The sequence below is a fragment of the Pacificispira sp. genome (assembly GCF_965228185.1).
GTDB lineage: Bacteria > Pseudomonadota > Alphaproteobacteria > UBA8366 > Aestuariispiraceae > Pacificispira.
Genome location: NZ_CBDDHE010000004.1, coordinates 342,130 through 398,380, shown reverse-complemented (window position 1 = coordinate 398,380; position 56,251 = coordinate 342,130). Strand labels below are relative to the sequence as shown.

General features: G+C 61.5%; 55 protein-coding genes and 2 tRNA genes (2 of these 57 running past the window's edge). 39 read left to right on the top strand and 18 right to left on the bottom strand.

Annotated elements, in window-relative coordinates:
- The 3 genes from ACO06O_RS10190 to ACO06O_RS10180 all read left to right on the top strand — a co-directional run.
- Positions 1-549: the 3' portion of an ABC transporter permease gene (locus ACO06O_RS10190; RefSeq protein ID WP_421879074.1), read on the top strand. It extends 528 nt beyond the left edge of the window; the window shows 549 of its 1,077 coding nt (coding positions 529-1,077); its start codon lies off the left edge, out of view; its stop codon occupies positions 547-549.
- Between the two features lie 3 nt (positions 550-552).
- Entirely contained in the window at positions 553-1,482 is a 930-nt protein-coding gene (locus ACO06O_RS10185) for an ABC transporter permease (protein WP_421879071.1), read from the top strand.
- 85 nt (positions 1,483-1,567) lie between these two features.
- A complete protein-coding gene (locus tag ACO06O_RS10180) occupies positions 1,568-2,650 on the top strand; it encodes a BMP family ABC transporter substrate-binding protein (RefSeq protein ID WP_421879068.1) in 1,083 nt (360 codons plus the stop codon).
- 75 nt (positions 2,651-2,725) lie between these two features.
- On the opposite strand, the gene ACO06O_RS10175 is transcribed toward ACO06O_RS10180, so the two are convergent.
- Positions 2,726-4,018, bottom strand: coding sequence for a tetratricopeptide repeat protein (locus ACO06O_RS10175; protein ID WP_421879065.1), 1,293 nt, complete (start codon positions 4,016-4,018; stop codon positions 2,726-2,728).
- A 112-nt stretch (positions 4,019-4,130) separates the two neighbouring features.
- Between ACO06O_RS10175 and ACO06O_RS10170 the strand changes: the two genes are divergently transcribed.
- The 4 genes from ACO06O_RS10170 to ACO06O_RS10155 all read left to right on the top strand — a co-directional run bounded on the left by ACO06O_RS10170 (position 4,131) and on the right by ACO06O_RS10155 (position 8,121).
- Complete coding sequence (locus ACO06O_RS10170) at positions 4,131-4,691, top strand: hypothetical protein (protein WP_421879062.1); 561 nt, start codon at positions 4,131-4,133, stop codon at positions 4,689-4,691.
- Between the two features lie 146 nt (positions 4,692-4,837).
- Positions 4,838-6,181 (top strand): proline--tRNA ligase, encoded by a 1,344-nt coding sequence (proS, locus tag ACO06O_RS10165; RefSeq protein ID WP_421879059.1) that lies wholly within the window; start codon positions 4,838-4,840, stop codon positions 6,179-6,181.
- A gap of 7 nt (positions 6,182-6,188) precedes the next feature.
- Positions 6,189-7,433, top strand: a complete 1,245-nt coding sequence (locus ACO06O_RS10160; protein WP_421879056.1) for a lipoprotein-releasing ABC transporter permease subunit — start codon at positions 6,189-6,191, stop codon at positions 7,431-7,433.
- On the top strand, positions 7,426-8,121 hold the full coding sequence (locus ACO06O_RS10155) for an ABC transporter ATP-binding protein (protein WP_421879053.1): 696 nt from the start codon (positions 7,426-7,428) through the stop codon (positions 8,119-8,121). Before ACO06O_RS10160 ends, ACO06O_RS10155 begins: the two co-directional genes overlap by 8 nt.
- Here the strand turns inward: ACO06O_RS10155 and ACO06O_RS10150 are convergent.
- Together ACO06O_RS10150 and ACO06O_RS10145 are read right to left on the bottom strand one after the other, a co-directional pair.
- Positions 8,118-8,720 (bottom strand): HupE/UreJ family protein, encoded by a 603-nt coding sequence (locus ACO06O_RS10150; protein WP_421879051.1) that lies wholly within the window; start codon positions 8,718-8,720, stop codon positions 8,118-8,120. The genes ACO06O_RS10155 and ACO06O_RS10150 overlap by 4 nt on opposite strands.
- The gene (locus ACO06O_RS10145; RefSeq protein WP_421879048.1) at positions 8,717-9,313 is read right to left on the bottom strand and encodes a HupE/UreJ family protein; all 597 of its coding nucleotides are present in this window, start codon (positions 9,311-9,313) and stop codon (positions 8,717-8,719) included. The genes ACO06O_RS10150 and ACO06O_RS10145 overlap by 4 nt, the downstream gene beginning before the upstream one ends.
- A gap of 100 nt (positions 9,314-9,413) precedes the next feature.
- Between ACO06O_RS10145 and ACO06O_RS10140 the strand changes: the two genes are divergently transcribed.
- Complete coding sequence (locus ACO06O_RS10140; RefSeq protein WP_421879046.1) at positions 9,414-10,196, top strand: SapC family protein; 783 nt, start codon at positions 9,414-9,416, stop codon at positions 10,194-10,196.
- Here the strand turns inward: ACO06O_RS10140 and ACO06O_RS10135 are convergent.
- Both ACO06O_RS10135 and ACO06O_RS10130 read right to left on the bottom strand, forming a co-directional pair.
- A complete protein-coding gene (locus ACO06O_RS10135; RefSeq protein ID WP_421879044.1) occupies positions 10,193-10,624 on the bottom strand; it encodes a cyclic nucleotide-binding domain-containing protein in 432 nt (143 codons plus the stop codon). The genes ACO06O_RS10140 and ACO06O_RS10135 overlap by 4 nt on opposite strands.
- The gene (locus tag ACO06O_RS10130) at positions 10,617-11,075 is read right to left on the bottom strand and encodes a cyclic nucleotide-binding domain-containing protein (protein WP_421879041.1); all 459 of its coding nucleotides are present in this window, start codon (positions 11,073-11,075) and stop codon (positions 10,617-10,619) included. Before ACO06O_RS10130 ends, ACO06O_RS10135 begins: the two co-directional genes overlap by 8 nt.
- A 203-nt stretch (positions 11,076-11,278) precedes the next feature.
- Between ACO06O_RS10130 and ACO06O_RS10125 the strand changes: the two genes are divergently transcribed.
- From ACO06O_RS10125 to ACO06O_RS10110, 4 genes are all read left to right on the top strand, one after another.
- Positions 11,279-11,791, top strand: coding sequence for a response regulator (locus ACO06O_RS10125; protein ID WP_421879039.1), 513 nt, complete (start codon positions 11,279-11,281; stop codon positions 11,789-11,791).
- A gap of 62 nt (positions 11,792-11,853) precedes the next feature.
- A complete protein-coding gene (locus tag ACO06O_RS10120) occupies positions 11,854-12,366 on the top strand; it encodes an Hpt domain-containing protein (protein WP_421879036.1) in 513 nt (170 codons plus the stop codon).
- Positions 12,367-12,492: 126 nt separating this feature from the next.
- On the top strand, positions 12,493-13,023 hold the full coding sequence (gene ssb / locus ACO06O_RS10115; protein ID WP_421879033.1) for a single-stranded DNA-binding protein: 531 nt from the start codon (positions 12,493-12,495) through the stop codon (positions 13,021-13,023).
- A 213-nt stretch (positions 13,024-13,236) separates the two neighbouring features.
- Positions 13,237-14,541, top strand: coding sequence for a solute carrier family 23 protein (locus ACO06O_RS10110; protein ID WP_421879030.1), 1,305 nt, complete (start codon positions 13,237-13,239; stop codon positions 14,539-14,541).
- A 188-nt stretch (positions 14,542-14,729) separates the two neighbouring features.
- On the opposite strand, the gene ACO06O_RS10105 is transcribed toward ACO06O_RS10110, so the two are convergent.
- Positions 14,730-15,446: a glutamine amidotransferase-related protein gene (locus ACO06O_RS10105; RefSeq protein WP_421879027.1), complete on the bottom strand. Its 717-nt coding sequence runs from the start codon at positions 15,444-15,446 to the stop codon at positions 14,730-14,732.
- A 188-nt stretch (positions 15,447-15,634) separates the two neighbouring features.
- Between ACO06O_RS10105 and gyrA the strand changes: the two genes are divergently transcribed.
- The 3 genes from gyrA (at position 15,635) to ACO06O_RS10090 (ending at position 20,751) form a co-directional block, all read left to right on the top strand.
- Entirely contained in the window at positions 15,635-18,427 is a 2,793-nt protein-coding gene (gene gyrA / locus ACO06O_RS10100; RefSeq protein WP_421879024.1) for a DNA gyrase subunit A, read from the top strand.
- 60 nt (positions 18,428-18,487) lie between these two features.
- On the top strand, positions 18,488-18,994 hold the full coding sequence (coaD, locus tag ACO06O_RS10095) for a pantetheine-phosphate adenylyltransferase (protein WP_420416800.1): 507 nt from the start codon (positions 18,488-18,490) through the stop codon (positions 18,992-18,994).
- 164 nt (positions 18,995-19,158) lie between these two features.
- The gene (locus ACO06O_RS10090) at positions 19,159-20,751 is read left to right on the top strand and encodes an ATP-binding protein (RefSeq protein ID WP_421879021.1); all 1,593 of its coding nucleotides are present in this window, start codon (positions 19,159-19,161) and stop codon (positions 20,749-20,751) included.
- A 48-nt stretch (positions 20,752-20,799) separates the two neighbouring features.
- Here ACO06O_RS10090 and ACO06O_RS10085 read toward each other — a convergent pair.
- Positions 20,800-20,875, bottom strand: a tRNA-Lys gene (locus tag ACO06O_RS10085).
- 330 nt (positions 20,876-21,205) lie between these two features.
- Positions 21,206-21,904, bottom strand: coding sequence for a Crp/Fnr family transcriptional regulator (locus ACO06O_RS10080; RefSeq protein ID WP_421879018.1), 699 nt, complete (start codon positions 21,902-21,904; stop codon positions 21,206-21,208).
- Positions 21,905-22,061: 157 nt separating this feature from the next.
- Here ACO06O_RS10080 and ACO06O_RS10075 point away from each other — a divergent pair, with 157 nt between their 5' ends.
- Both ACO06O_RS10075 and ACO06O_RS10070 read left to right on the top strand, forming a co-directional pair.
- Positions 22,062-23,801 (top strand): sensor histidine kinase, encoded by a 1,740-nt coding sequence (locus ACO06O_RS10075; protein WP_421879015.1) that lies wholly within the window; start codon positions 22,062-22,064, stop codon positions 23,799-23,801.
- Positions 23,802-23,908: 107 nt separating this feature from the next.
- Complete coding sequence (locus ACO06O_RS10070; protein ID WP_421879013.1) at positions 23,909-24,622, top strand: DUF502 domain-containing protein; 714 nt, start codon at positions 23,909-23,911, stop codon at positions 24,620-24,622.
- Here ACO06O_RS10070 and recG read toward each other — a convergent pair.
- Positions 24,619-26,703 (bottom strand): ATP-dependent DNA helicase RecG, encoded by a 2,085-nt coding sequence (gene recG / locus ACO06O_RS10065; protein WP_421879010.1) that lies wholly within the window; start codon positions 26,701-26,703, stop codon positions 24,619-24,621. The two genes, ACO06O_RS10070 and recG, sit on opposite strands and share 4 nt — an antisense overlap.
- Positions 26,704-26,869: 166 nt before the next feature.
- On the opposite strand from recG, the gene ACO06O_RS10060 reads away from it, so the two are divergent.
- Positions 26,870-27,163 (top strand): succinate dehydrogenase assembly factor 2, encoded by a 294-nt coding sequence (locus ACO06O_RS10060; protein WP_421879007.1) that lies wholly within the window; start codon positions 26,870-26,872, stop codon positions 27,161-27,163.
- Positions 27,160-30,654 (top strand): transcription-repair coupling factor, encoded by a 3,495-nt coding sequence (mfd, locus tag ACO06O_RS10055; RefSeq protein ID WP_421879004.1) that lies wholly within the window; start codon positions 27,160-27,162, stop codon positions 30,652-30,654. The genes ACO06O_RS10060 and mfd overlap by 4 nt, the downstream gene beginning before the upstream one ends.
- A gap of 29 nt (positions 30,655-30,683) precedes the next feature.
- On the opposite strand, the gene ACO06O_RS10050 is transcribed toward mfd, so the two are convergent.
- Positions 30,684-31,349: a DsbA family oxidoreductase gene (locus ACO06O_RS10050; protein ID WP_421879001.1), complete on the bottom strand. Its 666-nt coding sequence runs from the start codon at positions 31,347-31,349 to the stop codon at positions 30,684-30,686.
- A gap of 54 nt (positions 31,350-31,403) precedes the next feature.
- Positions 31,404-32,747: a diguanylate cyclase domain-containing protein gene (locus ACO06O_RS10045; RefSeq protein WP_421878998.1), complete on the bottom strand. Its 1,344-nt coding sequence runs from the start codon at positions 32,745-32,747 to the stop codon at positions 31,404-31,406.
- A 177-nt stretch (positions 32,748-32,924) separates the two neighbouring features.
- Here ACO06O_RS10045 and ACO06O_RS10040 point away from each other — a divergent pair, with 177 nt between their 5' ends.
- From ACO06O_RS10040 to ACO06O_RS10015, 6 genes are read left to right on the top strand one after another with little or no spacing between them, the layout of a single operon-like run.
- Positions 32,925-34,565 (top strand): acyl-CoA synthetase, encoded by a 1,641-nt coding sequence (locus ACO06O_RS10040; protein ID WP_421878995.1) that lies wholly within the window; start codon positions 32,925-32,927, stop codon positions 34,563-34,565.
- Between the two features lie 3 nt (positions 34,566-34,568).
- Positions 34,569-35,330, top strand: a complete 762-nt coding sequence (locus tag ACO06O_RS10035) for an SDR family NAD(P)-dependent oxidoreductase (RefSeq protein WP_421878992.1) — start codon at positions 34,569-34,571, stop codon at positions 35,328-35,330.
- 40 nt (positions 35,331-35,370) lie between these two features.
- Positions 35,371-35,685 carry an NIPSNAP family protein gene (locus ACO06O_RS10030; RefSeq protein WP_420416788.1) on the top strand — a complete coding sequence of 105 codons (315 nt, stop codon included), beginning with the start codon at positions 35,371-35,373 and terminating at the stop codon, positions 35,683-35,685.
- 15 nt (positions 35,686-35,700) lie between these two features.
- Positions 35,701-36,900 carry an acyl-CoA dehydrogenase family protein gene (locus ACO06O_RS10025; protein ID WP_421878989.1) on the top strand — a complete coding sequence of 400 codons (1,200 nt, stop codon included), beginning with the start codon at positions 35,701-35,703 and terminating at the stop codon, positions 36,898-36,900.
- Positions 36,901-36,906: 6 nt separating this feature from the next.
- Positions 36,907-37,947 (top strand): phosphotransferase family protein, encoded by a 1,041-nt coding sequence (locus ACO06O_RS10020; protein ID WP_421878986.1) that lies wholly within the window; start codon positions 36,907-36,909, stop codon positions 37,945-37,947.
- The gene (locus ACO06O_RS10015; protein ID WP_421878984.1) at positions 37,944-38,306 is read left to right on the top strand and encodes a DUF6285 domain-containing protein; all 363 of its coding nucleotides are present in this window, start codon (positions 37,944-37,946) and stop codon (positions 38,304-38,306) included. The genes ACO06O_RS10020 and ACO06O_RS10015 overlap by 4 nt, the downstream gene beginning before the upstream one ends.
- Positions 38,307-38,338: 32 nt before the next feature.
- Here ACO06O_RS10015 and ACO06O_RS10010 read toward each other — a convergent pair whose 3' ends face one another.
- A complete protein-coding gene (locus ACO06O_RS10010) occupies positions 38,339-38,845 on the bottom strand; it encodes a response regulator (RefSeq protein ID WP_421878981.1) in 507 nt (168 codons plus the stop codon).
- Between the two features lie 333 nt (positions 38,846-39,178).
- Here ACO06O_RS10010 and infA point away from each other — a divergent pair, with 333 nt between their 5' ends.
- The gene (infA, locus tag ACO06O_RS10005) at positions 39,179-39,397 is read left to right on the top strand and encodes a translation initiation factor IF-1 (RefSeq protein WP_169624207.1); all 219 of its coding nucleotides are present in this window, start codon (positions 39,179-39,181) and stop codon (positions 39,395-39,397) included.
- Positions 39,398-39,474: 77 nt separating this feature from the next.
- Here infA and ACO06O_RS10000 read toward each other — a convergent pair whose 3' ends face one another.
- Positions 39,475-40,158 (bottom strand): FecR family protein, encoded by a 684-nt coding sequence (locus ACO06O_RS10000; RefSeq protein WP_421878977.1) that lies wholly within the window; start codon positions 40,156-40,158, stop codon positions 39,475-39,477.
- Between the two features lie 95 nt (positions 40,159-40,253).
- Positions 40,254-40,598 carry an ArsR/SmtB family transcription factor gene (locus ACO06O_RS09995; protein WP_421878974.1) on the bottom strand — a complete coding sequence of 115 codons (345 nt, stop codon included), beginning with the start codon at positions 40,596-40,598 and terminating at the stop codon, positions 40,254-40,256.
- Positions 40,599-40,649: 51 nt separating this feature from the next.
- Here ACO06O_RS09995 and ACO06O_RS09990 point away from each other — a divergent pair, with 51 nt between their 5' ends.
- The gene (locus tag ACO06O_RS09990; protein ID WP_421878971.1) at positions 40,650-41,111 is read left to right on the top strand and encodes an SRPBCC family protein; all 462 of its coding nucleotides are present in this window, start codon (positions 40,650-40,652) and stop codon (positions 41,109-41,111) included.
- 4 nt (positions 41,112-41,115) lie between these two features.
- On the opposite strand, the gene ACO06O_RS09985 is transcribed toward ACO06O_RS09990, so the two are convergent.
- Positions 41,116-41,625: a DUF2938 domain-containing protein gene (locus tag ACO06O_RS09985; RefSeq protein ID WP_421878968.1), complete on the bottom strand. Its 510-nt coding sequence runs from the start codon at positions 41,623-41,625 to the stop codon at positions 41,116-41,118.
- A 90-nt stretch (positions 41,626-41,715) separates the two neighbouring features.
- Between ACO06O_RS09985 and ACO06O_RS09980 the strand changes: the two genes are divergently transcribed.
- Complete coding sequence (locus tag ACO06O_RS09980; RefSeq protein WP_421878965.1) at positions 41,716-42,150, top strand: helix-turn-helix domain-containing protein; 435 nt, start codon at positions 41,716-41,718, stop codon at positions 42,148-42,150.
- Positions 42,151-42,320: 170 nt separating this feature from the next.
- On the opposite strand, the gene ACO06O_RS09975 is transcribed toward ACO06O_RS09980, so the two are convergent.
- Positions 42,321-43,322: a saccharopine dehydrogenase NADP-binding domain-containing protein gene (locus ACO06O_RS09975; RefSeq protein ID WP_421878962.1), complete on the bottom strand. Its 1,002-nt coding sequence runs from the start codon at positions 43,320-43,322 to the stop codon at positions 42,321-42,323.
- 126 nt (positions 43,323-43,448) lie between these two features.
- Here ACO06O_RS09975 and ACO06O_RS09970 point away from each other — a divergent pair, with 126 nt between their 5' ends.
- Positions 43,449-44,009: a TetR/AcrR family transcriptional regulator gene (locus tag ACO06O_RS09970; protein WP_421878959.1), complete on the top strand. Its 561-nt coding sequence runs from the start codon at positions 43,449-43,451 to the stop codon at positions 44,007-44,009.
- Between the two features lie 43 nt (positions 44,010-44,052).
- Here the strand turns inward: ACO06O_RS09970 and ACO06O_RS09965 are convergent.
- Both ACO06O_RS09965 and ACO06O_RS09960 read right to left on the bottom strand, forming a co-directional pair.
- Positions 44,053-44,142 (bottom strand) — tRNA-Ser (locus ACO06O_RS09965).
- 74 nt (positions 44,143-44,216) lie between these two features.
- Positions 44,217-45,800: an EAL domain-containing protein gene (locus tag ACO06O_RS09960; RefSeq protein WP_421878956.1), complete on the bottom strand. Its 1,584-nt coding sequence runs from the start codon at positions 45,798-45,800 to the stop codon at positions 44,217-44,219.
- A gap of 228 nt (positions 45,801-46,028) precedes the next feature.
- Between ACO06O_RS09960 and ACO06O_RS09955 the strand changes: the two genes are divergently transcribed.
- The 10 genes from ACO06O_RS09955 to ACO06O_RS09910 all read left to right on the top strand — a co-directional run.
- Positions 46,029-47,225: a lytic murein transglycosylase gene (locus ACO06O_RS09955; protein WP_421878953.1), complete on the top strand. Its 1,197-nt coding sequence runs from the start codon at positions 46,029-46,031 to the stop codon at positions 47,223-47,225.
- Positions 47,226-47,231: 6 nt separating this feature from the next.
- Positions 47,232-48,224 (top strand): septal ring lytic transglycosylase RlpA family protein, encoded by a 993-nt coding sequence (locus tag ACO06O_RS09950; RefSeq protein WP_421878950.1) that lies wholly within the window; start codon positions 47,232-47,234, stop codon positions 48,222-48,224.
- Positions 48,225-48,324: 100 nt separating this feature from the next.
- Positions 48,325-49,479, top strand: a complete 1,155-nt coding sequence (locus ACO06O_RS09945; protein WP_421878947.1) for a D-alanyl-D-alanine carboxypeptidase family protein — start codon at positions 48,325-48,327, stop codon at positions 49,477-49,479.
- The gene (tmk, locus tag ACO06O_RS09940) at positions 49,479-50,120 is read left to right on the top strand and encodes a dTMP kinase (protein ID WP_421878944.1); all 642 of its coding nucleotides are present in this window, start codon (positions 49,479-49,481) and stop codon (positions 50,118-50,120) included. Before ACO06O_RS09945 ends, tmk begins: the two co-directional genes overlap by 1 nt.
- Positions 50,120-51,211 (top strand): DNA polymerase III subunit delta', encoded by a 1,092-nt coding sequence (locus ACO06O_RS09935; protein WP_421878941.1) that lies wholly within the window; start codon positions 50,120-50,122, stop codon positions 51,209-51,211. Before tmk ends, ACO06O_RS09935 begins: the two co-directional genes overlap by 1 nt.
- Positions 51,212-51,243: 32 nt before the next feature.
- A complete protein-coding gene (gene metG / locus ACO06O_RS09930; protein ID WP_421878938.1) occupies positions 51,244-52,812 on the top strand; it encodes a methionine--tRNA ligase in 1,569 nt (522 codons plus the stop codon).
- A gap of 6 nt (positions 52,813-52,818) precedes the next feature.
- Positions 52,819-53,613 carry a TatD family hydrolase gene (locus ACO06O_RS09925; RefSeq protein WP_421878935.1) on the top strand — a complete coding sequence of 265 codons (795 nt, stop codon included), beginning with the start codon at positions 52,819-52,821 and terminating at the stop codon, positions 53,611-53,613.
- The gene (locus tag ACO06O_RS09920) at positions 53,610-54,362 is read left to right on the top strand and encodes an MBL fold metallo-hydrolase (RefSeq protein WP_420416768.1); all 753 of its coding nucleotides are present in this window, start codon (positions 53,610-53,612) and stop codon (positions 54,360-54,362) included. Before ACO06O_RS09925 ends, ACO06O_RS09920 begins: the two co-directional genes overlap by 4 nt.
- A gap of 76 nt (positions 54,363-54,438) precedes the next feature.
- A complete protein-coding gene (locus tag ACO06O_RS09915) occupies positions 54,439-55,311 on the top strand; it encodes an NAD(P)-dependent oxidoreductase (RefSeq protein ID WP_421878932.1) in 873 nt (290 codons plus the stop codon).
- Between the two features lie 27 nt (positions 55,312-55,338).
- Positions 55,339-56,251: the 5' portion of an adenylate/guanylate cyclase domain-containing protein gene (locus ACO06O_RS09910; RefSeq protein ID WP_421878929.1), read on the top strand. It continues 287 nt past the right edge of the window; the window shows 913 of its 1,200 coding nt (coding positions 1-913); its start codon is at positions 55,339-55,341; its stop codon lies beyond the right edge, outside the window.

The following is a 56,251-nucleotide window of genomic DNA, read 5'->3' as shown; positions in this document are numbered from 1 at the left end:
CCTCAGACCCGGCTGTTCGGGGAAGGGGCCATTCTGCCGATCCTGCTGGACGGAACCCGCATGCATATCGGCTTCCCGTTGGCCCTGGTCGCCGTCGCCGCCGCCTGGTTCATCGTTTCGCGCAGCCTGTTCGGATTTCAGATCAAGGTGGTGGGCCTGACGCCGCCGGCCGCGGGGTATGCCGGGTTCAGCGGACGCCGGATCATCTGGGCAACCCTGATGATCGGCGGAGCGCTCGCCGGCCTGGCCGGTGCCATCGAGGTGTCTGGGCCGATCGGGCAACTGACGCCGTCGATCTCGCCCGGCTATGGGTTCACCGCGATCATCGTTGCCTTCCTGGGACGATTGCACCCGGTCGGCATTTTGCTGGCGGCGCTGTTGATGGCGCTCAGTTACATCGGGGGCGAAACCGCGCAGATCGAATTGGGGCTGCCCGTCGCGGTGACCGGGGTCTTTCAAGGGATGCTGCTGTTCTTCCTTCTGGCCAGCGATGTCCTGGTGCATTTCCGGGTGCGGTTCCGGCTGCGCGGCGCGGGGAGGGCGGCTTAAACCATGGACATGTTGATCCTTTCTTCGGTCGCCGTATCGATCATGGCGGCCTCCACCCCCCTTCTGTTCGCGGCGATGGGCGAACTGGTGGCCGAAAAGTCCGGCGTCCTGAATCTGGGCGTCGAAGGCATGATGCTGGCCGGGGCCGTGCTGGCCTTCATCGTCGGACTGGAAACGGGCAGCGGTATCCTTGCCATTGCCGCCGGCGCGGCGATGGGCGCACTGATGGCGGGGCTGTTTGCCGTCCTGACCTTGGGCCTGCTGGCCAACCAGGTGGCGACCGGCCTGGCATTGACCCTGTTCGGCATCGGGCTGAGCGCATTGCTGGGACAAAGCTATGTCGGGACGCCAATTCCGCCTTTGCCGAAACTGTCCGTTGACGGTCTGTCCGATATCCCGCTGCTGGGGCCGGTCGTCTTCGGACAGGACGCCCTTGTCTATCTTTCCTTCGCGATGACCGCCGGGGTCGCGTATTTCCTTTACCGGACCCGGGCCGGACTGGTGTTGCGTTCCGTCGGCGAAAATCCGCATGCCGCCCATTCCATCGGCTTCCCGGTGATCGCGATTCGCCTCGCCGCCGTTCTGTTCGGCGGGGCGATGGCCGGGATCGGCGGCGCCTATATGTCGCTGTCCTACACGCCGATGTGGGCGGAAGGCATGATTGCCGGCAGGGGTTGGATCGCCCTGGCGCTCGTCGTCTTCGCCACCTGGCGTCCGGCGCGCATTCTACTGGGGGCCTATCTGTTCGGCGGCCTGACCATCGCGCAGTTGCACATGCAAGGGTCCGGTCAGATCGAAATCCCGGCACAATTCCTGAACATGGTACCGTATCTGGCGACCATCATTGTCCTGGTCCTGATTTCCCGCGACGCGACACGCATCCGCCTGAATGCCCCGGCCAGCATCGGGAAAGTGTTTCATCCCGACGGGTGACGGGTTACAGTTTTGCGTCGCAACATCCGTCGGGCCGTGCGAGGCCGCAATCCGTACAGTCTGAATCCAAAACAGGGGGTCCCCGATGATCAAACTTACCCGTCGTTCCTTTTCGGCGATGACGCTGGCTGCCGGCGCCGCCGCCGCATTGCCGGCCCGCGCCGCCGATCCTTTCAAGGTCGGCTTCGTCTATGTCGGTCCGATTGGCGACCATGGCTGGTCCTATCAGCACGACCAGGGACGTCTGGCGATTGAGGCCGAATTCGGCGACAAGGTCGAAACCAGCTATGTTGAAAGCGTGCCGGAAGGCGCGGATGCCGAACGGGTGATCACCCAATTGGCCCGCAGCGGTCACAAGCTGATCTTCACGACGTCCTTCGGCTATATGAACCCGACCGCCAAGGTCGCGAAGAACTTCCCGGACGTGATGTTCGAACATGCCACGGGCTTCACCCGCGCATCGAACCTGGCGACCTATGCCGCGCGCTTCTATGAAGGCCGCTATGTGGCGGGGATTCTCGCCGGTCATGTCAGCAAGACCAACAAGGTCGGCTACATCGCGTCCATTCCGATCCCGGAAGTCATCCGGGGCATCAACGCCTTCACCCTGTCGGCGCGCAAGATCAATCCGGCCATCGAAGTGACGCCGATCTGGGTCAATTCCTGGTACGATCCGGGCAAGGAAGCCGATTCCGCCAAGGCGCTGATCGATCAGGGTGCCGATATCATCCTGCAGCACACCGATTCCCCGGCGCCGGTCCAAACGGCCGAAGAGCGTGGCGTTTGGTCGGTCGGCCAAGCATCCGACATGGCGAAATTCGGGCCGAAGTCCCACATGACGGCGATCATTGACGATTGGGCGCCGTACTATGTCGAGCGGACCCGCCAGGCCATGGCCGGAAGCTGGACTTCCGGAGATATCTGGGGCGGCTTCGATACCGGCATGGTGAAAATGGGCGAGTACAACAGCGCCTTGCCCGAAGCGGCGGTCGCGGAAGCGAAAGCGGCCCATGACGCGATCTCCGCCGGGACCCTGCACCCGTTCACGGGCCCGATCAAAAATCAGGCCGGCGAGACCGTCGTCGCCGACGGCGCTACGCTGGACGATGGCGAATTGCTGGGCATGAATTGGTATGTCGAAGGCGTGAACGGCAAAGTGCCGAGCTGACGCCACGTTCCGTTCATGACGGACAAGATAGTCCCCGCGACTTCGGTCGCGGGGATTTCTTTTTGAGGCAGGATTTCAGTCGACCAGCAGAACCCGGCCCTGGGAGGCGAAGGAGCGAATGGCCTTGCGGGTGCGCGGCCCGTCGATCCCGTCCAACGCCCCGTCGTAGAAGCCGCGCTCGCTGAGATACTCCTGATAGATCAAGACCCGCTTGTCGCCGCCCAGTTCCATGGACCGGGCATAGAACCGTGCCGCATTGTCGATGTCGCCGAGCAGGACATAGGCGGCCGCCGCCGTGTCCACATTATCAGCGTTCTCGTCCAACTCCATGGATTGATTGACATAGTTCAGGGCGGCGGCGGGATCTCGAAACCCTTTGTCCTCCGCGGAAACAAGCAGCCAGGCCAGGGAATTCAGATTGTCGGCGGTCGGCGCGATCTGCGCCGCCACATCCATGTCGTTCCGCGCCCGGCCGTATTCCTTCATGTCCATATACAGGACACCTCGTCCTTGCCATGCCCCGGCCAGGGTCGGGTCGCCATCGATGGCGGCCGAATAATCGGCGAGGGCAAGATCGTCCCGATCAGCGTCGCGGTGCACCATCGCGCGCAACATATAGGCATCGGGCAGGCCGTTCTCCTTTTCGATCGCGACGGTCAGGTCGGCCAGCGATTCGTCCCATTCACCGGCTTTCATGCGGGCCAGACCGCGCCGCAGATAAAGCCTGCCGATCTCCGGGCGCAGTTCGATCGCCTTGTCGAACAGACCGATCGCTTTGTCGAAATCGCCTGTCTCGGTATAGAGACCGCCCATCAGGGCCAGTGTCTCGACGTTGCGCGGGGCCAGTTTGCGCGACTTTTCCAAATCCCGGAACGCCGCGTCCATATTGTCCAATTGGGCGTGGATCAGCGCACGGCCGGTGAACAATGCCGGACTGTCGGGCGCGATTTGGATCGCGGTGTCGTAGTCCAGCAGCGCATCGTGATAGCGGCCCATGCGTTCCAGCGCCTGGGCGCGTCCGTGCATCAACCCGATATTGTTGGGGGCGAGATCAAGACCCCGCGTGAAATCGGCGACGGCTCCGCTGAAATCGAAGACATCCATCAGCGCAGCGGCCCGGAAGGTGAGGGCAGTGATGCGGCCTTCCTTATTCAGAACCGGGTTCCACAGTAGGTCGGTGCAGTTCTTGACCCGCTGCGTCGCCGGAATATCCGTCGCAATGCAGCCTTTAACCAGGGAGGGCAGGGCACCCGGATCGTTCTGCCCGCTATCGCCGTTCTGTGCCCCTGCCGTCACCGGCGCAAGAAACAGTCCCGCGAAGGCTGCCGCCGTCAACGCCCGTGCCAGTCGCTTTGATAAGTCCTGCATGATCCGTCCCGTCTTTCCTTCGGGTCTGTACCGTACCAAATACGGTAGCGCAGCTTTGCGCTGCGTCAAACGTCGGCTAAGGTTTGGCGAAGTTTGGCCCGGAGATTGCTCGATGGCTGTCATGCTCGCACAGAAACTCATCTCAATCGCCCTGGTCGCCGGCTTGTCCGGGACGGCTTTCGCGCAGGCCCCCGAAAACCCTTTCTCCAATTCCGGTGGGGGGGCGACCCCGCCCGCACCAGCTGCTGACACTGATACGTCCGCCCGGACCACGGATGCGCCGCGGCCGAGGCCGGACGCGAAACCCGATCTGTTGTTGCGCATGTCAAAAAAGGACTGTGAAACCGTTCTGCGTCGCCGGAACGTTGTCGGTGCCGACTATGTTCCCGGGGTCGATGTTCGGGGCAACAGCGTGGCGGGGGCCGATCTGAAGGGCACTTTGACGGCCGCCGATATTCTGCCTGAGGAGATCGCGTTCGAATTGTCGCTGAACCCGCTCAGCTTCGCAGGGAATGAGGCGCTCGAAGACAGTTTCTCCAACACTTCCACCAGTTTCGGCATGGTGCGCTACAATTTGTCCTCAGGTTCGCTGACATTGGATGGAAAGCGGCTGAACGACGAGACCGAAGAGGACCTGGTCGAGATTTGCCGTCAGGCCCTGGGCCGGAACTGACTGGCCGGCATTGCCGGTTTCGTGCCTCTGTATCGGGAAAATCGCTGCAGTGAAGCGTGTCATACCGGATTGAGCTTCGGCTTTACGGGGCCGGTCACTCCCCCTAGATTGCGCCGCAGTTCAAACCGGTATTGAAGGGTCGCCCGATGCGCCTATCCCCCGCGGTCCGCATGAGTGAGTATTTCCTGCCCACCCTGCGGGAAACGCCGAGCGAAGCGGAAATCGTTTCGCACCGTCTGATGCTGCGCGCCGGCATGGTTCGCCAGGAATCGGCCGGGATCTATTCCTGGCTGCCTCTGGGCTATCGGGTGCTGCGCAAGATCGAACAGATCGTTCGTGAAGAGATGGATGCGATCGGTTGCCATGAAGTGCTGATGCCGACGCTGCAATCCGCGGATCTCTGGCGCCGGTCCGGCCGCTATGACGATTACGGCAAGGAAATGCTGCGCCTGCAGGACCGGCACGAGCGGGAAATGCTCTATGGCCCGACCAATGAAGAGATGATCACGGACATTTTCCGGGAGCACGCCAAGAGCTACAAAGACGTGCCGCGGATGATGTACCACATCCAGTGGAAATTCCGCGATGAGGTCCGGCCCCGTTTCGGCGTCATGCGCGGGCGCGAATTCCTGATGAAGGACGGCTATTCCTTCGACCTGACGGCGGAAGAAGGCCGGATTTCCTATAACAAGCAATTCGTCGCCTATCTGCGCCTCTATGCCCGCATGGGGCTTCAGGCGATCCCGATGGCGGCCGATACCGGCCCGATCGGCGGTGATATGAGCCACGAATTCATCATCCTGGCCGAGACCGGCGAAAGTCAGGTCTGGTGCGATTCCGATCTTCTGAACTTGGACCTGCTGAACGCGAAGATCGACCATCGCGACGCGGATCAGATGAGCGACGTCATCGGCAAGGTCACGTCCTATTACGCGGCCACCGACGAACAGCACGATCAGGCGAAGTTCGAATCGGAAGTGCCTGAAGACAGACGCCTTTCCGCGCGCGGGATCGAAGTCGGCCATATCTTCTTCTTCGGCGACAAATACTCGACGCCGCTGGGGGCGAAGGTCCAGACCAAGGACGGGCAGACCGTCCCGGTGCAGAGCGGTTCCTATGGCGTCGGCGTGTCCCGCCTGGCAGGGGCGATCATCGAGGCGAGCCATGACGAGAACGGGATCGTCTGGCCGGAGCCGGTTGCGCCGTTCAAGGTTGCGTTGATCAATCTGCGCAGCGGCGATTCAGCCTGCGATGCGGCCTGCGACGATCTCTATGCGAAACTGCAGGAAGCCGGCATCGAAGTCATTTATGACGACCGCGAGGAACGCGCCGGCGTGAAATTCGCCGATATGGAACTGATCGGCATTCCTTGGCAGATCATTGTCGGGCCGAAGGGCCTGGCCAATGGCGTCGTCGAACTGAAGTCCCGCGCCAGCGGCGAGAAAGTAGAGCTTTCCGCCGAGTCCGCGCTGGCGAAGTTGGCGGAGTAACGCCGGTATGTTGTCCGGCGTCGAACGCCTGGTGGCTTTCCGCTATCTGCGGGCCAAGCGGCAGGAAGGGTTTATTTCCGTCGTCGCCTGGTTCTCGCTACTGGGAATCATGCTGGGCGTCGCGACGCTGATTATCGTCATGTCGGTGATGAACGGGTTTCGCGCAGAATTGCTGGGCCGGATCATCGGGCTGAACGGGCATGTCACCGTTGGTACGCTGGAAAGGCGGATCGACGATTACGATGCCCTGGCGCAGCGCTTGATGCAGAAGGAGGGCGTTGTCTACGCAACGCCGCTGATCGAAGGTCAGGTCATGGCCAGCAGCGGCAATGGTGCGGGCGGCGCCCTGGTGCGCGGGCTGACGGCCAAGGATTTCATTGCGCGACCGATCCTGCGGCAATCGATTGTTGTCGGCGATCTTGAGCGGTTCCGCGACGGCGACGGTATCCTGATCGGCGTTCGGATGGCGGGCCGGTTGGGCTTGACCGTCGGCGACAAGCTGACCCTGATTTCGCCCAATGGCACGGTAACTGCCTTTGGCACGGTGCCGCGCATGAAGGCCTATACCGTCTCCGGCCTGTTTGAAGTCGGCATGTACGAGTTCGACAATACCTATATCTACATGCCGCTGAGCGCCGCGCAGTCCTTCTTCAAGACCGGCGACTCAGTCGGGTCCATCGAAGTCATGTTGGACAACCCGGATAGGGCCCGGTCGGCCGCGTTCGAGTTGCGTCAGGAATTGGGCGCGGGCTATCACGCGACCGATTGGCAGCGGGTTAATGTAAGCTTTTTCAACGCGTTGGAAGTCGAACGTAATGTCATGGCACTGATCCTGTCGCTGATCGTGATCGTTGCCGCATTCAACGTGATCTCGTCCCAGATCATGCTGGTTCAAGATAAATCCCGGGGAATCGCCATTCTGCGGACCATGGGGGCGACCCGTGGCGCGGTCCTGCGCATTTTCTTCATGACCGGCAGTTCCGTCGGTGTGATCGGCACGGTGTTGGGGGCGGCCCTGGGAATCGCCTTCGCGGTGAATATCGAAACCATCCGCCAATGGATCCAGTCGTTGTCCGGCGCGACCTTGTTCGATGCCGAAATCTATTTCCTGTCGAAGCTGCCGGCGAAGGTGGAGCCGCTCGAAGTGGTGCTGACCATCGTTTTCGCGCTCGCCATCAGTCTTCTGGCGTCGATTTATCCGGCCTGGCGCGCGGCGCGGTTGGATCCGGTTGAGGTGCTTCGGTATGAATGACGGGACCGTGCCCGCCCTGGAATTGCGGGATGTCGTGCGGACTTACAAGACCGCAGCGGGACCGCTGACGGTTCTGGAAGGCGCGTCGCTGTCGGTTGGACGGGGCGAACTGGTCGGTCTAGTCGCGCCCAGTGGCACCGGGAAGTCGACCCTGTTGCACGTGGCCGGATTGCTGGAATTGCCCGATGGCGGTGATGTGGCCATCGACGGCACGGCCTGTGGGGCGTTGAGCGATACGCAACGGACCGCCATCCGACGGAACACGGTCGGATTTGTCTATCAGTTTCATCACCTTCTTCCGGAGTTCTCGGCGCTCGAGAACGTCGCGCTGCCGCGCATGGTGGCGGGCGAGGGTAAAGGGGCGGCGAAGTCTGCAGCGGCGGAATTGCTGGATCGTGTCGGCCTGACCGCGCGGGCCACCCATCGCCCGGCGAAACTGTCCGGCGGTGAGCAACAGCGCGTCGCGGTCGCGCGGGCGCTGTCGAACAGTCCCGCCATTCTGCTGGCGGACGAACCGACGGGTAATCTGGACCCGGCGACGTCCGACACGGTGTTCAACTTGCTTGTGGAAATGGTTCGGGAGCGCGGTATGAGCGCCCTGATTGCGACCCACAACATCGATCTGGCGGAACGGATGGATCGCGTCGTCACCCTACAGGGCGGCAGGATCGTCGATTACACCCGTTAAACGCCGCTAGTTTTTAGACTGAAGGCGAGCATCATCGCCGCCGCCGCCGCGATCCAACTGCCAAGAACACGAAATCCGATTCGGACGAGGGGACGAGAATCGACCCGCCGGCAGGCCAGTGCCAGATTGACGATGATCAAGGCGGCTCCCATCCAAACGCCGAAGGCGAAAACGAGGCGCTCAACAATCGGCGCATCGCCGATCTGGGAATCGAGGCCCAAGGATAGACACGCCACGCCGATCAATAGCGCAACGCCGGGATAGGGTCTGTCCGCGGTTGCCGCAACCAAGGCACCCAGGACGAACGTGCCGCCCCATATCCCGATAAGGGCGTCCCATGCCTGAATGTCAAAGGCAGCCAGCAACAGGCCGATTGCCAGCGATATGACGGCGGCCAGGAACAGACGCGGCATTGCCCTGGCCGGTTGATGAGCGGCGAGAAGGCCGCAGGCTACGAGGCAAAGGGCGTGTGCAGGCTCCAGAGCCGGATGCAGCAACCCGTTCGGGAAGCTCCCGATCCCTTCCAAACTTGAATGGGCCAGGGCCGTTCCCGGCGGCAGGGCGATCAGTACCGCCGCCGCCGGGGCAATCCGCTTCATGCCAGGCCGGTGAGGAATGCGGCACCCAAAAGGGCGATGGCGCCGCCCAAACCGCGTGCGGCGATCCGGCCGGCCGATCCGCGCATGACCTCTCCCAAACCGATACCGACCAGATGCAGCATGCCGGTCGACAGGACGAAACCGATGGAATAGGTGGCGGCACTGGCGGACTCGGGCAGTTCCGTACCATGGGCATGGCCATGGAAAATGGCGAAGACGCCGACAATGGCGGCGGCCAGGGGCAAGGACGCTTTGACGGCAAAGGCGATCAAAAGACCCAACACGACGGCGGAGGCGGCGATGCCTGCCTCGACAGCCGGAACGGGGATGCCCAGGACGCCCATCGCGCCGCCGAACGCCATGATCAGCGGGAAGACAATCGGCAGAATGAACAGAGCGGGCCGCCCCAGAAACACCCCCCACAGGCCCACGGCGACCATGGCGATGACGTGGTCCAGGCCGAAGATCGGATGTGTCAGGCCGCTGACGAAACCGCCGCCGTGACCGGCGCCTTCATGGGCAAAGGCAGCCGCGGCGGGGACCAGCGCCATAACGGCGGCCGTCGTCATGATTTGGGACCAGCGAGCGATCATCGAATTCTCCAAACTGGACTGGATTTATGTGGGCTTGTACTTGAATGCGTGAGGGCGCGCGGTATGGTATCCGGGCCGCCTAACCATGGAAAGAGCAAGGATGACCGACGCGTCCATAGCGCGGAAATTGGATGCCTCCAGCAATGGAGAGGACATCATGCGCCAGTTAATGCGCCGCGCGGAACCGTTGGACCCGCGTCGGCATGGCGATCTGCGCGTCGCGGCCGGCCGCGACTACAGTTTCGTGCGCGGCCTGCACACCGTGCCGCTGAGCGCCGTCGAATTCATGCCTTCCGCCAGGCACTATCCGATTATCTTCGCTGGGGACGTGGAATTGCAGCCCGTGGCGTTGATGGGGTTGAGGCCGGACCAGAACCTTTTCGTCGACGAGGATGGGGACTGGAAGGAAGGCTGTTACATCCCGGCCATCCTGCGGCGCGCGCCCTTCGTCCTGATGCAGGAAAGCAAGGACGGCAAGGCGGGCGTAAATCTGTGCCTGGACGTTGAATCGCCTTTGGTTTCGAAGCAGACCGGCGCGGCCCTGTTCAAGGACGGTCGGCCGACGCCACTGGTCGCGAAAATGGCGACCTTCGCCGCCTCCTTCTCCAAGGAACAGGCGCGGACGCGCCTCTTCGTCAATGCGTGCCGACAGCAGGATCTCCTGGTCGAAAGACAGATGGAAATCACACTGGCCTCCGGACAGAAAATCGTCTTCTCGGGCTTTCGCGTCCTCGATGAGGAGCGGCTGCGGAAACTGTCCGACGCGGATGCGGTGGAGTGGTTCCGGCGCGGCTGGACCGCCCTGGCTTTTGCCCATTTTCTTTCACTGGGCAATATGGGCCGTTTGCACCACCGTGCGAACCGCGTCACCGGCGGCGATTAGGAACGTTCCGCTTCTTCCGCAACGCCCGCCAAGGCGGCGAGGTCTTCCGCCTTCGGGGCGGTTTCAATCTCGGCCTTGCGGTCCATGACCGACAGCAGGTTTTGCGCCAGGATTCGGAACAGGGCGCGAATGAACGGATCGGCCCGTTCCAGCTTGGCATCCAACTGCCCGCGCTCCACCGCGATTAGCAGGCAGTCGCTTTGGGCCCGCGCGCCCGCTGCCCGGGGGCGGTCCGTCAACAGGGCGACTTCACCGAAGACCTGCCCGGCGCCGATGGTCGCGATCGTGTCGAACAAGCCGTCCGGGCCCCGTTTGATCAGTTCCACCTTGCCGGACTGAATCAGATAGGTGGCGTCGCCAATATCGCCTTCCATGAAGATGATATCGCCGGCCTGGAAGGTGACCTTGGCCAGAGCGCCGTCAGCCATCGGTGCGGTCTCCCCGTGGCTGACTTGTGCCATCTCTGGTTTGGGCCGACGCTTCGCGCGCCAGTGCCGCCAGATCGTCCGGGGGGATCGGTGTATCGTCGGCGACCCGCCGCAAGAGCCGAATCAACATCAGCATCAGCATCCGCAGAACGGGATCTGTTTTCGCCAGTTTGCCCTTGAGCGCTTCTTCGGTGATGACAATGCAGACGCAAGATTGGTCGGCAATGGCGGTTGCCATGCGCTGCGACTGATCGATCAGGGCCATCTCGCCGAATATGCCACCTGGCTCCACAAAACCAAGGGTTCCACGCCGCCCGCCTGAAACATTTTTGGTGATGCGGACCCGGCCGCTTTGCAGGATGAAAGCCTGCGATCCGCGATCTCCTTCGTTGAAGATCACGTCGCCCGGAAAAAACGTCCGGCGATTGAGTATGCGCCCACCGTCGCTCACGCGTTTTCCCCGATCACAATTGCGTGTGCCGATAGAGAACAAGGTTAGGGTGCGCCGCGAAAGGCCGCAAGCGACCAATTGGCGAATCGCCGGCCGCCGCCAAGGCTTGTGATTCCGAACGCGGTATTGTACCGCATTAAGACGCTGTTGCGCTTGGGAAAGGGAGGGCCCAATCGCCACCATGTAAGCGTTGGCGGGAGGCCATGTCGAAGAGCTACGATTTTACGAATTTGCGGGTTCTCGTTGTCGACGACTGCAAATTCATGAGAAACATACTCGAACGTATGTTGGAGGCTTTGGGCTGCGGCTTTGTCCGGACGGCGTCTGACGGCATTGACGCCTGGGACTATCTGGCGACAGACGAATTCGACATGATGATAACCGATTGGGAAATGGAACCGGAAGACGGTCCGACCCTGATCCGGCGGCTCAGGATCGACAGCGACAGCCCGGCCCGGTACATCCCGGTAATCATGCTGACCGGCTATACCGAAAAGTCCAAAGTGATGAACGCGCGGGATTTCGGTATTACGGAGTTTCTGGCGAAACCGCTGGCTGCGCGTTCACTGCATGCCCGGATCGTCAACATTATCGAGAATCCGCGCCCCTTCGTCAGAACGGCCAGTTTCTTCGGCCCCTGCCGGCGGCGCTTGAATTTGCCCAGTTTCGAAGGCAGCGACCGCCGTGGGTCGGCGGACGACGCGGTGGAGATTTAACCGGCCGACGGCGCGATATGGCGCGGGATCGGGTCGGCGGGTACTGAAAGGACCAGACGGTCATGGCGAAAGACGAACTTCCGGAAGTGCCGGTCAATCCGGACAAGTCATGGCATCAGGTGGTCGAACGGCCGAACACCTTGGCCAAGAAGGTGCCGAAAATCGGTGGCAAGAATCCTGAGAAGGCCTTCGCAGAGGCTGAATCCATCGTCAAACGCATGGCGGCGGAGTATGTCGACAAGCTGGCCGACGACATCGAACAGATGAAGAAACTGGCGGCAGCCTATCGATCCGATCCGAGCGATGCCAATTTGGACAAGTTGTTCCGCCTGGTACACAACATGCGGGGACAGGGGGCGACATTCGGATTCCCGTTGATCACCGAAATCGGTCGCACTTTCTGCCGCTATGTTCGGGAGCGCCCGGCAGATATCGAAGTCAAACCGGCACTTGTCGACCAGCATCTGAAGGCGCTTCAAGTCGTCTACAGCCAGTCCATCAAGGGCAGCGGCGATGAGATTTCCCAGGCCGTGGTGCATGCTTTGTCCGAGGTCGTCGAAAAAGAGATCGGCTGAGTGTCAACGTCCGGCCCCGCTTCCGTAACGCTTTCATCGCACCGGTCGATGGCTTAGACTTGGCGCCTCGAAACGGCGGCGAACTGTCCTGCCGAAATCTCATGAAATCGTCCCAAGGGGGTATGTATGTCGGGCAGTCTCAATAAGGTCATTCTGGTCGGAAATCTGGGCCAGGATCCCGACGTGCGTTCGCTGCAATCCGGCGACAAGGTCGCGAACCTGTCCGTCGCGACGAACGAACGCTGGCGCGACCGCGAAGGCAACAATCAGGAACGCACCGAATGGCACCGCGTCGTCATTTTCGGAAAGACCGCCGAGGTCGCGGAACGCTTCCTGAAACGCGGATCGAAAGTATTGATCGAAGGGCAGTTGCAGACCCGTAAATGGCAGGGGCAGGATGGCCAGGATCGCTATACGACCGAAGTCGTCGTGCGCCCGTTCAGCGGCAACATGACCATGCTGGACGGTCGCGAAGGCGGCGGCGGGTCCGGTGGCGGCTATGGCGGCGGTTCCGGCGGCGGCTATGACGATGGCGGCTATGGCGGTGGCTATGACGACCGCGGCGGACGCTCGTCCGGCGGCGGATCGGGCGGCAAATCGGGTGGCGGCGGCGGTCGCGACTACAGCGCCGACCTGGACGACGAAATTCCGTTCTGACGCGGTCGCGATAGTATTTGTGAAATGGGGGGCCCTTGCCCCCCGTTTTGCTTTCCGGAATGCCTTATTGCCAAGCAAGAAGCGGTGGGACCGGTGATCTAGCGGCACCGCAATTGCCGCATCGCGGCAAAAGATTCGCTCGCCCCGGATAGCGAATCGGCAGATGGGAAACCCCCAGGCCACAATAACGAAACAAATGAACAGGAGATCCACATGGTCGATCGGTCTGCGGTACTTGATGTCGAGGATCGCCCCTCGCCACCGGCATGGGCGGCCCTCAGTCTTCAGCACTTATTCGCGATGTTCGGGGCGACAGTTCTGGTCCCGTTGATCACCGGGTTGAGCCCGGCCGTCGCCTTGGTCACAAGCGGTGCGGGGACGCTTCTCTACATCGTTATCACCAAGGGCAAGATCCCGGCCTATCTGGGATCCAGTTTTGCCTTCATCGCGCCGATACTGGCCGCCAGCGCGACCGGGGATTCCAATCTGGCCCTGGTCGGCTGTTTCTTCGCCGGTCTGGTCTATGTCGTGATCTCCATTCTGATCCGCGTTCTGGGCGTCGGTTGGCTGCTGCGCATCCTGCCGCCGGTCGTCGTGGGGCCGGTCATCATGGTGATTGGACTGGGGCTAGCAGGGGTCGCGGTCAATATGGCGACGACCGGGACAGGCGCGCCGAATGGCTCCTACAGCGGGACCTTTTTCGGAATCGCACTGTTCACCTTGGCGGTGACAGTCGGATGCGCGGTCTATCTGAAGAATTTCTTCTCCATGGTGCCGGTTCTGGTCGGGGTCGTTGCGGGCTATATTGCCGGGGCCATTTTCGGTCTGGTCGACTTCACCGCAGTTGCGGAAGCGCCGTTCATCGCCGTTCCCGATTTCTCGGTGCCGTTCGTCACCTATTCGCCGGATTTCAACGGTGCGATCATTCTCGCCTTCATCGCGGCCGCGATTGTGCCGGTGGCGGAACATATCGGCGATCAGATGGTGCTGAGCAAAGTGGTCGGCCGGAATTTCCTGCGTAAGCCGGGCCTGGACCGGTCGATTCTGGGCGATGGCGTGGCGACAATCCTGGCGTCCCTTTTAGGCGGTCCGCCGAACACGACCTATGGCGAGAATATCGGTGTTCTGGCCGTGACCCGCGTCTTTTCGATCTTTGTCATCGGCGGTGCCGCGGTCCTGGCCCTGTGCTTCGGCTTTATCGGCAAGATCGCCGCATTGATTTCGACCATTCCCGTGGCGGTGATGGGCGGCGTCGCGATCATGTTGTTCGGGATCATCGCGGCCAGCGGGTTGCGCATGATGGTCGAAAGCCGGGTCGATCTGGGGGCTAAGCGCAATCTGATCATTGCCTCCGTCATCCTGGTCATCGGTGTCGGCGGGGCGACGATCCAGGTATCCGACAATCTGCAGATTGCGGGCATGGCCTTGGCGGCGATTGCCGGCATCGTTCTGAACCTGGTGCTGCCGGGACGTCCGGAAGCCGAAGAGAACGAGCGCATGTTCGAAGCGCTCGACTAGGATGCAGGACAGTTAGGTCAAATCCGTTCGGTCATGGTCCGGACGGTCGGAGGGGGCACCCCGAACCGGCAGAGACTGGATCATGACCGAGCGAGCGTTTTTGTTTCAGTTCGCCTTGAGCCGAAATACCGCGCGGGACGCCCTGTGCGGTATTTCGGCACAGGTCTTTCCGGCGGCGTCGCACGTCGTTACCAGGGCACCCCGCCGCGGATCCATTTTTCCAGGAAATCCTCGAACCAGGACTTCATCGGCGCATGATAGACATCCGCGAGCTGACGCTGGGTGAAAACATCCTGCGCGCCGGGTATCGTCGTCATGTCGATCTGTGTTTCCAGCCATGCCTCGTGTTGTTCCATGCTGATCTCCGGATGGAACTGAAACCCGAAGGCGTTTTCGGCATAGCGGAATGCCTGGTTGGGAAAAATGCCGGACGTGGCCAGTTGCAGTGCGGAATCCGGGATTTCGAAGCCCAGATAGTGCCATTGGGCAACCGTCATTCGGTTGGGGAAAACAGACGTCCCATCCGGTGTCGGATCGATCGTGTAATAGCCGATTTCCGATAGCCCGTCGGGGTGGGGGGCGAGGCCTGACCCTAGCTGAACCGCGAGAACCTGGGCGCCGGAACAAATCCCCAGGAACGGCCGACCGGTCGCAAGCCATTGGCCGACCCAGTCGATCTCCGCCGCCATGAAAGGAAAGCGCCGCGTCTCCGTCGCCGCATACTGCCCGCCATAGACGATGGCGGCGACGTGATGCGGCGCGATATCGGGCAGGCGCTGACCGGCGGCCGGACAGACCCATTCCAACCGGTATCCCATCGCGGCCAGGCGTTGCGACGCCGTGTCGGGAAGGGGGGCGGGCTCATGCGTCACCAGGATGACGGTGCGGGAAATCGTTTCGGCCATGCAGGGTAGTTTAACGGCGGTTCGGACCAGTGCAAAGCAGGCTGAAATAGGCGCTATTTTCCCTTATTTGGTTGTTCCAGCCCTGGTGCGCATGCTAGATATATGGACTGTCGCGCCGCGCGCGATTCCCGACTGGCGGGGCCGCCACGGCCCCCATCGATCCCACAGCGAAAAGCGATCTCTTAGCCTTGTCCGACGATACAGCACCCCCTTCCGATTTCGATATTTCTTCCGTCCTGATCGAGGACGAAATGCGCCAGAGCTATCTCGCTTATGCCATGAGCGTGATCGTCAGCCGCGCATTGCCGGATGTCCGGGACGGCCTGAAGCCGGTCCACCGCCGCATCCTCTATACGATGAAGGAAAACGGTTACGATTCGACGAAACCGTATCGTAAATCGGCCCGTATCGTCGGGGACGTCATGGGTAAATATCACCCCCATGGCGACAGCGCGATTTATGACGCCATGGTGCGTATGGCGCAGAATTTCTCGCTGCGGGTGCCTCTGGTCGACGGACAGGGGAACTTCGGGTCGATGGACGGCGACGCGGCCGCAGCCATGCGATACACCGAGGCGCGCCTGTCCAAGGCGGCCGAGACGATGCTGGACGACATCGACAAGGATACGGTCGATTTCCAGCCGAACTATGACGAATCGGAAACCGAACCGAGCGTTCTGCCCGCGCGTTTTCCGGCATTGCTGGTCAATGGCGGCGGCGGCATCGCGGTCGGCATGGCAACGAACATTCCGCCGCACAATCTGGGCGAGGTTCTGGACGCCTGCATCGCCTATGTCGAAAATCCCGACATAACGATGGAAGAACTGATGGAGATCGTGCCGGGGCCGGACTTCCCGACCGGCGGCGAGATCCTGGGTCGGTCGGGGATTCGCGCCGCCTATGCGACCGGGCGCGGTTCCGTCATCATGCGCTCCAAGGTGAATATCGAAGAGGTCGGCAAGGACCGGCAGGCGCTGATCGTCACCGAGATTCCGTATCAGGTGAATAAATCCCGTATGTTGGAGCGCATTGCTGAAGTGGTGCGCGAGAAGCAGGTCGAGGGTGTCGGCGATCTGCGCGACGAATCGGACCGGGACGGCGTCCGGGTTGTCATCGAATTGAAGCGCGGCGTAGAGGCCGAGGTCGTCAAGGCGCAGTTGTTCCGCCATACGCCGCTGCAAACCAGCTTTGGCGTCAACATGCTGGCGCTGCATGACGGTCAGCCGAAAACCCTGTCGCTCAAAGATATCATCGGCGCTTTCGTTTACTTCCGGGAGGAAGTGATCAAGCGCCGCACGGCCTTTGAATTGGCGAAAGCGCGCGACCGGGCGCATATCCTGGCCGGCCTGATGATCGCGATCATGAATATCGATCCGGTTATCGAGCTGATTCGCCGGGCGCCGGACCCGCAGACTGCACGGGACGCGCTGATGTCAAAAGCGTGGCCGGCGACGGACATTCTGCCCTATCTGAAGCTGATCGACGATCCGGAAAGCCGGGTCGAAGGCGAGAATGCGTGGCTGAGCGAACGGCAGGCCCGCGCCATCCTGGATCTGCGCCTGCAGCGCCTGACCGGCATGGAGCGTGAGAAGCTGGAAGCAGAAGCCCGCGAAATTCAGATTCAGATTACCGACTACCTGGAAATCCTGGGGTCGCGTCCGCGCCGCATGGAGGTCCTGACCGACGAGTTGAAGGACATTCGCGACCGGTTCGCCGACCCGCGCCGCACGGTGATCCTGGAGAACGAGTTCGAACACGATATCGAAGACCTGATCCAGCGCGAGGATATGGTCGTGACCGTCACCCATGGCGGTTACATCAAACGCACGCCGCTGGCGACATACCGGGCGCAGCGGCGTGGCGGAAAGGGCCGAACGGGCATGTCGATGAAGGACGAGGATGCGGTATCCAGCGTCTTCGTCACGTCGACCCATACGCCGGTCCTGTTCTTCTCGTCCCGCGGCATGGTCTACATGATGAAGGTTTACCGCCTGCCGGCGGGGACGCCGCAATCGCGCGGCAAGGCCATGGTCAACGTCCTGCCTCTTGAGAAGGACGAATGGATCACGACCGTCATGCCATTGCCGGAGGAAGAAGGTAGCTGGGCCGAACTGGACGCCGTCTTCGCGACGATGAGCGGCAATATCCGGCGGAACAAGCTGTCCGACTTCACCAATGTGAAGGCAAACGGCAAAATTGCGATGAAACTGGACGAGGGCGACCGGCTGGTCTCCGTCAGCGTCTGTTCCGACGATCAGGACATCCTGCTTTCGACGCAGCAGGGCAAGTGTATCCGCTTCGAAGTCGGGGCGGTGCGCGTCTTCTCCGGGCGTACATCGACCGGCGTGCGCGGCATCAAACTGGCTAAGGACGATCAGGTCATCGGCATGTCGATCCTGCGGCACAGCGACCATACGCCGGAAGACCGCGACGACTATCTGCGCGCCCAGGCCGCTGCCAAGCGCCTGACATCCGGCGAATATTCGAACGGCGAGGACCGCGTGCGCGACGAAGAGCGTGCGGCGATGCTGGACCAGGACAAATTCGCCGAAATGGCGGAGCGCGAAGAGTTCATCCTGACCGTTTCGGACCGCGGCATGGGGCAATTGGCCTCGGCCTATGACTACCGGGTGACAGGCCGCGGCGGGCAGGGGATCAACAATATGGATCTGCGAGGGGCCAATGTCGCCGCCGCCTTCCTGTTCGATCCGGCTTTGGACGAGTTGATGATGGTCAGCGGTGCCGGCCAGATCATCCGAATTCACGGTGCAGGCATTTCTTGGCGCCGCCGGGGCGGGAAGGGCGTGATCGTCTTCGATGTCGGTGCTGACCAGAAAGTGGTGTCCGTCGCCCGGTTGCGCGAAGATTCGGAAGCGGATGATGATGATACCGTCGAAGGAACCGTTGACGAGGGCGCCCAGTCGGAAGAAGCGGATGCCGGTGAAGCGGTCTCTTCCGGTTCGGATGAATCCGGTCTATAACCGCCGGGACGTCTGAAACGGGACCAGAATAAGTCGCGGCAGCCGGGAGGCCGAGTTTCAATGGGGCAGACCGAACGGGTGGGGATCTATCCCGGCACCTTCGATCCGATTACCAACGGACATTTCGACATTATCCGGCGTGCAGCCACCCATATGGTGGACCGGCTGATCGTGTCGGTCGCCATCAATGCCGGGAAGGGGCCGCTCTTCACCTTGGAAGAGCGCACCCAACTGGTTCGCGCCGAGGTCGAAACCCTACCCGACGTGGTTCGGAGCCGGGTCGAGGTCATGCCGTTCGAAGGCCTGTTGATGCATCACGCCGTTTCGGTCGGGGCGGAATTGATCATTCGCGGTCTGCGTGCGGTTTCCGATTTCGAGTACGAATTTCAGATGACCGGAATGAACGCGCGATTGAACCGGGACGTGGAAACAGTCTTTTTGATGGCGTCCGAACGCCATCAGTTCATTTCAAGTAGATTTGTTAAAGAAATCAGACAGTTGAATGGCGATATCTCCGAATTTGTCAGCCCGCGCGTGATGGCGAAGCTGGACGAAAAAATCGGATAGGTTGCCTATTTTCACCAAAGAGTCGATTTTTCCCCCAGGCCGCAACATTCTGTTAACGGCTTGTCCGATACGCTCGTGAGGTGCGAGCGTAAACGCGGTGGGTTTCGGTCGGGAAATGGCCGATTGTTCGGGACAACACCGCGGTGGATCCGAGGAGTGGGGATTTGGAGTCCGCAACAGTTACTGCGTCGATTGAGGCGGCGGAGTCTTCCGGTCGCCGCACTTCCGCGTCCAAATGGCGGCGCGGCGGCTCCCCAGTGGGGGCGGACGACGGGCTGAGCGGCTTTGGAAGAGGACTGGCGTATCGGCTGGCGCGGGCCGGGGTTTTGGTCGCCATCACCGTCGGCGTCATTCTATCCTCCTTCCAGGTCTATCTTGATTACGGCAGCCAGCGGGCGGCCTTGGACCGTCAGATAGAAGAATTGCTGGGGGTTGCGTCCAAACCGGCAGCCCGGGCCGTTTTCACCATCGACTACGCCCTTGCCGATCAAGTCGCACAAAGCCTGTTGATCTATGAATTCGTGATCGAGGCGAAGATCATCGGCGACCACGGTGAATTGCTCGGGGCAGCCGAAAAATCGATGGAGGGCCGATCCGAACACGCGCTGAAAGGCCTGATTGATGAACAGGTCGAACTGCGTCGCTCCCTGGCCCCGCCGATCGCCCAGAGCCAAGCCGTCGGGCAGGGTGAGATGATCGTTAAGATCAGTCGCGCGGAGGCCCTGTCCGGTTTCATGGACCGCGCGATCGTGGTGTTCCTGGTCGGGATGGCACGTAATGTTTTTCTAATCCTGGTACTGCTTTTCGTTTTCCATTACATCGCCGCTAAGCCATTGCGAGAATTAGTGGAATCTTTCCGAGCGATCGATTCGTCAGACCCGGGTTCGTCGCGAATCCACTCGCCCAACGGGCACGAAGATGACGAGCTGGGTGCCTTGGCGCGTGTCGGGGACCGGTTTGTGACCGAAGTATCCGAACAGATCGCCATTCGACGTGCGACCGAGCGCCAGCTGGAGGAGCAGATTGCGGAAACGCAGTCTGCCCTGAATGCGTCGAACGTGGCCAGCGAAGCCAAATCCACCTTTCTGGCCCATATGAGCCATGAGCTTCGCACCCCCTTGAACGCGATCCTTGGATATTCCGAGTTGATCACAGACAAGGACAACACGTTTTCCGCCGAAAAGAATGTTGAATTCGTCGCCCAGATCCATCGGGCGGGCAAGATTCTGCACGCCCATATCGATGATATTCTGACATTCTCGGAATTGGACCGGGGCGGGCGTCCCTTGGACTTGAAGCCCGAATCCCTTCGGGGCACGGTCATTGATGCGCTGAGCTTACTGCGGCTCACGATGCGGTCGCGACAGATCACGACCGATCTCAGCGAGACCGCAAGCGATACCATGGTTGTGTCCGACCGTCGTGCGCTGCACCAGGTTCTGGTGAATATCCTAGCCAATGCCGTCAAGTTCTCGCCCGACAGTTCGCGGATTTCCATCGAACTGTCCGAAGATCATGGATTCGGCGTTGTTAAGATTCGGGATGAGGGCCCTGGAATTGCACCGCACGAGATGGAACGGGTTCTTGAACCATTCACCCGCTCCGCCAACCCGATGGTCGCCAGTCAACCTGGCACCGGCCTGGGCCTACCAATCTCCTTACGTCTCGTGGAGAAGATGGGCGGCGCGCTCTTACTGGCACCACGAGAGCCGAAAGGGCTGGATGTGACGATCAAGATCCCATTGAAGACGGCCTGAACCGTCCTGGTGCCAAGACGCCATTGTGCATTGATCTAATGGGGAAAATGGTGGGCACTACAGGATTCGAACCTGTGACCGTTCGATTAAAAGTCGAATGCTCTACCAACTGAGCTAAGTGCCCGGGAAGGACGGCGCCGGAAGGGGCCGCCCATCGACCGGGCCGGAACATAGGGAAGGCCGCCCCCAGGGTCAATCACAAGAACGCACCTTCCGGACGTTTTTCCCAAGGATCAGAAAAAGGCCAGCTGCCAGCGGTCTGACGCGCTGAGCAGCAGCGCCAACAGGGTCAGAGGAACCGTCAAAATCAGGGTCTTGATTTCCACCATTGTCCGATACTCCTCTCTGTCCGGGAAGTATCCCTCCCAACGGCAAGAGGATGCAGTGACTTCCGTCACTTTACGCGGCTGAAACAGGGCATTTTCGGGGCGGGTGCGGTCGCCGGCGCGGAAAATCAGTCACCGCGGAACTGTTCGACCATATCCCGCAGACGGTTCGTGTCGGTGAGTTGCAGGACATTGCCGGCACGTTTCACAAGCCCTTTGCGGGACAGGTCGCTCAACACCCGTGCGACGGTTTCCCGCGTCGTGGACACCCGGCTGGCCAGTTCGGAATGGATCGGGATCGGATCGATCTTGGCCGTGCCGTCGTCCTGGACCGTCGGCTTGGCGAGGCGCAGCAATTCGGCATAGACCCGGTTGTTGGCGCCCAGCGTGCTGAGGTCCATGATGCGTTCGACCGACATTCGTACCATCTGCGTCAGCCGCTTCATCAGGTTGAACGCGATTTCCGGATGTTCCTCCAACACGCTTCGGAACGTCATGGGATGCATCAGGCCGACCGTGGTCGGCGCGACCGCCACGACATTGGCGGAGCGGGGTTCGCCGTCCACCGCGGCCAATTCGCCGAAGACCGACCCTTCTTTCAGATCGTCGAAGGCGATCTCCCGGCCGGAGATGGAGTAGTTCACAACGCGCGCGACGCCGCGGGTGACGAAATAGACGTCCTGGCTATCGTCCTGGAAATCGATGATCTGTTCCTGCGGAGCAAAATCGCGCCATTTGCAGCGGGCCTCGACCCGCGCGCGATCCTCTTCGGACAAATCCTTGAAAAGAAAAACTTTCGCCAGTGTCCTGGCGTTCTCCCCCGTCATCGTAACGGCCCTATCCCCTCCGAGTATGCGGCTCACGTTACCGCAAGCCCTGGGCGATGGCGAGAGGGTTGTCGCCAATCCGATTGGAAGCGGTTAGTTTTGGAATGCCGCGCGAAAAGCAGGGCGAAAAAGACAGGCGGCCGAGGGTGAACGGGGTATGAAAGGTTTTGGCAGGCGGCATCCATGGCGTCCGGGCGGCTATCCGCTTGGCTCGGCCCTGATTGCCGCCTGTGTTGTGGCGGTCGGCGTGGCGATCAGCTTCTATGCAGCCAGCGATCTGGACCGCCGGGAGCGGGAGGACTGGACAGAGCGCGCCCGTAACGACGCTTACCGGCTGACCGAATTTGCGACATTGGCCCTCAATCAGGGCGAAGTGTCCCTCAGCGTCATTTCCGAACGCGTACATGGGCAAACGGAAGCGCTGACCCGGGACGCGCTATCGGCGGTCGTACGCCGGTCGCTGCGGCATTCCGATACGGTTCGATTTGATGCCGTGCTGTTCGCGGCACGGGATCATAGGGCCGATGCCACTCCGTCCGAAACTTTCGTGGTGACGGCCGTCAGCGGGGCGGAGAGCCCGATTGCCGTAGGTCGCCAGCTTTCGGAAATCCCGGCCGTGTATCAAGCGGCGGCCAGCGCAATCCGGCTGGGTGAACGTGTCGTCCTTGGGGCGCCTTTCGAGAGCGCGGACGGTTGGCCGACACTGACGCTCGCGGCGCGCACATATGTGAACGGTCAGGATGGCGTCCTGATCGCCGTCTTCGACCTTCTGACCTTCTTTGAATCCTTTCTGACCTCGGTTGCCCCGGATGGCCTGGTTCTCCGACTGGGCGTCAAATCGGCAGGCCAGGAAAACGAGGAGCCGCTGATCGGTCATGGGACCCCGTTGCCGAACTCGATCGAGACGTTCCAGGTGCCGATCGCGTATGGCGAAACCGTCTGGCGCTATAGTTGGGACATGCTGCCCGGATATGGCGGCGGTCGCGATGGGTCCCTGGGCACGATTGTCCGCATCGGCGGGACAGGGTTGTTCCTGGTCGTCGGGCTTTTGATCGCCGTGCTGCTTCAGGTCAATCGGCGGATCACGCTGGCGGTGCGCTACCGGACCGAGGAATTGGCAAGGGCACGGGATCAGGCGGAAATCGCCAATCGCACCAAGTCTGAATTTCTGGCCAATATGAGCCACGAATTGCGCACCCCCCTGAATTCGGTCATCGGTTTCGCCGAGATCCTGGAAGCGCAGGTCATGGGCCCGGAATCCTGGGAGCAATACCGGGAATATGCCGCAGATATCCGCCAGAGCGGTCGGCACCTTCTGTCTTTGATCAACGATATCCTGGACTTGTCGAAGGCGGAGGCCGGTCACCTGGAATTGGACGAATCCTACATCTCGCCGGAGGCGGCGATCGATGGGGCGGTGCGTCTTGTCCATGAGCGTGCCCGGAACAACGGGTTGGAGGTCGATACCGAAATCGAGGACGGGATCGCCCTGGTGCGCTGCGACGAGCGGCGTGTGAAGCAGATCCTGCTGAATCTGTTGTCGAATGCGATCAAGTTCACGCCGCGTGGCGGACAGGTGACCGTCAAGGCGCATTCGACGCCGCAGGGCGGCATCCGTTTCCAGGTCTGCGATACCGGGATCGGCATGCGCCCCAGCGATATTCCGCTGGCGATGACCAAATTTCAGCAGTTGAACAATGCGCCCAAAGACGAACTCGCGGGCACCGGACTGGGGCTACCACTGGCGGAGAACCTGGCGAAGCTGCATAACGCGACGTTGAGCATCACGTCCGAACTGGGCCATGGGACGGTTGTGTCATTGGTGTTCGGGCCCGATCGGGTAGGGCAGCCGGATGACGTGCTGCGCGGCACGCCATCCCCACAACGGTCCGATTGATCCGGCGGCAATTGGCCTTATAGTGGCGCGACCGGAATATTGCGCTGCAACACCGATCAGGGACCGACGCCAATCCGGCCGGTATCTCCCGAAGGACGAAAGAGAGAATGGGCAATCCTGAAGACGAACAGCCGTCGCCGACCCATCCCCGCAGTGGAGTGTTCGCCAAGCTGAGAGCCTATTTCCTGGCCGGGATTCTCGTCACCGCGCCAATTGCGATCACGATAGCCCTGGCCGTGTGGATCGTGACCTATATCGACGACACGATTATGCCGTTGATCCCGGCGCGGTATAACCCGGACACCTATTTCCAGCAGTATCTGGGGGTCGATTTCGGCGTGCCGGGGCTGGGCGTTCTGGTCCTGATTCTGGTTATCACGCTGATCGGGGCATTTACGGCCGGGCTGGTCGGGCGGTGGGTCGTCCGGCTGGGAGAGAACATCCTCGACCGGATGCCGATCATCCGCAGCCTCTACAAGCTGACGAAACAGATTTTCCAGACCGTGCTGCAGAACCAGTCGAACGCCTTTCGCCAGGCTGTGCTGGTCGAATATCCCCGAAAGGGTCTGTGGGCCGTGGCCTTTGTCACAGCCTCGACCGAAGGGGAACTGAAGGAAAAATTGAAGCGGGACACGGTCAACGTTTTCCTGCCGACCACACCGAACCCGACATCGGGCTTCCTGCTTTTCGTGCCGCGCGAGGATTTGATCGTCCTGGAAATGCCGGTTGAGGACGCGGTGAAACTGGTGATTTCCGCCGGGATCGTGCATCCGGGCGACCATTTGGTCGGTGAGGACGAAAACGGTCGGCGCGCGGGCTAACCGGATTTCAAATTGGCGATCGCCGCGTCCCGCTCGAACAGATACAGCAAATAGCGCAGTTTCCGGCCCCGGTCGCCGGTCAGGTCCGGATCCCGTTCCAGCACCAAGCGCGCGTCGTCATGGGCGATGCGCATCAACTCGCCATGCAGGGCGATATCCGCCAATCGGAATTCCGGTAGACCGCTCTGCTTCGTGCCCAGAATTTCTCCGGCGCCCCTCAGTTCCAGGTCTTTTTCGGCGATGAGGAATCCATCCTCGGTTTCCGCCATGGTGCGCAGGCGTTCCCGGGCGGTCTCACTCAACTGCTCGGCGCGGACCAGGATGCAGGTCGACGCCGCATCGCCGCGCCCCACGCGGCCCCGCAACTGGTGCAGTTGCGCGAGGCCGAACCGCTCCGCATGTTCGATCACCATCACGGTCGCGGCGGGTACGTTGACGCCGACTTCGATCACCGTCGTCGCCACCAGGATATCGGCCGGCCCATCGATGAAGCGGGCCATGGCGGCGTCCTTTTCCTTTCCCTTCATCCGCCCATGGACCAATGCGACCTTGGCCTCGCCGAAAGAACGGCAAAGATCGGCATAACGGCCCTCTGCATCGGCCAAATCGCTGGTCTCGGATTCCTCAACGAGCGGGCAGACCCAATAGACCTTGGCGCCTTCCTTGAGCTTCCGGCCGATCCCATCGACGACCTCGTGCAGGCGGCTGTCGGCAATCACGACGGTCTTGATCGGCTGGCGTCCCGGCGGCTTGTCGGTCAGGCGCGACGAATCCAGATCGCCATAGGCGGTCATCGTCAGGGTGCGCGGGATCGGCGTCGCTGTCATGACCAGGACGTCCGCGCGGTGCCCCTTCGATCCCAGGGACAGGCGTTGATGGACCCCGAAACGGTGCTGTTCGTCGATGATTGCCAGTTTCAGGTCGCGGAAGGCGACATCGTCCTGGAATAGCGCATGGGTCCCGATCGCGATGGGCGCCCGGCCTTCCGCAAGGGCGGCAAGGCTATCGCGGCGTGCGGCCCCCTTGTCGCGACCGGTCAGGATCACGCATTTCAGCCCGATCTTCGCAACCAGGGGCGCGATGGTTTCATAATGCTGGCGGGCCAGGATTTCCGTTGGTGCCATCAGCGCGGCCTGACCGCCGCATTCAACGGCGTTCAGCATGGCCATCAGGGCAACAACCGTTTTGCCGCTGCCGACGTCGCCCTGAAGCAGGCGCAACATCCGATTAGGCGACGCCATGTCGGCAAAGATCTCGGCCAGCGCGCTTTCCTGACTGCCGGTCAGCGCAAAAGGAAGGGCATCGCGGACCTGGCGGCGCAGGCTACCGTCGCCCTCGACACTCTGCCCGCCCTGCCGCTTGGCCTTGCGCCGGACAACGGTCAGAGCCAATTGGTTGGCCAGCAACTCGTCGTAAGCAAGCCTTTGCCGAATTGGCGACAGCGGCGACAGGTCCGACGGGCCTCTGGGGCCATGCGCGGCGTGGAGGGCTTCGTGCCAGGCCGGCCACTTGGTGCGGGCCAGATGTGCCGTATCCAGCCATTCCGGCAATTCCGGCACGCGGGCCAGCGCGGCTGTCAGGGCCTTTCCCAGAACCTTTGGCGTCACCCCCTGGGTCAGCGGATAGACCGGCTCGATATCCGGGATTTCCGATGCCTTATCCAGGGGATGCACATGGTCCGGATGCGACATCTGCTTGATGCCGTTATAGAGATCCAACCGGCCGGATACGATACGTTGCGATCCTTCGGGCAGAAGTTGTTCCAGATACTTCTTATCGCCGCGGAAGAAAGTCAGAGTGAGAGAACCGGTCGGATCGGACGCCTGAATGCGATAGGGCCGCCGGCGGTCGGACGGGGCGTCGTGACGCCCGATGGTCAAGGTCAATGTCACGATCTTGCCGGGCAGGGCCTGGGCAATTGTCGGGCGTTCGCGGCGATCTACAATCTCACGGGGCAAATGCCATAACAGATCGATGACGTGCGGCCCGGCCGCTTTTTCCAGCAAGGCGGCGATTCTGGGGCCGACGCCTTTCAGACTGTTCAACGCGGCGAATAGGGGAAATAGGATATCGGGGCGCATGAGCCTTGGGGAGTGAAGCGCGATTGGAGTTGTCAGTGTATCGGCAGCATTCCAAATCGAAAATCAACGAATTCGCCTGGACGGGTTTGCCGTGCCGGTAAGGGAACGGTAAAACCCGGCTTGCACCGGCCTGGCCAGTTGAACAAACGCCTTCGGAAATGACGTGATGGAACCCACCAACGACAACGCCCTTCCTTTGGATATCCGCCGCAAGAAGCTCCAATTCAGGGCTTGGCACCGCGGTATGAAGGAAATGGACATCATTCTGGGGAATTTCGCGGATCGCCATCTGGATGCGTTCGACGCGCCACAGCTCGATTCGTTTGAAATGCTCCTCCATGTTCCGGACCAGGCTTTTTATTCCATGTTGGTGCACGGCGCAGATGTTCCCGCCGAGATCGACGGTCCCATGTTCCGGCGCATTTTCGAATTCGCCAAAGCCCCGTTGAGCACTCCTTGAGCCTGCCCGATACCATCGCCGCCGGTGTGGGCCGCAAGGTCATTGCCGGAACGCCGGAAGGCGCGGATACGCTGGCATTGGCCCAGATCGCACGGCGCTCGGCCGGGCCTGTCCTGGCCGTCATGCGGGACGAAACGCGGATGCGCCAAGCAGCCGCGCGCTTGTCCTTCGTCGATCCAGGGCTGGAGATGATTCTGCTGCCCGCATGGGATTGCCTGCCGTACGATCGCGTGTCGCCCAATGCGGAAACCGTTGCCGGCCGGTTGGACGCCCTATCGGAACTGGCTGCCGGGGTTGAGGGGCGAAAGCTGGTTGTTCTGACGACCGTGGCGGCCGTTCTGCAAAAGGTTCCGCCGATCAAGTCCTTCCGGGAGTCGACCTTGTCCGTCGCGAAAGGGGAGCGCTGCGCGGTCGACACGCTGCAGACCTTCTTCGAACGCAACGGTTACCGACGGGCCAACACGGTTCGCGAACCGGGGGAATATGCGGTGCGCGGCGGTATCCTGGACGTCTTTCCGCCGGGTGAGCCCGACCCGCTGCGCCTTGATTTCTTCGGGGACGAGCTGGAATCGATCCGGCGCTTCGACGCCATGTCCCAACGGACTTTGGGGCAGGCGGATGAACTGATCTTGCGCCCGGTCAGCGAAATCATGCTGGATCGGGAACATATCGACCGGTTCCGGCAGAGCTATCGCACGCTGTTCGGCGGCGATGCGACGGGCGATCCGCTGTTCGAAGCCGTCAGCGAAGGCCGCCGTGCGCCAGGCGTGGAGCATTGGCTGCCGCTGTTTCACGATCATATGGAATGCATCCCCGACTGGTTGCCCGAAGACGCACCCATCGTCCTGGACATTCAGGCGGATGAAGCGATCGAAGCGCGGCTGGAAACGATTCAGGACCATTACGCCGCACGCCGGGACGAGGAGGCAATCCGTCAGAAACGCCGCCGTACGGACGAGGACGGGCCGCCGCCTTACAAGCCGATTGCGCCGGACATGCTTTATTTCACGGCGAGTGAGTGGAAAAGCCGGGTCGGCCTGTCCCGCGTTCTGGCGCTGTCGCCCTATGCCTTGCCGGATGTCGGATCGGACGGAGATGTCGATTTCGGCGCGCGTCGGGTTCCGGATTTCTCCGCCGCCCGGAAAGCCCCGGATGTCGACCTTTTCGAAGCCGTGGCCGAGCGGGTATCGGCCGCCAAGGACCGCCGCTGCCTGATCGCGGCTTCCGGTGAGGGGGCACGCGAACGCCTGAAACTGCTGTTGCGCGACGGCGGTTTGACCGATCTGGCGGATGTCCGCTCCTGGCCTGAACTGGACGGTTTGGAACCGGGGAAGGCGGCGATTGGCGTGCTGCCCGTCGATGCCGGGTTTGAAACCGCAGATACGCTGGTCATAAGCGAGCCCGACATCCTGGGAGAGCGTCTGTCCCGTCCCGCGCGGCGTCGCCGGCGCGGCGAGGAGTTCATCACGGAGCTTTCCGCCATCGAGACCGGCGACCTGGTCGTTCATGTCGAACATGGCATCGCGCGGTATGACGGGCTGGAAACGCTGACTGTCGACGGTGCGCCGCATGACTGCCTGCGTCTGATCTATTCCGGCGACGACCGCCTTTATCTCCCGGTCGAGAACCTGGAAGTCCTGTCCCGATACGGTTCGGAAGAGGCGGGGGTTCAGCTTGATAAGCTGGGCGGCGCGGCCTGGCAGGCGCGCAAGGCGAAGCTGAAGCAGCGTGTCCGCGAGATCGCGGAATCGCTGATGAAAATCGCTGCCGAACGTGCCCTGCGCAAGGGCGATCCGGTGGTGCCGCAGCAGGGTGCCTATGACGAGTTCTGTGCCCGCTTCGCCTTCAGCGAAACGGAAGATCAGTTGAAGGCGATCGAGGACGTGTTTAACGACCTCGCCTCGGGCAAGCCCATGGACCGGTTGGTCTGCGGCGATGTCGGGTTCGGCAAGACGGAGGTCGCGTTGCGCGCCGCCTTCGCTGTGGCGATGAGTGGAAAGCAGATCGCGGTTGTCGTGCCGACGACCCTGCTGGCGCGCCAGCATTTCCAGAATTTCGAAGAGCGGTTCCAGGGCCTGCCGATCCGGGTCCGGCAGATGTCGCGACTGGTCACCGGCAAGGCGGCCGAGGAGGTCAAGTCGGGCTTGGCCGACGGTACGGTCGATATTGTCGTCGGTACCCATGCCCTGCTGGCAAAGTCGGTGAAAATCCGCGACCTCGGCCTTCTGATCGTCGATGAGGAGCAGCATTTTGGCGTCCAGCAAAAGGAGCGCCTGAAACAGCTTCGTGCCAATGTCCATGTCCTGACGCTGACGGCGACGCCGATCCCGCGGACCCTGCAGATGGCCCTGGCGGGCGTGCGCGAGATGTCGATCATCGCCAGTCCGCCGGTCGACCGATTGGCGGTGCGGACTTTCGTGCTGCCTTACGATCCGGTGGTGCTGCGCGAGGCAATCCGGCGCGAACGCTATCGCGGCGGTCAGATATTCTATGTCTGCCCACGCGTCTCCGACCTGGACCGGGCACGGGAGAGAATCCGTGAACTGACCCCGAACTCCTCCGTCGCGGTCGCCCATGGCCGCATGGCTGCGCGGGAGTTGGAAACGGTGATGTCCGACTTCATCGCCGGGAAATACGATGTGCTTCTGGCGACCAATATCGTCGAAAGCGGTCTGGACATTCCGAACGCCAATACGATGATCATTCACAGGGCCGATATGTTCGGCCTGGCGCAGCTTTATCAATTGCGCGGGCGTATCGGGCGCGGGAAGCAGCGGGCCTATTGTTATCTGACACTGCCGCCGGGCAAGGTGCTGACCGAGACCGCGCGCAAGCGGTTGGACGTCATGCAGACACTGGACAGTCTGGGGGCGGGGTTCACCCTGGCCAGCCACGATCTCGATATCCGCGGGGCCGGCAATTTGGTCGGGGAGGAACAGTCCGGCCATATCAAGGAAGTCGGCGTCGAACTGTATCAACGAATGCTTGAAGAGGCGGTCGCTGCCGCGCGCGACCATATTTCCGCCGAAGAGATCGAAGAGACCTGGACACCGACGATCAATGTCGGGATCGCGGTCCTGATTCCGGAGAAATACGTACCGGACCTGTCGGTGCGCCTCGGCCTCTATCGCCGCCTGTCCGATCTGAAGACGACAAAGGAAATCGATCAGTTCGCGGTCGAAATTGTCGACCGTTTCGGCAAGATGCCGGACGAGGTCGAAAACCTACTGGCGGTCGTCGCCATCAAACAGGCCTGCAAGGCCGCCGGGATCGAAAAGATCGACGCCGGGCCGAAGGGCGCCCTGATTTCGTTCCGCAACGACACCTTCGTCAATCCGGCGGGATTGATCGGCTTCATTCAGCGCATGGCGGGGACGACCAAATTGCGGCCGGACCACAAGCTGGTTGTGATGCGGCCCTGGACGGAATCCGCACGCCGGCTGAACGGTGTTCGGAAAGTGGCGGAAGCCCTGGCCAAGGTCTCGAGCTGAACGACGGGCCCGGCCGGGGTATTCAGGTATCAGTCTGTCGATGCGGCGGTCACGCCCGATTGCTCCTGCAGCGCCATATCCAGGATGGGCAGGAATGCCTCCGGCTCCTGCGCGCCGGACAGGGCGTATTTGCCTTCGATGATGAAACACGGCACCCCGCCGATCCCGAGACGCCGGGCATAGACGTCCTCTGCCTGGACCTCGCTCTCATCTTCGTCGGTGGCAAGATAGGCGGCGACCGCGTCGCGGTTCATTCCGACATTCTCTGCGATATCCAGCAGCACCGCATCGGTGCCGATATCCTTGCCATCCAGGAAATAAGCCTGGAACAGGGCCGGAACCAGCGCGTTCGCGGTGTCGACTTCCGGTCGGTGCGAATATCGGATCAAACGATGCGCCTTCAATGTGCTGGGCGTTCGGGGAATCCGCTCGAATTGAAAGTCGATGCCGACTTGGCTGCCGACGCGGCGGATATGGCCATAGACTTCACCGGCCCGGTCGGCCCCGCCGAATTTAGCCGATAGATAGGCCTGACGGTCCATGCCGGCCCGCGGCATATCCGGGTTCAATTGAAAGGCCCGCCAGCGCACGGTGACGGGAATGTCCGGCCGCGCGGCCAGGGCCTCGTCCAGCCGTTTCTTGCCGATGAAGCACCAGGGACAGATGGGATCGGAGAAGACGTCGATTGTGATCATGTCTGTCGATATAGGCCCTTTGGCGCCGGGCCGCCATAGGGCCTCACCAAAATGTCAGGTGGCGAGGGCCTTCGCGCGTGCCAGCAGGCTGGCCGCATTGTCACCCTCCTGCAGTCCGGCGACGCCGCCTTCGGCCCAGGCATGGATGACCTGCATCACCTCTTCACCCAGATGGAATTCCGAACTGTGCAGGATGCCGATGATCCGCTGAACCACGCGGTTTGCCTCATGCTCGGGCGTTTCCGGCAGAAGGATCGCGAAGGCGTCCGGTCCCACGCGCGCGACGGTGTCTTCGATCCGGGTCATGCCGGTGATCCAGTCCGCGAGCTGATGGGCCAGGATCTCGGCATTCTCCTCACCGAACTCCTCGCGTATCCGGGGCAGGGTGGGCACGTCGATATAGCCCAGCGCCAGATTGCTGCCGCGTTCCTGGGCCGCCGCGACGCAGCGCGGAAGATGCGCGTTCCAGAAGGCCTCGGAATAGGCGACGCCGGTCTTGTCGGCGGTCTTCTGGTTCAAGGTCGCCTTGTACGGATCCCGCATGGTCCAGCGCAGCCGCTGCCGGTTGACCAGCATGTGGATATAGGTGCTCAGCAGGGCCGGTTTCGCCGAAGCCGGCAAGACGATTGCCGCGCCACCGCGATACAGATCCATGTCGACGCGGTTGGACCGGCCGTTGGACAGGACCAGCGTCGGCAGATTGAACAGGCGCGGATTGTTGCGGATATGCGCGCAGAGATACTGAACCCGGCTCAAATCGTCGCCTTCGTCGATGGCGATCACGGCCGCATCGAAGCGGCCTTCATCCAGTCGGTCCGCGGCGCGGAAGGGGCTGACTTCCGGAATGCAATGCAGGCCGGATTCGTTCAGCGTCTGGCCCAGTTCGGTCAGATGGTTGCCGTTCTGGGCCACTGCGATTACTTGGGGTTCCTCGGGATAGCCGCGGCGAAACTGGCGTGGGTCGATATCGACCCCGAACTCGGCGGCGGTCTTCACCCGGCGCTGCAACTCGGAAAACATGACCGAAGAGCGGCTGAGCCGGGGCAGGCGGGCTATCAATTCGTCCAAATCGTCGTCGGGCGGAAGAAGGTCGTCGGCGCCCGCATCGCGAAACCCTTCCAGCGAAGGACCGTCCAGCGCGGCGTCGGTCAGCACGATTGGAATATTCTGGGTCGCATCAGCCGATTTAAGGGCGGAGACGATCTGTGTCGAATCGACCGGTGCCGCAAACGACCCCAACAGGATGACATCAGGCTTTCGAGAATTGGCCAAAGCCAGAAGCGTGTGTGCGTCCGATGCTTGGATGCAGCGGTATCCCTGCTCGGTCAGCGCCTCGGACCGGGACAGCGCGGAATCGGGATCCGGATCGCCGATCAGAAGGTAAGCCAAATGCCGCATTGTGTCCCTCGCCGCAAAAATACCGGTGAAGCTGTGTCGCTTCGGAAGTCGTTGAACGGCGATGGTTCTTGACCTCCCCGTCTGCCTCTACAACAAAGATAGCAAAACCGCCCGGGGTGGCGAGAGAAAAAGCCGACGGCGTTTTCAGCCCGTCGAAACCGCAAGGGAGGCCGATCCGTGACGCAACCTGGTATCTATGATCGCGATTTGGACAAGGGCGACGCCAACTACGTGCCGCTATCGCCGGTCAGTTTCCTGAAACGCGCCGCGACTGTGTTCCCGAACCGCACTGCGGTCATTCATGGCGATCTGCGCTATACCTACGCCCAATTCTATGAGCGCGTCCGCCGTTTCGCCTCAGCCCTGAAGGCGCGGGGGATCGGGAAAGGGGATACGGTATCGGTCCTGTCCCCGAACGTCCCCGCGCTGCTGGAAGCGCATTATGCGGTGCCGATGCTGGGCGCGGTGTTGAATGCGCTGAACACCCGTTTGGACGCGCCGACCATCGCCTTCATCCTGGAACACGGCGAATCGAAGGCCGTGCTGTCCGAATGCTCCTTGAACGGCGTGATGGGCGAGGCATTGGCGCAGACCAAGAACCGACCGAGGATCGTGATCGACATCGTTGATCCCGTCGAGCCGGACGGCCCGCGGGTCGGCACCACCGATTATGAGACGATGTTGCGGGACGAAGGCGATCCGACTTTCGTGCACAGCCTGCCGCCCGACGAATGGGATGCTCTGGCCCTGAACTACACATCGGGCACGACCGGAAACCCGAAAGGCGTGGTCTATCACCATCGCGGGGCCTATCTGAACGCGATGTCGAACGCCCTGACTTTCGGCGTCAACAATCGATCCGTCTATCTTTGGACCCTGCCGATGTTCCATTGCAACGGCTGGACCTATACCTGGGCGGTAACGGCGGCCTGCGGGACCCATGTCTGTCTGCGCCGGGTCGATCCGGCGCTGATCTTCCCGATGATCCGGGATTACGGCGTCACCCATATGTGCGGCGCCCCCATCGTCCTGACCATGTTGATCCATGCGCCCGCTGACCAGAAAGTCGAGTTCCCGCAGAGGGTTGAGGTGTGTACCGGCGGCGCCGCGCCGCCCTCCGCCGTGATCGCCAAGATGGAGGGCATGGGGTTCAATGTGACCCATATGTACGGCATGACCGAATGCTATGGCCCGTCGACGGTCTGCGAGTGGCAGCCGGAATGGGATGCGATGGATCTGTCCGAGCGCGCGCCGTTGATGGCACGGCAGGGCGTTGCCATGGTCGCCTTGGAGGAACAGCGAGTCGCCGACCCCGAAACCTTGATCGACGTCCCGCGCGACGGGGAGACGATCGGCATGCTTATGCTGAAGTCGAACACTGTCATGCGCGGCTATCTGAAGAACCCGGACGCCACGCGGGACGCACTCGGCACCGGTTGGCTGAATACCGGGGACTTGGCCGTCATGCATGAAGACGGATATGTCGAGATCAAGGACCGGGCCAAGGACATCATCATTTCCGGCGGCGAGAACATCTCTTCCCTGGAAGTCGAGGAGGTTCTGTTCAAACATCCGGATATCATGGAGGCCGCGGTCGTCGCGGCGCCGGACGAAAAATGGGGCGAGACGCCCTGTGCTTTCGTGACCATGGCGCCAGGCCGGGAAGGAACCATCGACGCAACGCAGGTCATTGCCTATTGCAAAGAGAACATGGCCCGCTTCAAGGCGCCGACCAAGGTGGTTTTCGGACCGCTTCCGAAAACCGCGACCGGCAAGATTCAGAAATTCGTGCTGCGCAGCCGGGCCAAGGAACTCTGAACGATGGAATTGCGACTGGACGGCAGGAAAGCCTTGATTACGGGGGCGTCGAGCGGATTTGGGCGGCATTTCGCCGGTACCCTGGCCCGCGCCGGGGCAGATGTCGCCCTGGCCGCACGACGCATCGACCGCTTGCAGGACGAGGCCAACAGCATTGCGGATGAAACCGGCCGCAATGCGGTCGCTGTCGCGATGAATGTGGCGGATGTCGCTTCGATCGATGACGCGGTCGCCGCCGCCGAAGCGGCGCTCGGCGGAATCGACCTTCTGGTGAACAATGCCGGTACGGTCGTGCCCAAACCCTCGTTGCAGCAGAGCGAGGCGGATTGGGACGCCGTGATGGACGTCAATCTTAAGGGGGCCTTCTTCGTCGCCCGGGCATGCGCCGCCCGCATGGCGGATTCGCAGGGTGGCTCGATCGTCAATATTTCCAGCCTGCTCGGCGAAAGGGTTTCGAAAACCGAGATATCCTACTGCGTTTCCAAGGCCGGACTGTCGCATATGACCCGCGCCTTGGCTTACGAATGGGCGAAATTCGGCATTCGCGTCAATGCCATCGCGCCGGGTTATATCGAGACCGATCTAAACCGTGAATTTCTGCGCAGCGATCTTGGCGAGAAGATGATGAAGCAGATCCCGATCCGCCGATTCGGCACGCCGGAAGATTTGGACGGGGCACTTCTCTATCTGCTCAGCGACCTGGCCGCCTGGACCACCGGCCATGTTCTGGCCGTCGATGGCGGGCACGCCCTGGCGACACCATGAAACAGACATCTGAACGCAACCATTCAAGGGGAGATCACCCATGATCGTCGACCACCGCACATACTCCGTCATTCCCGGCAAGCTGGCGGAGCTTCTGAAAATCTACGAAGAACTCGGCCTGCCCCTGCAGCGCAAATATCTCGGCGAGCCGATCGGCTGGTATGTCTCGATGGATATCGGCGAACTGAATCAGGTTGTTCATATGTGGCGTTACGAGGATCTGGCCGACCGGGCGGCACGCCGCGCGAAATTGGCCGCCGATCCGGGATGGCAGGCCTATCTGAAACAGGGCATGCCCTTGTTGCAGAAGATGGAGAACAAGATCCTGTCGCCGGCACCCTTCTTCAAACCCTGATAGAGGGACCTAGTGATGGACTTTACCCTGCCGCCGGAGGTCGACGTCCTGCGCCTGAAAGTGCGCGCCTTTGTCGACGCGCATCTGATCCCGCTGGAATCGCAGCCGGAAGCCTATGACGCGCATGAGAATATCGCTGACGAAGCATTGCAGCGCATGCGCGGACTGGCGAAGGGGCAGGGGCTTTGGTCCCCGCAAATGCCGCGCGACCGGGGCGGTCTGGGGCTGAATACCCAGGGCATGGCGGCATTCTATGAGGAAGCCAACCGGTCCATATTCGGACCGGTCGTCTTCAACTGTGCCGCGCCGGACGACGGCAACATGTTCGTGCTGAACAAGGTCGCCCGCGACGATCAGAAGGCGGCCTGGCTTCAGCCTATCGTCGATGGGGACGTGCGTTCGGCTTTTGTGATGACGGAGCCTGCGCCCGGCGGCGGGTCCGATCCGTCCATGATCCGCACCCGCGCCGAACGGCGCGGTGATAAATGGATCGTGCATGGCCATAAATGGTTCATCACCGGGGCCGGTGTCGCCAGCCATTTCATCCTGATTGCCAAGACGTCGGACGATCCGCGCAAGGGACTGACGGCCTTCCTATTCCACAAGGATCAGCCGGGTTGGCGTATCGAACGGCGCATTCCGATCATGGGGCCGGAGGAACATGGCGGTCACTGCGAACTGATTTTCGATGGGTTGGAAATCCCTGACGAGAACAGGCTTATGGAGATCGGGGATGGCCTGAAGCTGACCCAGATCCGCCTTGGCACGGCGCGACTGACCCATTGCATGCGCTGGCTGGGCCTGTCGCAGCGGGCCTTGTCCATCGCGCGGGAATATGTCGAAGGCCGCGAAGGGTTCGGCATCAAATTGGGCGACCGGGAATCCGTGCAATTGCTGTTGGGCGACGCGGCGATGCAGATCGATATCGGGCGGCTTCTGACCATGCGCGCGGCCTGGGCTCTGGATCAGGGCGACAAGGCCCGCAAACAGGTCTCCATGGCGAAAATTCAGGTCGCCGATGCGCTGCATCAGGCCGTGGATACCGCTATCCAGTTGAACGGCGCGCGGGGCTATTCGAAAGACACCGTCTTGGAATGGATTTACCGCTATGCCCGGCAGGCGCGACTGGTCGACGGCGCGTCCGAAGTGCACAAAATGGTTCTCAATCGATTTCTGTCGCAGGAAGGCGACGATTTCTGGCGGTGGGGTGTTTGACGCGGAATGACGGAACTTTCCGGGGATAGCGGCGCGCGGCAGCGGCTTTCCGAACGCTTGGCCGCGGAGCTGGCTGCGGATTCGGTCGACATCATCGGCATGGAACGCCTTTCCGGCGGTGCTATTCAGGAAAATTGGGCCGTCGATCTGAAGGTTCAAGGCGGGAAGTCGGCAGGCGCGTTGTCTGCCGTCCTGCGCACGGATAGTCCGACCGGGGTTGCGGTAAGCCTGTCCCGCGCCCAGGAGTATCAACTGCTTTCCGCGGCCTGGCGGGCCGGGGTGACGGTTCCTGAACCCTTGGTCTGCGTGACGGACAAATCCGTGATCGGCAAGGAATTCTGCCTGATGCGGCGCGTTGCGGGTACCGCGCTGGGGCAGAAGATCACGCGCGACCTTTCGTTGGGCGGCGACCGAGAGGCACTGACCGAACGTATGGGCCGGGAAATGGCGCGGATTCATTCCATGACCCCGGAAACACACAGCTTCGACTTCCTTCCCGATCCACCGACGGACGCGGCCGGTGCCGAGTTGGCGACAATGTGCGCATTTCTGGACGCGATGGACCGGCCGCGGCCGGTGCTGGACTGGACGATCCGCTGGCTTGAGCGGAACCGGCCCGATCCGGCCGAAATTGTACTGGCTCATCATGATTTCCGCACCGGAAACTATATGATCGATGCAGACGGTTTGACGGCGATCCTGGACTGGGAATTTGCCGGTTGGTCCGACCGGCACGAAGATATCGGCTGGTTTCATGCCATGTGCTGGCGCTTCTCCGGCCGCGACAAGCCGGCCGGCGGAATCGGCAGTCGCGCCGCATTCCTGCGCGGGTATGAGGGCGAATCCGGCGTGAAGGTCGATCCCGTCAAAACCTATTACTGGGAGGTCTATGCCCATTTCCGGTGGGCGGTCATCGCATTGCAGCAGGGCGACCGCTATCTGGTCGGAGGAGAGCGGACCTTGGATCTGGGCCTGACCGGCCGCCGGTCGGCGGAAATGGAACTGGAGTTGCTGCGCATGACGGCGCCGGCGGGAGAGACGCCATGATTGTCGATAAACCGGACAGCGCCGACTTGCTGCGGGCGGCGGCGACGGTGCTAAAGACCGAGATTCTGCCGCTGCTGCCGGAGGAAAAGACGCTGGACGTCTTGATGATCCTGGCAATTCTGGGATCGGCGGAACGTGATTTGGCTGACGCTGGCGGGTTGGCGGCGCGGCAAGCATCGCGACTTGAGGCCGTTCTGCCTGGAGGCGACATTCGTGCCCTGTGTGCGAAGATTCGGGACGGAGCGTTCGACGAAGGGGTGGCCGCGGCGCGGCTGCACGCGATCCTGATGGAGGATGTGCGCGACAGGCTGGAACTGGTGAACCCCAAATACCTCTCGGCGGCGGACGAACAGCCCTAGAGGGGTAGGCGGGTCCAAATTACGCCTGATCCCTAAATTTCGATGCTGTCTTCCGGATCGCCGCGCCGTTCCGGTCCTTTGAAGTTCGGGTCGTCGATCCGACGCCGGTCCGGTCCGAAATAGTCGCTGGACCGGACGAAGGGGCGGGGACGCTCGATGACGGAGACGATGCGCTGATACATCGACCGGACCGTCATCGGTTTGGCCAGAAACTCGGTCACGCCCGCGTCCCGGGCCTTAAGTACGATCGACATCTCGGTATGCCCGGTCATGATGATGACCGGCAGATATCGGTTCGGACTGTCCGGATGCATGCGAATATGCCGGGTCAGTTCGATCCCGTTCATCGGTTCCATATCCCAATCGACCATCAGCACATCGACCGTCGAGGTCTGCAACTCGTCCAGGACGATGTTGGAATCGGTGACGGTGCGCACATTTGAAATGCCGAACCCGTTCAAAAGGGACCGGGTCAGGGACAGGATGAAACTGTCGTCATCCGCGACTAGGATCGATAACTGACTGAGGTCGTATGCCATGCCTCACGGCGCCCCAATGGCTGCGGCAGTCGCAGCATCTTACGATTTTCACCATGAAAGCAAAGAACACCCGTCCCGGAAATTACCGGCCCCTCCCGACGGATTGTTGCATTGCCCACCTTCGTTACCCACTTGATAGCAGGCACACGTAAGCCGTGGAACGATATTTTTTATCGCCTATGAGTTTTCCCGCTCTGTCACTGACGGGAAAGCGGCGGGGCTTGTCTTTCCGGGCCGAATGGCTCATATCCTACGCGCCCAAAGACGGGGCGGCGGGAAGCGGTCGGCTTTCCGCCGTTTGATCGTTTAGAAGAAGGTTCGGATAACGCGTCTATGTCGAAAGAAGAACTGATTGAATTTCAGGGCACCGTGGTCGAGAAGCTGCCCAATGCGACGTTCCGCGTCGAACTGGAGAACGGCCATGAGATCATTGCCCATACCGCAGGTAAAATGCGCAAGTTCCGCATCCGCGTCATGGTCGGCGACAAGGTCGACGTGGAAATGACGCCCTATGACCTGACCAAGGGTCGTATTACCTTCCGTCACAAGTAATCCCGCCTCGGGTCGTTTCGCGGGCCCGAAGGCCCGCTTACGCTCTTTCCAAGACGGCCCTAACGGCGGAGGGTTCCTTACTGGAACTCAATCGAGGCATATGCCTCGTCGGTCGCTTCCTGATCCCAGATATTGGCAGGCGTCGGTGCCGCGTTCCCGGACATGGGCAGGAATGTACCTTCGTTCTCCTCATCCAGCGTGACCGAGCCTTGCAGCGTCGTCACCTCGATCGCGCCGGAAATGCTCATGAACCCGTAATGGATCTGCCCGGGCGGCATACCGGCTGCCAGCGGGCCGCCGAAGAAATCGGTGCCGCGAATGCCGATGGTTGCGACCGGAGTCGATATCTGCACGGCATCCTGCTTTTCTCGGCCGACCGCGCCGGTCACGAAGCGAAAAGTCCCGGCGAAGATTTCGAAGGATTGCGCGATCGCCCCCGTATTCGACGCTTCTATGTTGTAGACCAGTTCGTCCATGACCAGGCGCGCTTCTTCGCCCAATGTCATCTGCGACCCGTCAATGAAGATGATCTGCAGTCGCGAATCCGCCCCGGTTTCCACAACAGCGCCGGCCCGAATGACCGATCCGGCCTGCAGGCTGCGCGGATTATCGCCCAGAAGTTGGGTCGCTGTGCCCTGCAGGCGCGTAACCTTGCCGATCTCGTCGGTGACGGCATTTGCGGTGCCGGCGCACCAAAGAATGAGCAGGGCGAAGGTCATTGCCGAGAGGGGCGAAACAAGTCCGGGCATCATCATGCGCATACCATACATCCTTCCAATGTCCTGCGGCAGAACTTGGACCTGGATATAGGGCGAGACAAGCCGCGTTCCCGAATTTTCCCGGTGGGCTGATCAGATTAGGCGTCCACTTTCTTCTCGATCAATTCCAGGTCGTTTTTCAGTGTCTCCAGAATGCCGACCGCTTGAGCGGCATAGGCGCCGATCCATCGGTCGTGGATGCGCTTGATCGGAATGGCATTCAGATAGTTCCAGCGCAGGCGGCCCTGACGGCGTACGAGGATTAGCTCCGCTTCCTCAAGAACTCCCAAATGTTGCATGACCGTGCATCGGTTCAGGTCCGGATGCCGCGCGCAGAGTTCTCCGGTCGTCTGAGGCTCGTCCCGCAGCGCGTCCAGGAGACGGCGGCGAATGGGAGAGGCCAAGGCGCGAAAAATTAGGTCGTCTTGGGTGTCTGTTGACATGTTGTAAAAATATAACATAAATCGATTACCCGCAAGAATGGAGATTTGAAGATGACCTTGAAGTTCGAAGTGAGCGGCCGGGTCAACCGACCCGTGGACGAGGTGTTCGACGCGGTCGCCAATCCCGCAAAACTGTCGGGCTATTTCACGACGGGCGGCGCATCCGGACGGCTTGAAACCGGCGTTCAGGTCTATTGGGATTTCCACGACTTTCCAGGTGCCTTTCCGGTCCAGGTCGTGGAAGTGGAGCCGAACAAGCGGATCGTTCTGCAATGGGATGCCGATGCGCCTGAAACCGACGATTCCGGATCCAACTACACGACTGTGATCATGCGGTTCGAACCGATTGACGGCGACAGGACCCTGGTCTCGATCTCCGAAGAGGGGTTCCGCAGAACCCCGGCCGGTGAAAAGGCGTCCTATATGAACTGTCAGGGCTGGATGCAGATGCTCTGCGCGATGAAGGCCTATGTGGAACACGGCATCAATCTGCGCGACGGCATGTTCAAATAGGCTGCTAACCGATTGCGCCGGTAAGGACAGACCAAAGCCATCCGCCTAAATAGAGGCCGATCGCGAAGGCACCATGCGCCATGGCGCTGAGCATCCGCGCGCGACCCGGTCTGGGTGTTCGGGAAGCGGCGATTCCGAAACCGAAGGCAGGCTGCATTATCAAGAAGGGGGCAGCCAGTGTTCCGAGCCCGACAGCAATCGCAGGCATAATGGTCGGTTCCATCAGCCAGTCCGGGCCGGTTATTGCGATCAGCAGGGCCGCGTAAACCACACCGGTCAAATAGTGAAACAGCCACCCAAGTGCCATCTCACCCTGAACCGAAACTGCATCGCCGATATTGTCATGAACGAAGCGTCCTCTTGCCATGCCGCCGAGCCAGCGTCCGACCAAGGCGAAGTTCGCGACCGGCAGTTTGAGAATTCTAGACTGAAACAGGGCCCACAGATCCATGAACAGGGTCGCGAGAACTCCGACAACAAGCGCGGCCAAGAAAGTGTGAAACTCCGAATCCATGGCGAGAACTCCTCTATGCGGAAGGGATGACATTGACATTTCCGGATGCTACAAGTTCAAGTCAACTTTAGGTCAATAGGCAACTGAACGATGCCCCTGGACATAGCGGCGCTATCGAAGAAATCCGGCCTTCCAGCGTCCGCGCTGCGCTTCTATGAAGAAAAAGGGCTGATCGAATCCATTGGCCGCAAAGGCATGCGCCGGGTTTTTGACGACGATGTTGTCGAGCGCCTGTCCCTGATCGCATTGGGACGTCAGGCGGGGTTTAGTCTGGACGACATCCGCGCGATGTTCCGTCCGGACGGTTCGCCGGACATCGATCGGGGGCGTTTGAAAGCGAAAGCGGACGAACTGGACCAGAAAATCCGGGATTTGACGGCGCTGCGGGACGGCTTGCGGCATGCCGCGGAATGCCCCGCGCCGAGCCATCTGGAATGTCCGGTCTTCCGCCGTTTGGTGCGGCGGGCTGGGACATCGCGGGCGCTCGGCCGCACCATTCCTTCGTTCGGCCGGCCGGGATTCTGAGGCGGATTTTTCCGGCTATGCCGCCGTTGTGTAAGATTTCGTAGATTGAAGTCTTGACCGGGTCGTTTTGCAGATCTCGGTTTCCATCCTGCGCCCATGGACGCCCGCGCCGGACGGCAGGTGATCGAGATTTGCCGCCCCACAAGGTTTGTTCGCCATCCATTACGATCTTACGAATATTTCACCAGAATCTCCGGAGTCAGGTCGGCCAGGAAGGCGCGGCAATCGAATATTTCTCCTGGTGCCCGCACGCCGGCGGGTGTGGGCGGACCGTTGAGAAGTTTCAAGCATGCGCCGACGATTAGTGGGGCCGTGGCGGCATAGATATCCCGTCCGCTTGCGCTGACCCGGGTACGCCAGTCCCCGTCCGCAACTTCGACCTCCATAACAAATTGCTGTGCGGATCGGCCGTCATCCGTGACGGATAGGGGCGGGGGCGTCGAGTTGTCGTGTAGGTCCTCCAAGGGTTTCAAGTTGATATAGCTGGTTACCGATTTGGCCTGTACGTGCCGGTCGATCAGGATGATTTCCGAAAGCGGCAGGCATTGCACTTCCACCTCCCCGATCGGCGCAGCGAAGTGCCAGTTCCGGTTCGGCATTTTTGTTGGAATCTGCGCCAGTACGCCGTCCCGTATGAAAACGCGCGGGGCAATATTCCGGGCCCCGGTCTTACGCGTTCCCTCGGTAGGATGCCAGGATGTCAGGCCCACGGCGATATCCACGGAGGTTACCCGGGTCCGTCCCTGCAGCACCGCGGTCGTTAGGAGATCGGCCAGGCCGCCGTAAAACGCCATCGCGGGCAGGATCGTAATGCCGGCGGCCTTTGCGGTGGCATCCAACTCGTCAAACAGGCTGCGCGCCGTGCCTTGCTCAGCTGTGACGTCCAGATAGGGAATTCCCGCGCGGATGGCCGCTTCTGCCATTGGTTTGGCTGTGTCGAAGAAGGGGCCGGCGCAGTTCAGGACGGCGTCACAGCCCACAAGCCCGCGATCAAGGCTGGCCTGGTCCGAACAATCGATGGCGCGTCCCGTTTCTTGGATTCCGGACGACGGCACAAATTCCCCGTTTCTGGTCAAGGGGATCGCGTCGTGATTCATTCGGCGCAAATGGTTCATGACGAATTTGCCGGTATGACCATTGGCCCCGGCAACGGCGATCTTGAACGGCATCATCTTTCCTTTCGCTACCGATCTGTATCGATAGTTCAATTGACACTGATCGGTATCGTTGTCAATCGTGACCCGAAAAGCGCGTCAACTTCTGTGGATGTTTATGCAATGACCCCGGCGGAACCGAAGATGACCCGGTCTCAGCGCGTTCGGTCTAAGGCCCTGCGTGTCGCGTCGGATCTATTCTATGCGAATGGTGTCCGTGCCGTCGGGATGGACCAGATTGTCGATATCTCGGGGATCGCGAAGACCACCATCTACCGACATTTCCCGACCAAGGACATGTTGATCGAGGCCTTTCTGCAGGCGGAAGATGCCGAATTTTGGCACCAATGGGACCAGGCCGTATCCGGCGCGGATGCCGGGATCGGGGAGTTGGAGGCGCTGTGCCGGTGGATCGGGGATCGGGTGCGGCGCGATGGATATCGCGGCTGCCCCCAGATCAATGTCGCGGCGGAGTTTGCCGATTATGATCATCCGGCCCGTGCCGTTGCGCGCTCCCATAAGGCTGAAATGCTGCGGCGGCTTACATCGATTTGCGCGCGTACGGGCGTATCAAATCCGTCCGTTCTTGCCTTGCAGATCTCGCTGCTGCTGGACGGCGCTTTCATGAGTGACGGCCGGTTGAACGGAGTCGATGCGCCGGCCGTCTTGATCCAGGCCGTCCGCCGAATTGTCGCGTCGGGCTGACGCGGGGCCATACGGCAGGGCAGGTTGTCTGGCAGCGGAAAGATGGCGGACAGGGTGGGATTCGAACCCACGGTACGGTTTCCCGCACGCTGGTTTTCAAGACCAGTGCCTTAAACCGCTCGGCCACCTGTCCTTCGTGCCTCTGGGGGCGCGGGTGATTAGCACTATTGCGTGGCGCGGTGCAAGAGTGTGGGCGGCATCAGGCGTTCAGCCGCCCTGGACCGGCAGTTTGAGCTGGTCCAGGGATTCCACCGGCTCGCCGAAATAGGGGCCGTTGCACAGCGCGCCCTCGATCTTGGACAGCAGGCGGGCGCCGGCGGATTCCAGGACGCCTTCGAAGACGATTCGAATGCCGTATTCGCGGCAGCGTGAGACCATATTGGCCATCATCGGCAGGCCGCGCTTCAACTGGTCCAGATTGACCACGAAACTGGGGTCCAGAAGGATGTAATCCGCCGGGATCGCTTCCAGCTTTTCCGCCGTGACGGCGCCGACATCGCGGCCGTAAAGCGCGATTGCGAACCCGGCGCGGCGCAGGATGTCCAGCGCCTGGACCTTTTCCCAGGGAATCTTGTCCAGTCCCGACAGGCGCAGGATGACCATGCGCTGCGGCGCCTTGCGCCGGAAATCGAGCAGCATGCCGATCACTTCCGGTTCCAGCAGGGAGCGGATCGCGACGTTCACCGAAACGCCGACCGCGTCCAACGCCTCATGGGTCAGGATATAGCGGCATTGCGCGCTGTCGACCTGAGTGCGCAGCTTGTCGTCGCCGTCGGTCAGTTTCAGGATCTCCGCGGCACCCAACCCGTCATCGTCCAGATTGGCGCGGAATTCCGATGTCAGATGATGCGTCGTCCATTTCGCAATGTCGCAGACGGGCGCAAAGGCGCAGGTCAGGACGTCGTCGTCCAGGCACCGCATCAACAGGGCTGTACGGGTTTCCTTACGGTCGAGATAGGACGCCTGGCTGTCGGCCAGCGTGTCGAAAATCACCGCGTCGATGCCGGTATCGGCGAATTCGTCGACCGCATGCTCCAAGGCGGTGCGCACGTCGCCGACATCCATGGAATCCGCGTCCAACATGACGGTCGAAGCGTCGACGCGCAGCGCCTGTCCTCCCGGGTCGACATCCTTGGCGTAGCTTTCAATTTCGCTGCGCAGAATGGACATGTCGGCGTTGCGGTCATGAACCAGACCGTATTTTCCACGGTCGACGCGCCCCAATGAGTCGCCGCCGACACTTTCGGCCTTCAAACGGCTTTCGACGCGGTCCGTAAAGCGACGGACATCCTCTGGACTCAGTCCGGGAATCGATCCCAGGCGGCCGACATCGCCGATATCCAGGAAGGTCATGTCGACATCGCGGTCGTTTTCGGCAGCGTCCCGGATCGCGCGTTCGACCGCGCCGACGAAGCCCTCGCGGGAATTCTTCGACTGCGGCCCGTATTCCATATCCGGGTCCTGAACAAAATTCAGACGGTATAGTTCGTTGAAGGTCTGCGGCTTGCCGGTGACCTCGAAACCACTGACCGAGCCGGTGCGGGTTTCGCGCATGAAGAACAGGCTCTTCGGCAGGAACTCGCGCAAGGCGGCCTGGACCAGGATTTCGCTGATGGCGAATTGCGATTCTTCGGCGGCGAATTCGGCGACCGAACGGCCTTCCAAATCGGTCAAGCCGGTGCCGAGCCAGCGGTCCGCATTGCCCCGAGCCATGGCGATGCGACCGCTTTCGTCGATATAAAGCTGAAACGTCCGACGTTCCGCTTCGCTGTCGCCATCCTGTCCGCTCATCCGCGGGCCCGTGCCTAGGAAGTTGTTACCCTGCCGTCCTATAGCTGAGTTACACCAGACCGTAGCGTCAGGCAAATGCCCGGACTTCGATTCGCGCAGCTTTGTTGCCGCGTCATGCGAATTGCGGCCAAAAGTAATGGGTTTTCAGTCAGATGTAGACATCCCTTGTGGTCCGGTTCCGGATTGGCGTAAGCCTATCGTTCGGCAACACAATCGAAATACCCGGCGATGCGAAACCTTCTTCTGGCAGTGACCGCGATGGCGACCGTGTGGACCTTTCCGTCCGTCGCACCCGCTCAAACGACCGAGTTTCAAGCCTGGCTCGACGGCGTCCGGTCGGAAGGATTGGCCAAGGGGCTGAAGCCTGGGACCCTGGATTCGGCGCTGAACGGCCTGCAACCGATCGAACGGGTTTTGGAACTGGACCGTCGGCAACCGGAATTTACCCGGACCTTCTGGGGCTATCTGGATTCGTTCGTGACCGAAGACCGCATCCGGCGCGGGCGCGATCTCCTCGGACGGCACGCCGCTCTGCTGGATCAGGTGGCGAAGACCTATGGCGTTCAGCCGCGTTTCCTGGTCGCCTTCTGGGGCATGGAAACCAATTTCGGCGACTATACCGGCGGTTTCCCGGTGATCGGGGCGGTTGCGACCTTAGCCCATGACGAAAGGCGCTCGGACTTCTTCCGCGCCGAACTGTTTCATGCGCTCCAGATTGTCGACGAAGGCCATATCGCCGTCGCCGACATGAAGGGCAGCTGGGCCGGCGCCATGGGACAGCCGCAGTTCATGCCATCGACCTTCACCGGCTATGCGACCGACGGGAACGGTGACGGGCGCAAGGATATCTGGACCACGCTGCCGGACGTATTCGCCTCGGCCGCCAATTACCTGTCCAAGATCGGCTGGGACGATACGGAGACCTGGGGGAGGGAAGTCCGCCTGCCGGCCGGATTCGACCTGGAGACCGCCGACCTGTCCGTGCACAAGCATATTTCCGAGTGGCAAGCCTTGGGCGTCCGGCGCGCCAATGGCGCCGATCTGCCGGTCGCGGATATCGAGGGCTCGATCATCCTGCCGGCGGGCGTAAAAGGCCCCGCCTTTCTGGTCTATGGCAATTTCGACGCCATCATGACCTGGAACCGGTCCGTCTATTACGCATTGGCCGTGGGATATCTGTCCGACCGCTTGATCGGTCAGGGCGCCCTGGTTGCCAGCCGCCCGGCAGATGAAAAGCCGCTGCACCGCGACGACATCATCGATCTGCAACAGCGCCTGAATACGGCGGGGTTCGACACCGGCAAGCCCGACGGGATGATCGGCCCGGCGACGCGCGGCGCGGTGAAGGCCTATCAGAAGGCCAATGGACTGCCGCCGGACGGCTATCCGACCCATGAATTGCTGCAAAGCTTGAGGGGAGGGTAAGTCCGAATGCCGAAGGTGCTTACCCGTCTCGCGCTGTTCCTCGTCCTGCTGATGCCCGGCGCCTGCGCGGAACTTTCCTTCCTGTCGCAAGCGACGAAATCGGTCGGGAATACGGTCGTGACCCCGACCGCCGATCCGCAATTGCCGGAACTGGGGGCGTCCTACAAGGTCGGGCAGCCTTATCAGATCAAGAACATATGGTACTATCCTAAAGAAGATTTCAGCTATGTGGAGGAAGGGATCGCCTCTTGGTACGGTCCGGGATTCCACGGCAAACACACCGCGAATGGCGCGATTTTCGACGAGAACCGAGTATCCGCCGCCCACAGAACGCTGCCGTTGCCGTCGATGGTGCGGATCACCAATCTGGAAAACGGGCGGTCGTTGAAAGTCATCGTCAACGATCGCGGCCCGTTCGCCCATAGCCGGATCATCGACGTCTCCCGCCGCGCCGCGCAGTTGCTTGGCTTCGAGGTCAAGGGCACCGCCTTGGTCCGCGTCGAAGTCCTGGAAGCGGAAAGTCGGAAATTGTCGGCTGCCGTCAGCGGTGGACCGGCCTTCGTTCAGGTGTCGAAACCGGAACCGCCGCCCCCGGAAACGGCCCCGACAGGAGCCGTCGCGGGGGAAAACCTGTCCGCTCCCCCCGGAACGGCCGATTCCGCGGTGCAGCAGGCGGAATTGCCGCGTGAGGATGTCCCGATCGAGCGTCCCGAGGCTGAGGCGGATATCGATACCGATCTGAAGGTGGTGCCGGTCACGCCGGACCCTGCGGTTTATATCCAGGCCGGCGCGTTCGGGGAGTTCTATAACGCCGACCGGGCCCGGGCATCGCTCAGCTATCTGGGGCCGATCATTGTCGAGGAGATCACGCGGTCGTCGACCCCGCTTTTTCGGGTGCGTCTGGGGCCGCTGAAGGATGATGAACGGTTGGAATCGCTCTTGGTCGCCGTGATAGAAGCCGGCTATACGGACGCGCAGATTGTGGTCAATCGGAATTAACCGCTTTCCTGCCCCGATCCTGCCTGGATTTCACCCGACCGCTTGAGGCACACTGGCGGTGTCGATTTCCAAACGATCAGAACCGCCGAATGGAGGAAGGATGCTCGCAACCCTCGCCAGAGTGACGTTGATTGCCACCGCACTGTTCGGACTGGTGGCGCTTCCCGCGTCGGCCCAGGACGTGCGCGGCCTGGAAACCCAGGCGCAACAGGCCGTCTTGATCGATTTCGATACCGGTACGGTCCTGTTGTCGAAGAATGCGGACGCGCGGATGTATCCGGCGTCGATGACCAAGCTTATGACCGCCTATCTGGTCTTCGAACGCCTGAAAAACGGCACCCTGTCCCTGGACGACACTTTCCCGGTCAGCGAAAAGGCCTGGCGCAAGGGCGGGTCGAAGATGTTCGTAGAGGTCGGAGCGCGGGTGCGCGTTGAGGACCTGCTGCGCGGGATCATCATTCAGTCCGGCAACGATGCGACCATCGTCGTCGCGGAAGGGCTATCTGGCAGCGAAGAGGCCTTTGCGCGGGAAATGACCGCCAAGGGTCAGGAAATCGGCATGACGGGGACGCAGTTCCGCAATGCCAGCGGCTGGCCCGATGACGAGCATTATACGACCGCCCATGATCTCGCGGTCCTGGCCGAGAGCATCATTCGCGATTTTCCGGAATACTATCACTTCTATGCCGAGACGGAATTCACCTATTCGGAAATCACCCAGAGCAACCGGAACCCGCTTCTGTACCGCAATATCGGGGCCGACGGCCTGAAGACCGGCCATACGGAGGCGTCCGGTTACGGGCTGACCGCGTCGGCGGTACGCAACGGTCAGCGCCTGGTGCTGGTGGTCAACGGCCTGAATTCGTCCAAGGAACGTGCCTTGGAGGCGGAACGCATCCTCGATTGGGGGTTCCGGGAGTTCGGCACTTACCGCCTGTTCGAGGCGGGTGAGACGGTTTCCGACGCGCCGGTCTGGCTGGGCAAGGAGGGCCGGGTGCCCCTGATCGTGCAGGAGCCGGTCGACATCGTGCTGCGCCGGTCGGTTCGGGATGAGCTGAAGGTCGTTCTGCGCACCGAAGAGCCCATCGCCGCACCGATTACGCCCGGAACGGCCTATGGCGAGGTCGTTGTGACCGCACCCGGCCTGAACACGGTTTATATTCCAGTCGTCGCGGGCGAGCCGGTCGAACGACTCGGCTCCTTCGGCCGTCTGCGGGCGGCCCTGGAATATCTGGTATTCGGCGAGTCCAGTTGATGGCGCCGCGCGGCCGCTTCATTACATTCGAGGGCGGTGAGGGAACCGGAAAAACGACACAGGTCGGGCGGCTGGCGGATTGCCTAGCTCAATCAGGTATCGAGTGCGTGGTAACGCGGGAACCGGGCGGAACCGACGGCGCGCAGGCGATCCGTGAATTGGTCGTTTCCGGCGCCGGCGACCGTTGGGGACCGGTCAGCGAGGCCTTGCTGATGTATGCCGCACGCCGGGACCACGTCGACCGGGTGATAAAGCCGTCCCTGGCGTCCGGGAAATGGGTTCTGTGCGATCGGTTCAGCGATTCAACCTTGGCCTATCAAGGCTATGCCCGCGGACTCGGGGCAGCTTGGGTGCGGGAACTCGACCGTCTCAGTCTGGACGGTTTCAAGCCGGATCTGACCCTGTTGCTCGACTTGCCGGTTTCCGAGGGGTTGTTGCGTGCTTCGGCGCGGGGGGGACCGGATCGCTTCGAACTTCTGGGCCATCAGTTTCATGAAGATCTGCGCCGGGCCTTTCTCGACATCGCCGCTACGGACCCTGACCGCGTCGTCACCCTGTCGGCCGAAGGTTCGGTAGATGCCGTCGCGGAACGGGTTAAAGACACCGTTCGGTCCCGGTTTGCCCTGACAGGCCCTGCATAATGAGTGACGATGACGATCAGGGGCCGCCCCGCCCGCGCCGCAACCCGGACCTATTTGGGCACCAGGCCGCCGAGGAGACGGTTGCGACGGCCTGGGCGTCCGGCCGCTTTCCCCATGCTTGGCTGATCTGCGGCCCGCAGGGCATCGGCAAGGCGACACTGGCCTATCGGATGGCCCGTTGGGTGCTGGCCGGCGGCGATGGCGGGCAGGGGGCGGGTCTGTTCGGCGAAACGGCGACCGACGGGCTGTATCTGTCGCCGGAAGCCGGGACCTTCCGGCGGATCGTGTCCGGCGGGCATCCGGATTTTCGCGCGCTAGAACGTCCGGAAGGCAAGACATCGATCCCGGTCGACGATGTGCGCGGCATTCTGGGCTTCGTGCATCAGACGCCCGCGGAAAGCGCCTGGAAGGCGATCGTCATCGACAGTGCCGATGAATTGAACACGTCGGGTGCGAACGCGATTCTGAAAGCCCTTGAGGAGCCGCCGCCCCACACCTTGTTCCTGTTGGTCAGCCATGCGCCGGGCCGATTGCTGCCGACCATCCGGTCCCGATGCCGGAAGCTGACCCTGTCGCCGTTGCAGCCGCCGGAGATGCGCCGGTTGATCGCTCAGCACGCGCCGGAGGTTTCGGAAGCCGATGTCGACGTCCTGATCCAGCTGGGCGAAGGCAGCATCGGACGTGCCCTGGATTATGCGGCGGCCGGCGGGATCGATCTGTATCGTGCGGCCCTGGTCCTGCTGTCCAATCCCGCAAAGCCCGATCCTAAGCAACTTTACGGACTGGCGGACATGCTGTCCCCGAAACATGCGGAATCGGCCTATTTCGCATTTCGCAATCTGATCGACTGGTGGATCAAACGGGCGATCCGGGCGCAAGCGACGGGTGTCCGTCCCGTGGCCGTGCTGCCGGAGGAAGAACGCGCGTTGGACGGCTGGAACACGCTGGGCGGCCTTGAAACGTCGATGCAGCTATGGGAGAAACTGACCGGCCTGCTTGCCCAATCGGACAATCCGGCCAATCTAGATAAGCGTCAGTTGATTGTGGCGGCCTTCAGCGAAGTGCAGAAAGTCGCGGCGCTGCGGCGCTGAGTTTCCTCGCTGTTTTCGAATTGGACCTGTTTATGTCGCGCGATGCCGGTAGCAAACCATCGTTTTACGTCACGACGGCGATTTCCTATGTCAACGGACCGCCGCATCTGGGCCATGCCTATGAGGCGATCTCGACCGACGTGATCGCCCGTTTCAAGCGTCTGGACGGCTATGACGTCATGTTCCTGACCGGCACGGACGAACATGGCCAGAAGGTCGAGAAGACCGCGCGCGGCAAGGGCAAGGAGCCGGCCGAGTTCTGCGACGAGATTGCCGCCAAATTCAAGGAGATGGTCGGCACTCTGGATGTCTCGAATGATGACTTCATTCGCACGACCGAGCCGCGCCATCACGCCAGCGTTCAGGAAATCTGGAAGCGGATCGCCGACAAGGGCGACATCTATCTCGACAAATATGCCGGTTGGTACTCCGTCCGGGACGAGGCCTATTTCGGCGAGGACGAGCTGACAGAAGGCGAGGGGCCGGATAAGGGCAAGAAGTTCGCCCCGTCCGGCGCGGAGGTCGAATGGGTAGAGGAGGAAAGCTACTTCTTCCGGCTGTCGGCCTATGGCGACAAGTTGTTGGCGCATTATGACGCCAATCCGGATTTCATCCTGCCGCATTACCGCCGCAACGAGGTGGTGAACTTCGTGAAGCAGGGGCTGACCGATCTGTCCGTGTCGCGGACCAGCTTCAATTGGGGTATCCCCGTGCCCGGCGACAACCGGCATATCATGTATGTCTGGCTGGACGCGCTGACCAACTACATCACGGCGACCGGCTTCCCGGACGAGGGCGCCGAGAGCTACCAGAAATACTGGCCGGCGGACCTGCATGTGATCGGCAAGGACATCATGCGGTTCCATACCATCTATTGGCCCGCCTTCCTGATGTCCGCCGATCTGCCGCTGCCGAAACGGGTGTTCGGCCATGGCTTCCTGAACATCGAAGGCCAGAAGATGTCGAAATCCCTGGGCAATGTCATCACACCCCAGGCCATGATCGACGAATTCGGGCTGGATCAGGTGCGCTATTTCCTGATGCGCGAAGTGCCCTATGGCAATGACGGTTCCTTCTCGAAGGAAAGCATGGTCAACCGCATCAACTCGGATCTCGCCAACGACCTCGGCAATTTGGGCCAGCGCGTCCTGTCCATGATTGCCAAGAATTGCGACGGCAAGGTCCCGACGCCAGGCCCCCTGACGCCGGACGATGAGGCGTTGATCGGGGCGGCCAAGGGTGCCCTGTCGGCAATGCGTGAGGCGATGGAGTCGCAGGCGATCCATCGCATGCTCGAATCCGTCTGGAAGGTCGTCGGCGATGCCAACCGCTATGTCGATGCCCAGGCGCCCTGGGCGCTGCGCAAGACCGATCCCGCCCGGATGGAAACGGTGCTCTATGTCTTGGCCGATGTGATCCGGATACTGGGCATTTATGTGCAATCGGTCGTTCCGGGATCGGCGGCGAAACTGCTGGATCAATTGGCGGTTGCCCCGGAGAACCGGTCCTTCGCCGATATCGACACCGCACTGGTGGCCGGAACCGATCTGCCCAAACCGGCGCCGGTCTTCCCGCGCTATGTCGAGCCGGAAGCGGAATGAGCCCGCATGCTGGTCGATAGCCACTGTCATCTGGATTATCTGCAACGCGACGGCCGCGACCTGAATGAGGTCGTGGCCGCCGCGGCGCGTGCCGGCGTCGGCACCCTGGTGACCATCTGCACAAAGGTCACCGAGTTCGACACGATCCTCGGCATCGCCGAGGCGCACGAGAATGTCTGGTGCACCGTCGGTATCCATCCCCATGAAGCGGAATCGGAGCCGGAAGTGACGGCGGAACGCCTGATCGAACTGGCGGCGCACCCGAAGGTCGTCGGCATCGGCGAAACGGGTCTCGACTATTTCTACGAACATAGTCCCCGCGACGCGCAGCAGAAAAGCTTCAGGGCCCATATCACGGCATCGCGCGAGACCGGTCTACCGCTGATCGTCCACACGCGCGATGCGGACGAGGATACGGTCGCGATTCTGGAGGACGAGATGGGGAAGGGCGCCTATCCGGGCGTCATCCACTGTTTCAGCAGCAGCCAATGGCTGGCCGAACGCTCCGTCGAGATGGGAATGGCGATATCGATTTCCGGCATTCTGACCTTCAAGAAGGCGGAAGAACTGCGCGTCGCCGTTGCGGGGGTACCGGTCGAGAACCTGCTGGTCGAGACGGATTCGCCCTACCTGGCCCCGGTGCCGAAGCGCGGCAAACAGAACGAACCGGCCTTCGTCGTCCATACCGCCGAGCGTCTGGCTGAATTGAAGGGCCTATCCGGTGCGGAAATTGCCCGGGCGACGACGGATAACTTCTTCCGCCTGTTTTCCAAGACCGACCGGCCGGAACGCGCCGCATGAAGGTCCGGATTCTCGGATGCGGCTCGTCGGGTGGCGTTCCGCGGCTGGGCAGCGGCTGGGGCGCGTGCGATCCGACCGAGCCTCGGAACCGCCGAACCCGCTGCTCATTGCTGGCGTCGATCGGCGACAGTCATATCCTGATCGATACCTCGCCGGATATGCGCGAACAGTTGCTGGCGGCGGAAATCGACGATATTTCGGCGGTCTTCTATACCCATCTTCATGCCGACCAGGCGCATGGGATCGACGATTTGCGCGGACTCGTCCTGCAGAACCGCCGCCGCGTACCGGTCTATGCCGAACCCGATATCCTGGCGCAGCTTACCGACCGGTTTGAATACTGTTTCCGCCAGGTGAAGGACTATCCGCCGATCCTGGATGCGAACGGATTGACCGGACCGGTCGATGTCGCCGGTGTTCCCGTGACGCCGGTCCGGATCGTCCATGGGTCCATTCCGGCGACCGGATACCGTATCGGCGATGTCGGCTATATCCCGGATGTGTCCGACATTCCGGCGGAGGCGATGGCGCAATTCGAAGGGCTACGCCTGTTCGTCATCGACGCCCTGCGCTACCGCCCGCATCCCAGCCACGCCCATCTGGAGCGCACCCTGTCCTGGGTCGAGCGTTTGAAGCCCGCGCGGACGGTGCTGACAAACATGCATATCGATCTGGATTATGCCACCCTGCGGCGCACCCTGCCGGATGGGGTGGAGCCCGGCTATGACGGGATGGAATTGGAGGTCTGACGCCTGTGCGGGTTGTACCGCCGGGCGGCAAGGCCATTTCGAAGTCGATTAGGCACACGCATCAAGGGAGGATTTCATGGCGAAAGTCGCATTTCTGGGCCTGGGGGTTATGGGTTATCCGATGGCCGGTCATCTGAAGACCAAGGGCGGGCACGACGTCACCGTTTTCAACAGGACCGCCGCGAAGGCGGAGAAATGGGTCTCTGAATTCGGCGGCTCGGCCAAGAAGACTCCGCGTGAAGCGGTTGAAGGGGCCGAAATCGTCTTCGCCTGTGTCGGCAATGACGACGACTTGCGCAGTGTCGTGCTGGGCGACGATGGCGCCTTTGCCGGCATGTCGAAGGGGACGATCTTCGTGGACCATACGACGGCATCGGCCGATGTCGCCCGCGAATTGGCTGCGGCCGGCACCGAGGCCGGTATCGGCTTCATCGACGCACCGGTTTCCGGCGGTCAGGCCGGGGCCGAGAACGGCGTCCTGACGGTCATGTGTGGCGGGGAATCCGATGTCTATGCCAAGGCCGAACCGGTGATCGCGGCGTTCGCGCGCTCGTGCAAATTGATGGGACCGTCCGGCGCCGGGCAATTGACCAAGATGGTCAACCAGATCTGCATCGCCGGCCTGCTGCAGGGCCTGTCCGAGGGGATGAACTTCGGCGTGAAGGCCGGGCTGGACATGGAAAAGGTGATCGACGTGATTTCCAAAGGCGCGGCCGGCTCCTGGCAGATGGAAAACCGCGGCGGCACGATGTGCAAGGGTGAGTTCGATTTCGGTTTCGCCGTGGATTGGATGCGCAAGGATCTGGGCATCTGCCTGTCCGAAGCGAAGAACAATGGCGCGCGCTTGCCGGTGACGTCCTTGGTCGATCAGTTCTACGCGCAGGTTCAGGGGCGCGGCGGCAATCGCTGGGATACGTCCAGCTTGATCCACCTCTTGGCGAATGACTGATCTTCTTTCAGGCGGTATGGTCTCGGAATGTTGACGGATTGGATACAGCAGACGAGCGACTGGCTGGTCGACGAGAGCCTGCGCGGCACTCGGGCCGACCGCCTGATGAAGCATCTTTGCGAGCAAATGGTCGCCGGCGGCATTCCGATTACACGGGTGCATATCGCTTGCGGCCAATTGCATCCGCTGTTCAAGGCGTTTTCGGTCGTCTGGAGCCGGGACGACGGGTTGGTCCGGGACCGGTTCAGCTATCATGGCGCCTCAACCGACGCCTGGCAGCAAAGTCCGCTCAAGGCGGTTTTGAATGTCAATCGCCCGGAAATCCGGGCGAGAATCTTCAAGGGCGAAGGGCTGGAAGAGTTTCCGGTGATCCGCGAGTTCAAAGAGCGCGGATTGACCGATTACCTTTGTATGCGGGCGGGATTTTCCGAACCGCTTGATCGCGCGTTGGACGAGTTGGATGGCTGTATCGCCAGTTTCTCCACCGATGCCGAAGGCGGATTTTCCGATTCCTGTGTTCAAACGATCAAGCGCCTGTTCCCGCGCTTGGCCGTGGCCCTGAAGACTCTGGTGCGAGAGACCACGGCGCAGAACCTTGCGTCGACCTATCTCGGCAGCCAGGCGGGGGAGCGGGTGCTGCGCGGCCATATCCGGCGCGGCGACTGCGATACGATCCGTGCGGCAGTCTGGTATTCCGACATGCGGGATTCCACCGTGACGGCCGATAAGATGGACCCGCGGATCTTCCTGGAACGTTTGAACCGGTATTTCGAATGTACAGCCGGGTCGGTCTTGGATCATGGCGGCGAGGTATTGCGTTTCATCGGCGATGCCGTCCTGGCGATCTTTCCGATCAATGGGCCGGGCGGTGCGGAACGGGCAGGGCGTATGGCGGTTTCCGCGGCGCGGGATACGATCCGGCGCCTTGAGGAGCTGAATG

Coding starts and splice junctions, on each gene's coding strand:
- ACO06O_RS10185 (WP_421879071.1), top strand. CDS start 553: ATGGACATGTTGATCCTTTCTTCGGTCGCCGTATCGATCATGGCGGCC.
- ACO06O_RS10180 (WP_421879068.1), top strand. CDS start 1,568: ATGATCAAACTTACCCGTCGTTCCTTTTCGGCGATGACGCTGGCTGCC.
- ACO06O_RS10175 (WP_421879065.1), bottom strand. CDS start 4,018: ATGCAGGACTTATCAAAGCGACTGGCACGGGCGTTGACGGCGGCAGCC.
- ACO06O_RS10170 (WP_421879062.1), top strand. CDS start 4,131: ATGGCTGTCATGCTCGCACAGAAACTCATCTCAATCGCCCTGGTCGCC.
- proS (WP_421879059.1), top strand. CDS start 4,838: ATGCGCCTATCCCCCGCGGTCCGCATGAGTGAGTATTTCCTGCCCACC.
- ACO06O_RS10160 (WP_421879056.1), top strand. CDS start 6,189: ATGTTGTCCGGCGTCGAACGCCTGGTGGCTTTCCGCTATCTGCGGGCC.
- ACO06O_RS10155 (WP_421879053.1), top strand. CDS start 7,426: ATGAATGACGGGACCGTGCCCGCCCTGGAATTGCGGGATGTCGTGCGG.
- ACO06O_RS10150 (WP_421879051.1), bottom strand. CDS start 8,720: ATGAAGCGGATTGCCCCGGCGGCGGCGGTACTGATCGCCCTGCCGCCG.
- ACO06O_RS10145 (WP_421879048.1), bottom strand. CDS start 9,313: ATGATCGCTCGCTGGTCCCAAATCATGACGACGGCCGCCGTTATGGCG.
- ACO06O_RS10140 (WP_421879046.1), top strand. CDS start 9,414: ATGACCGACGCGTCCATAGCGCGGAAATTGGATGCCTCCAGCAATGGA.
- ACO06O_RS10135 (WP_421879044.1), bottom strand. CDS start 10,624: ATGGCTGACGGCGCTCTGGCCAAGGTCACCTTCCAGGCCGGCGATATC.
- ACO06O_RS10125 (WP_421879039.1), top strand. CDS start 11,279: ATGTCGAAGAGCTACGATTTTACGAATTTGCGGGTTCTCGTTGTCGAC.
- ACO06O_RS10120 (WP_421879036.1), top strand. CDS start 11,854: ATGGCGAAAGACGAACTTCCGGAAGTGCCGGTCAATCCGGACAAGTCA.
- ssb (WP_421879033.1), top strand. CDS start 12,493: ATGTCGGGCAGTCTCAATAAGGTCATTCTGGTCGGAAATCTGGGCCAG.
- ACO06O_RS10110 (WP_421879030.1), top strand. CDS start 13,237: ATGGTCGATCGGTCTGCGGTACTTGATGTCGAGGATCGCCCCTCGCCA.
- ACO06O_RS10105 (WP_421879027.1), bottom strand. CDS start 15,446: ATGGCCGAAACGATTTCCCGCACCGTCATCCTGGTGACGCATGAGCCC.
- coaD (WP_420416800.1), top strand. CDS start 18,488: ATGGGGCAGACCGAACGGGTGGGGATCTATCCCGGCACCTTCGATCCG.
- ACO06O_RS10080 (WP_421879018.1), bottom strand. CDS start 21,904: ATGACGGGGGAGAACGCCAGGACACTGGCGAAAGTTTTTCTTTTCAAG.
- ACO06O_RS10075 (WP_421879015.1), top strand. CDS start 22,062: ATGAAAGGTTTTGGCAGGCGGCATCCATGGCGTCCGGGCGGCTATCCG.
- ACO06O_RS10070 (WP_421879013.1), top strand. CDS start 23,909: ATGGGCAATCCTGAAGACGAACAGCCGTCGCCGACCCATCCCCGCAGT.
- recG (WP_421879010.1), bottom strand. CDS start 26,703: ATGCGCCCCGATATCCTATTTCCCCTATTCGCCGCGTTGAACAGTCTG.
- ACO06O_RS10060 (WP_421879007.1), top strand. CDS start 26,870: ATGGAACCCACCAACGACAACGCCCTTCCTTTGGATATCCGCCGCAAG.
- ACO06O_RS10050 (WP_421879001.1), bottom strand. CDS start 31,349: ATGATCACAATCGACGTCTTCTCCGATCCCATCTGTCCCTGGTGCTTC.
- ACO06O_RS10045 (WP_421878998.1), bottom strand. CDS start 32,747: ATGCGGCATTTGGCTTACCTTCTGATCGGCGATCCGGATCCCGATTCC.
- ACO06O_RS10035 (WP_421878992.1), top strand. CDS start 34,569: ATGGAATTGCGACTGGACGGCAGGAAAGCCTTGATTACGGGGGCGTCG.
- ACO06O_RS10030 (WP_420416788.1), top strand. CDS start 35,371: ATGATCGTCGACCACCGCACATACTCCGTCATTCCCGGCAAGCTGGCG.
- ACO06O_RS10025 (WP_421878989.1), top strand. CDS start 35,701: ATGGACTTTACCCTGCCGCCGGAGGTCGACGTCCTGCGCCTGAAAGTG.
- ACO06O_RS10020 (WP_421878986.1), top strand. CDS start 36,907: ATGACGGAACTTTCCGGGGATAGCGGCGCGCGGCAGCGGCTTTCCGAA.
- ACO06O_RS10015 (WP_421878984.1), top strand. CDS start 37,944: ATGATTGTCGATAAACCGGACAGCGCCGACTTGCTGCGGGCGGCGGCG.
- ACO06O_RS10010 (WP_421878981.1), bottom strand. CDS start 38,845: ATGGCATACGACCTCAGTCAGTTATCGATCCTAGTCGCGGATGACGAC.
- infA (WP_169624207.1), top strand. CDS start 39,179: ATGTCGAAAGAAGAACTGATTGAATTTCAGGGCACCGTGGTCGAGAAG.
- ACO06O_RS10000 (WP_421878977.1), bottom strand. CDS start 40,158: ATGCGCATGATGATGCCCGGACTTGTTTCGCCCCTCTCGGCAATGACC.
- ACO06O_RS09995 (WP_421878974.1), bottom strand. CDS start 40,598: ATGTCAACAGACACCCAAGACGACCTAATTTTTCGCGCCTTGGCCTCT.
- ACO06O_RS09990 (WP_421878971.1), top strand. CDS start 40,650: ATGACCTTGAAGTTCGAAGTGAGCGGCCGGGTCAACCGACCCGTGGAC.
- ACO06O_RS09985 (WP_421878968.1), bottom strand. CDS start 41,625: ATGGATTCGGAGTTTCACACTTTCTTGGCCGCGCTTGTTGTCGGAGTT.
- ACO06O_RS09980 (WP_421878965.1), top strand. CDS start 41,716: ATGCCCCTGGACATAGCGGCGCTATCGAAGAAATCCGGCCTTCCAGCG.
- ACO06O_RS09975 (WP_421878962.1), bottom strand. CDS start 43,322: ATGATGCCGTTCAAGATCGCCGTTGCCGGGGCCAATGGTCATACCGGC.
- ACO06O_RS09970 (WP_421878959.1), top strand. CDS start 43,449: ATGACCCGGTCTCAGCGCGTTCGGTCTAAGGCCCTGCGTGTCGCGTCG.
- ACO06O_RS09960 (WP_421878956.1), bottom strand. CDS start 45,800: ATGAGCGGACAGGATGGCGACAGCGAAGCGGAACGTCGGACGTTTCAG.
- ACO06O_RS09955 (WP_421878953.1), top strand. CDS start 46,029: ATGCGAAACCTTCTTCTGGCAGTGACCGCGATGGCGACCGTGTGGACC.
- ACO06O_RS09950 (WP_421878950.1), top strand. CDS start 47,232: ATGCCGAAGGTGCTTACCCGTCTCGCGCTGTTCCTCGTCCTGCTGATG.
- ACO06O_RS09945 (WP_421878947.1), top strand. CDS start 48,325: ATGCTCGCAACCCTCGCCAGAGTGACGTTGATTGCCACCGCACTGTTC.
- tmk (WP_421878944.1), top strand. CDS start 49,479: ATGGCGCCGCGCGGCCGCTTCATTACATTCGAGGGCGGTGAGGGAACC.
- ACO06O_RS09935 (WP_421878941.1), top strand. CDS start 50,120: ATGAGTGACGATGACGATCAGGGGCCGCCCCGCCCGCGCCGCAACCCG.
- metG (WP_421878938.1), top strand. CDS start 51,244: ATGTCGCGCGATGCCGGTAGCAAACCATCGTTTTACGTCACGACGGCG.
- ACO06O_RS09925 (WP_421878935.1), top strand. CDS start 52,819: ATGCTGGTCGATAGCCACTGTCATCTGGATTATCTGCAACGCGACGGC.
- ACO06O_RS09920 (WP_420416768.1), top strand. CDS start 53,610: ATGAAGGTCCGGATTCTCGGATGCGGCTCGTCGGGTGGCGTTCCGCGG.
- ACO06O_RS09915 (WP_421878932.1), top strand. CDS start 54,439: ATGGCGAAAGTCGCATTTCTGGGCCTGGGGGTTATGGGTTATCCGATG.